The organism is Halomonas heilongjiangensis, from assembly GCF_002879645.1.
Classification (GTDB): Bacteria; Pseudomonadota; Gammaproteobacteria; order Pseudomonadales; family Halomonadaceae; genus Halomonas; species Halomonas heilongjiangensis.
The window spans coordinates 1-51,051 of the sequence record NZ_PNRE01000085.1; the positions used below are offsets into that span (position 1 = coordinate 1).

The following is a 51,051-nucleotide window of genomic DNA, read 5'->3' on the forward strand; positions in this document are numbered from 1 at the left end:
AGTCGACGGGCCCCTCGACCATGCCGGCTGGCTGGCTCGCTTCGAGTCACTGGGGCTCGGCGGCCTGACCCGCAACCTGGCGGCGAACTGCGTTGTCGAAGCCGACGACGGCGAGCGGCTGTCGCTGCGGCTCGACCCGGCGCTCTCGGCGATGAACGCCGAGGTGCACGTGGAACGGATCACCCGGGCACTGGCGGGGGCCGGCATCGAGCGCCGCCTCAGCGTCGAGGAGGGCCCGCTGCCCGAGGGCATCGAGACCCCCAGGCTGCAGGCCGAGCGCCTGGCCGCCGAGCGCCATGCCGAGGCGGTTGAAGCCCTGAGCAACGACCCGCATGTACAGCAATTGCAGCAGGCCTTCGGCGCCCGCCTGATCGAATCCACGGTCAAGCCCGCCGATGCCGAGGCACGCGGCTGACGCGCCGCACCCGATCACGGCAGCATTCACACTACCACGCGAGAGGAATCCCCCATGATGAAGGGCGGAATGGGCAACCTGATGAAGCAGGCCCAGGAGATGCAGGAGAAGATGCAGCGCGTCCAGGAGGAGGTCGCCAAGGCCGAGGTCCAGGGCGAGGCCGGGGCCGGCATGGTCAAGGTGACCATGAATGGCCGCCATGACGTCAGCAAGGTCGACATCGACCCCAGCGTCATGGAAGAGGACAAGGAACTGCTCGAGGACCTGCTGGCTGCCGCGGTGAACGATGCGGTGCGCAAGGTCGAGGCCAGCTCCCGGGCGAAGATGGAAGAGGCGACTGCCGGCCTGAACCTGCCGCCGGGCTTCAAGATGCCCTTCTAGCTCCGTATAAACGGACTGCGCTCGATCATGCAGCGTTAAAAAATCCCTCAAAATGCTCATTTACTATCGTGTAAACTCCGCTTTTTCGAGGATTTTTTGCCTTGCCTGATCATCGCTCGCCTACGTTTATCCTGGAGCTAGCCGGAGGCTTGCCATGAGCTTCTCTCCCCTGGTCGATCGACTGATGGAGTCGCTGCGGGTGTTGCCCGGCGTCGGCCCCAAGACCGCCCAGCGCATGGCCATGCACCTGCTCGAACGCGACCGTGACGGTGGCCGCCGCCTGGCCGAGGTGCTGGGCGTGGCGCTGGAGGCGGTCGGCTACTGCCGGCGTTGCCGCACCCTCACCGAGGAAGATGTCTGCGCGCTCTGCAATAGCCCCCGGCGCGACGACAGCGTACTCTGCGTGGTCGAGTCCCCGGCCGACCAGTTGGCCATCGAGGAGGCCGGTGGCTATCGCGGGCGTTACTTCGTGTTGCACGGCCACCTCTCGCCGCTGGACGGCATCGGCCCCGAGGACATCGGCCTCGACCAGCTCGAGGCCCTGGTAGCTGGGAGCGAGGCGGCCGAGGGGGGCATCGAGGAGGTGATTCTCGCCACCAATCCCACCGTGGAGGGCGAGGCGACCGCCCACTATATCGCCGCCCGGCTCGCGTCCCGGGGCGTGAAGCTCTCGCGCCTGGCCTATGGCGTGCCCATGGGGGGCGAACTCGAGTACGTCGATGGCGGCACCCTGAGTCATGCCTTCAACGGTCGCCTGCCGTTCCAGGGTGACTGACCCTTTTTCTTGCCCTCTAGCCTGCCGGATACCGCATGCCCCTGACCCCCGAGATTCGCTGGATCGATACCCCCGCCGCCCTGGACGCCGCCTGCGCCGAGGTGGCCGGGGCCGAGGTGATCGCACTCGACACCGAGTTCTTCCGCGAGAACACCTTTCACCCGGTGCCGGCGCTGATCCAGTTCTCCGCCGGCGGTCCGGCCTTCGTCGTCGACCCGCTCGAGGTCGAATGCACCGACGCCTTCCGGCGCCTGCTCCGCGAGGGGCCGCTCAAGCTGCTGCACGCCAGCAGCGAGGACCTCGAGGTCTTCGCCCACTGGGCCGGGGTGCCGCCGGCACCGCTGGTCGACACCCAGCTCGCCCAGGGACTGCTCGGCGAGGACCCCTCCATGGGCTACCAGCGTCTGGTGCAGCACTGGACCGGCGAGACCCTGCCCAAGGACGAGACCCGTTCGAACTGGTTGCTGCGCCCGCTCAGTGACGCCCAGCTGAGCTATGCTGCCCTGGACGTCGTCTACCTGGTGCAGGTGTGGGAGCACCAGCGCGAGTCGCTCGAACGGCAGGGCCGCATGGCCTGGCTCGAGGCCGACTGTCGCGAGATGGTCGCCCAGGCGGCGCGCAGCGATGCCGCCGACGGGCAGTGGTACCTGCGCAATCGCCAGCTGTGGCGGCTCGCACCGCGCCAGATCGAGGCCTATCGGCGGCTGACCACCTGGCGCGAGGGAGAGGCCCGTCGCCGCGACGTGCCGCGGGGCTGGCTGGTCAACGACCGCCTGCTCTACGCCATCGCCGAGCGGTTGCCCGAGAACCGTTTCGAGCTCGCCCAGGTCGAGGGCGTCAAGCCGCCGCTGGTCAAGCGCGAAGGCGATGAGCTGCTGACCCTGGTGCGCGAAGCGCTGCATGTCGACGAGCAGGCATTGCCGCCGGCGATGCCCTCGCCGATGGCGCCGGACTTCAAGCGGCGTCTCAAGGCCCTCAAGCGAGTGGTGCACGCCGAGGCCGAGGCGCTGGGGCTGGCCCCCGAGGTACTGATGCGCCGGCGCGACCTGGAGGCGCTGGTGACCGCCGATCTCGAGCAGCAGCCGCTGCCGCTGCCCGGCGGCTGGCGCGGCGAGCGGTTGAATGCGGGCCTGAGAGTGGCCCTGGACGAGGTGCAAGCCGGATGAATGACGATCGAATGAAGGGTGACAAGCTGCTGTGCGAGGTCTTCAAGAGCCCGCGCGTGGACGAGATGTATCTCTACGTGGACAAGCGCCAGGGGCTCGGCGAGGTACCCGAGGCGCTGCTCGAGCGCTTCGGCAAGCCGCTCCCGGCGATGACCCTGATCCTCACCCCGGAGAAGACGCTGGGCCGGGCCAGGGCGGTCGATGTCATGGCGACGATTCGCGACAAGGGGTTCTATCTGCAGATGCCGCCGGCCAAGGAGGAGTACCTGCTCGACCTCTATCGCACGCCCACCGAGGCTCGCTACTAGTTTATCGCGCCCGACGCCGCGCGAAACTCGCTTTTATCGCGCCCGACGCCGCGCGAAACTCGCTGCATCGTGCCTCGACACCCAGCCGCGCCCCGCGTCGCGCAGGAGAGATCATGAGAGACCGGTTCTGGGAGCGCTTCGACCTCGAGGAGCTGACCCCCGAGGAGTGGGAGGCGCTGTGCGACGGCTGCGGCCAGTGCTGCCTGCTCAAGTTCCAGGACGAGGAGAGCGGTGATCTGGCGGTGCTCAATGTCGCCTGCCGGCTGCTCGATATCCACGGCTGCCGCTGCAGCGACTACGAGCACCGCTTCGCGAAGGTGCCCGACTGCGCCCAGCTCACCCCCGCACGCATCGAGGAGTTTCGCTGGTTGCCGAAGTCCTGTGCCTATCGCCGCCTTGCCGAGGGGCGCAAGCTCGCCGGCTGGCATCCGCTGATCTGCGGGGACCCGGAACGGGTCCACCGCAAGGGCATCAGCGTGCGCGGCTTCGCCGTCTCCCAGGGCGAGGTCCCCGAAGAGGAGCTCGAGGACCACATCATCGCCATCCTGCCCATCGACGGCTGAGGGGCGCTAGGCATGTAACCCCTTGCCGGCCAGCCACTCGGCATTGAACAGCCGCGAGTAATAGCGCCCCCCGCCGTCGCACAGCACCGTGACGATGCGGTGGCCCGGGCCCAGCTGCCGGGCGACGTGCAGGGCGGCGGCCACGTTGAGCCCCGAGGAGCTGCCCAGGAAGAGCCCCTCCTCGTGGAGCAGGCGGTAGACCGTGGTGACGGCCTCCTGGTCGTCGATCATCACGGCATCATCGAGCGGCGCACCCTCCAGGTTGGTGGTCACCCGGGTACTGCCGATCCCCTCGGTGATGGAGTCACCGCCCACCACCTCCGGTTGGCCGGTGGTGACGTAACGGTACAGGCCGCTGCCGCTGGGATCGGCAAGAATGCAGCGAACAGCGTGACCTCGCTCCTTGAGATAGCGGCTGACCCCGGCGAGGGTGCCGCCGGTGCCGGTGGCCGCGACGAAGGCATCGAGGCGTCCCCCCGTCTGCTCCCAGAGCTCCGGACCGGTGGTCTCGTAGTGGGCCTGGCGGTTGGCGACGTTGTCGAACTGGTTGGCCCAGATGGCGTTGTCCATGTCCGCCGCCATGCGCCCGGCGATCTTCTGGTAGTTGTCGGGATCGCGGTAGGGCCTGGCGGGGACGGCATGCACCTCGGCTCCGAGGGTCTGCAGCAGGTCGATCTTTTCCTGGCTCTGGGTCTCGGGTATCACGATCACGCAGCGGTAGCCGCGGGCATTGCAGATATGCGCCAGGCCGATGCCGGTGTTGCCGGCCGTGCCCTCCACCACGGTCCCCCCGGGGCCGAGCAACCCCCGACGTTCGGCGTCGAGGACCATATAGAGCGCGGCACGATCCTTGACCGAGCCCCCCGGGTTCATGAATTCGGCCTTGCCGAGGATGTCGCAGCCGCTCTCGGCGGAGAAGCGCGCCAGGCGGATCAGCGGCGTATGCCCCACCGCCCCGGCGAAGCCCGTGCAGATACGGTCGTCCATCGGGACCTCCCGCTCCTGAGGGTGTTCCTGGACAGTATGGACCCTGGGCATGGCGGCACGGCGACGGCGCCACACCCCGACCGGGGCATCCCACGGGCGCCGCGTCACTCCCGGGGACGCGCTCAGCCCTCTCGCGACTCCAGCCCCAGGGCCCATAGGATGAAGGCATCCTGACGGGCGTTGTCGTGCCAGGCCTTGAAGCGTCCCGAGGCCCCGCCGTGGCCGGCGGCCATGTCGGTGCGCAGCAGCACGGGACCGCGGGCGGTGCCGAGTTCGGTCAGCCTGGCGTAGAGCTTGGCGGGTTCCCAGTAGGGCACCCGGGTGTCGTGCCAACTGCCCTGCAGGAAGACCGTGGGCCAGGGCTGAGCCGAGAGGTTGTCCAGCGGCGAGTAGGCGCGGATACGCTTGCGCGTATCGGGTTCATCGGGGTTGCCCCACTCGGTGTACTCGGCAGTGGTCAAGGGCAGATCGGGGTTCTCCATGGTGCGCAGTACGTCGACGAAGGGGACATCGAGCACTGCCGCACAGAAGGCCTCGGGCGCCAGGTTGAGACTGGCACCGACCAGCAGGCCGCCGGCGCTGGCGCCATAGGCGGCGATCTGCTCGCCATCGCTGATGCCGTTCTCGACCAGGGTGTCGCGGGCGGCCAGGAAGTCGCGGAAGCTGTTCTCCTTGTACTCCAGCTTGCCGGCCAGGTACCAGGGTTCGCCGCGATCGCCCCCGCCACGAACGTGGGCCACGGCAAAGGCCATGCCCCGGGCGAGCAATTCCAGCCGGGCCACCGAGAACCAGGGGTCGAGCACCTCGCCGTAGGCGCCGTAGCCGTATAGCAGGGTAGGCAGCGGGTGCCCGGCGAGGTTGGCGCGCATCACCACCGAGACGGGAATCCGTTCGCCGTCGTGGGACGTGGCCCAGAGTCGCTCGCAGGCCAGCTGCTCCGGCGCGAGGTCGCCATGGATCGGCTGGCGCTTGAGCAGACGGCGTTCGCCGCTGTCCAGGTCGTGTTCCAGCCAGGTCACCGGCAGGATGAAGGACTCTTCGCGTAGCCGCAGGCGCCGTGAATCGAAGTGGGGCGAGTCGCCCAGCGCCAGGCTGCAGGGCGTCTCCGGCAGTGGCAGGCGTTCGTCCCGGCCGATGACACCCGCGTCGTCCAGCTCGAGGATGCGCAGGTACACCTGTGCCTCGTGATGGTCGCGTGCACTGATCACCAGCCCCCAGCTGAAGGCATCGACGCCCTCCAGGGTCTCCTCCTGGCGGTGGGCGATCATGGGCCGCCAGTCGCCTGCCGGGTCGGCTTCGTCCACCACGTCGAGCCGGAAGTGGGGCGCCTGGCGATTGTGCAGCACATAGAAATGGCCGGGGCGGTGGTCGAGGGAGTATTCGACGCCACTCTCGCGGCCACGAAAACAGCGCGGCGCGGTCGCCGGTTGCCGGGCAGGCACCAGGTGGCACTCGCTGGTGTCCTTGGAGGCACTCTCCAGCACCAGCCACTCCCGGGAGCGGGTCTTGCCCAGACCCAGCCAGAACTCCGGGTCCTTCTCGCGCAGTATCAGGGTCGGCTCCCCTGCCTCGGTGGCCCCGTCCGTCCCTTCCGTCAGCGGCAGCCGCCAGATGCTTTCCGGTCGCTGGGTGGCGTCGTAGCGGGTGAACAGCAGGGTCTGGTTGTCCTCGGCCCAAGTGAGCTCGGGACCGATCTCCTCGAGCAGTTTGACCGCTTCCCCGTCCGGCAGGCGCTTGAGAAAGAGCGCGAAGGTCTCGTCACCGCGAGTGTCCTCGGTCCAGGCGAGCCAGGCCTCGTCCGGCGACAGCGCCATGTCGCCCAGCTCGAGGAAGTGGTGGGACTCGGCGCGGGCCTGCAGGTCGAGGAAGATCTCGGCAGCGTCGTCGCGACCGTTGGGGTGGCGCCACCATACCGGATAGTCGGCATCCACCGCGGTTTCGCTCCAGTAGGTGAAGTGGTCCAGCGGCGTGCGCAGGCCATGAACGGCGAGCTCACGGCGAGCCAGGTGGCCGTGATAGAGTCGCTCCACCAGCTCGTCCAGGGGGGCGAACCAGCTCGCGGATTCGCGATTGGCCGCCTCCAGGAAGGCGACCACCTCCGGATCGTCTCGATTCTCCAGCCAGTGCCACTCGGGGTCGTCGGCGCGACGGAAGCGGGCCACGGGAGAGTCGTCTGGACGCTGGAGATTGTCATGGGGCGGCTGTGCTTTCATTGCGCGGGATGTACCATACTTAGAACATTTTCAAGACGGTGCGTCGCGGGACGCACGGGCTGCGAGGTATCGATGCCGATAACAGATTCGATGTCCCTACTATGGATGAGCTACGGGTTTTTGTCGCTGGTGGTGGTGTTGACCGGTTACCTGGGGCTGGGTTTCCTGCCACGCTTGCCACGGCTGGTGATCACCTGGCTGGTGGCCGGCATGATCTGGGTGCCGGCACGCTTCCGCTTGCCGCTGCTCGATGAGGGCGAGTTCTATACCGGCTTCGCGCCGGCGGTGATGGTGGCTGCCGTTGCGTTCCTGGAGCGCAATGCCTCGGTGATGGTGCCGGCGTTGCTGCTGCTGGTCGCGGGCGGCCTGGCCGGGGCCGGGGTGGGGCTGCTGCTCTGGTGGCGGGGGCGTCATCATCATGAATACGTCGACATGGATGAGGATGACGAGCCTATGCCTCCCCGCCGCGGTGGTGGCGGGGAGCGTCGGGAGCCGATGATCGGCTAAGGAGCCACGATGGCTTGGTGGATGGTGGACAGGCGCAGACGGCGAGTCCGCGGGCTGTTGGTGGCGGCCGGTCTACTGTGCCTGGCGGCGGGGCCAAGCCTGGCTCAGGAGGTCGAGGAGCAGCCGGACGTGCGGGTGATCATCGATGTCTCGGGCAGCATGAAGGAGAACGACCCCAACCAGCTCGGTGCCAGCGCCCTGGAGCTGCTGGTGTCGCTGCTGCCGGGCGGCGTCAGTGCCGGGGTCTGGACCTTCGGCGAGCGAGTCGACAATCCCCTGCCGCTGGGTAGCGTGGATGCCGAGTGGCGTCGCCGGGCCCTGGCCTTGTCGCCGGCCCTGGTGGAATACCAGCAGTTCACCGACATCGAGGCCGCGCTGCGCACGGCAGCGGCTCCCGACGCCAACGGCGGGCGCCACCTGGTCCTGCTCACCGATGGCATGATCGACCTGCCGCCGGCCCGCGGAGCCAAGCCAGGCGTGGACCGGGCCTCACGGCAGACGCTGCTCGACGACCTGGCGCCCCGGCTCGCCGCCGAGGGAGTGGCGGTCCATGGTGTCGCCTTTTCCGAGGAGGCCGACCTGGCGCTGGTGGAGCGTCTCTCCCAGCTCACCGGCGGCCTGCCGGCGATGGTCGAGACACCCGAGAGCCTGCTCGGGGCCTTCCTCGACATCTTCGAGCGCATCTTTCCCGCCGACCAGGTGCCGCTGGAAGAGGGGCGTTTCATCATCGACCCGGGTGTCGAGTCCTTTTCGGCGCTGCTGTTCCATGACCCCGACGGCGAGCCCCTGCGCCTGATCGCCCCCGATGGCACCGTCTATCGGGCCGACGACCGTCCGGAAGGAAGCCACTGGCAGGTGGAGCCGCGCTTCGACCTGATTCGCATCCCCGACCCCCAGCCCGGCGAGTGGCGCCTGGAAGGGGAGGTCGGCGACGACAGCCGCATCAGTGTGGTGGCGCCGCTGACCCTGAACACCGGCAGCCTGCCGGCGACCCTCTACCTCGGCTTCCCGCTGCCGCTGGAGGCCTGGCTCGAGCGCGAAGGCGAGCCGCTTGTCGAAGGGGTCGACGAGATCGTCATGAGCGTACAGCTCTACGACCCGGAAGGCAGTGTCCAGGCCGCCGTGCGCCTGGAGGAGCAGGGGGGGCGCTTCGTCGGGGTACTGCCGGCCCCCGCCCTGACCGGTAGCGCGCGGCTGGTGCTGCGCGCCGAGGGGGAGGACTTCCATCGCCAGCGCATCCAGGCGGTGAACATCCTGCCCGCCATCGGCGCGAGGCACGAGCCCCGGGCCGGCCGCGTGGCATTGGTCGCCGAGCATCCACGCCTCGATCGCGACAACACCGAGCTCTCGGGGGAGCTCTCGGGCGAGACGCTGGCTGCCGAGGCCGTGGAGGAGCGACGCTGGCACATGCCCCTTCCGGAGCTGGGCGACGCCATCAGCCGGCCGCTGTTGATCACCGCACGCATCACGCTCGATGGCGAGACCCGGGAGCTCCGCCTGCCGCGGCTGCTGCTAAATCCCGATGCCAGCACCGGACTCGACCTGGCCGACATGGCCGGCCCGACGCTGGCCGCCGAGCGCTTCGGCGAGGAGCTCGATCCTGGCCTGGACGCGGGGGCCGGGGAGGAGCCCCTCGATGCCGCCGATCGCTTCGTGGCGCTGGTCAACGCCCTGCCACGCCTGGTCATGGAGCTGTGGCAGGAAGGGCGCCCGGGGCTGGAGCGGCTGGCCGAGTCCCACGGGCGAGACCCGCGACTCTGGGCGGGCGTGGTGCTGGCGGTGGTGCTGATGCTGGTGTTGCTGTTGGCGCGGCGTCGTCGGCGGTGGCGGCGGGTCGCCCGTCGGGAGGAGCCTCATGTGTGAACTGCTGGGCATGAGCGCCAACGTGCCCACCGACATCTGCTTCAGCTTCACGGGCTTCCTGCATCGCGGTGGCGGCACCGGCCCCCACCGCGACGGCTGGGGCATCGCCTTCTACGAGGAAGGGGGGTATCGCGATTTCCGCGATCCACACCCGTCGATTCGCTCGCCCATCGCCCGGCTGATCTGCGACTACCCGATCAAGTCGACCATCGTCATCAGCCATATCCGCCAGGCCAACGTGGGCCAGGTGCGCCTGGCCAACACCCACCCCTTCGTACGCGAGATGTGGGGGCGGCCCTGGTGCTATGCCCACAACGGCCAGCTCACCGGCTGGCAGACGCTGCCACTGGGGTTCTACCATCCGGTGGGCGATACCGACAGCGAGCACGCTTTCTGCTGGCTGCTCGGCGAGCTGCGCCGCCGCTTTCCCGAGCGGCCGGGCGATGACGAGCAGCGCCGCGGGCTATGGCGCCTTCTGCACCAGCTCTGCGAGCGACTGCGCGGGCTCGGCGTCTTCAACCTGATGCTGGCCGACGGCGACTATCTCTACACCTATTGCTCGACCAGGCTGGCCCATATCACCCGGCGTGCGCCCTTCGGCCGAGCGAACCTCTCGGATGCCGAACTGACGGTGAACTTTGCCGAACACACCACTTCCGACGATGTCGTCTCGGTGCTCGCCACCGAACCGCTGACCGACAACGAGGACTGGGTGCGCATGGTGCCCGGCGAGCTGCTGGTGTGGAAGGCCGGCGAGATCGTGTCTCGTCATGGCCGGGTGCCAGCGTGAAAAGCCGCGACTTGTCAGGCGTGTCGGCGTGAGCCAGCTTGAAGCCTGCAAGAGGGAGCCTTGCGAGACAGCGTGTCGTGAGCAAACGTTTGTTTCAATCGTTCGTTTTACAGCGCTGCCGTGGCGGTATATCGTATGGCACCGGGAAAACAACAACCGTCGCACGCCGTCGACGATACCGAGGAGATCGCGTTCATGAACGAGCACGCCAATGCCCCGATCCTGATCGGCCCCGAGCTGGAAGGGCTCGACCATTACGACTCGGTGATGGATGTCTTCCATGCCTCGGTCGAGCGCTTCGCCGACAAGCCGGCCTTCAGCTGCATGGGGAAGACCCTCACCTACGCCGAACTCGATCGTCTCTCCGGCGACTTCGCCGCCTGGCTCCAGCACGAGACCGGCCTGCAGCCCGGCGACCGCATCGCCATTCAGTTACCCAACGTGCTGCAGTTCCCGGTGGCGGTGTTCGGCGCCCTGCGCGCCGGCCTGGTGGTGGTCAACACCAATCCGCTCTACACCGAACGCGAGATGGCGCACCAGTTCAAGGACTCCGGTGCCAAGGCCATCCTGATCCTGGCCAACATGGCCGACAAGCTCGAGAAGGTTCTCGATCGTACCGACATCCAGCATGTGCTGGTCACCGAGCTCGGCGACCTGCACGACTTCCCCAAGCGGCAGCTGATCAATGCCGTGGTCAAGTATGTCAAGAAGATGGTGCCCAGCTTCTCGCTGCCCGCTGCCACGCCCTTCCGCCAGGCGCTCAAGACGGGCGCCGGGCGTAGCCACAGGGAGACCGCTCGCCGGGCCGACGACATCGCGGCGCTGCAGTACACGGGGGGTACCACGGGGCTTGCCAAGGGCACCATGCTCACCCACCGCAACCTGATCGCCAACATGCTCCAGGCGCGCCAGGCCATCGGCCCGGCACTCACCGACGGCGCCGAAACCATCATCGCGCCGCTGCCGGTCTATCACATCTACACCTTCACGGTGAACTGCCTGTTCATGGTGGAGACCGGCAACCACTCCATCCTGATCACCAACCCCCGGGACCTGGACAACTTCGTCAAGGAGCTCAAGGGGCTCCGGTTCACCGGGTTCATCGGTCTGAATACCCTGTTCAACGCCCTGTGCAACCGCGAGGACTTCCGTGGCCTCGACTTCTCGCAGCTGCGCCTGACCATTTCCGGGGGCATGGCGCTGACCAAGGCGGTGGCGCAGCGCTGGGAGGAGACCACCGGCTGTGCCATCGCCGAGGGCTATGGGCTCACCGAGACCTCGCCGATCGTCAGCTTCAATCCCGTCGACGCCATCCAGCTCGGTACCATCGGCAAGCCGGTGGCCGGGACCTCGGTGAAGGTGACCGATGCCGACGGCCACGACCTGCCGCTGGGCGAGCCCGGCGAGCTCTGCGTGAAGGGCCCCCAGGTGATGAAGGGCTACTGGAATCGCGATGACGAGACCGCCAAGGCCATCGATGCCGATGGCTGGTTCCATACCGGGGACATCGCCGTACTCCAGGAGGACGGTTACATCCGCATCGTCGATCGCAAGAAGGACATGATCCTGGTCTCCGGTTTCAACGTCTATCCCAATGAGATCGAGGACGTCGTGGCCGCCCATCCGGGGGTGGTCGAGTCCGCCGCGGTGGGTGTCCCCGACGAGGCCAGCGGCGAGGCGATCAAGCTGTTCGTGGTGGCCAGGGACGAGAGCCTCGATGCCGAGGCCCTGCGTGCCTGGTGCAAGAAGGAGCTCTCCGGCTACAAGGTGCCGAAGTTCGTCGAGTTCCGCGACGAGCTGCCGAAGACCAATGTGGGCAAGGTACTGCGCCGTCAGTTGCGCGACGAGGATCAGGGCAAGGCGCCGGCCTGAGCCGCCGGCCGCATCGATAGGCTGACTGCGGCGATCCCATAGCCAATGCCAATGGCGCGGATTAGGCGTCGCGTGGTACACGGCGTTACAATGAGCTGCCCGTTCCGGCTTCCGGAGCGGGCAGTGTCTTTGCTCCCACCCACCGGAGTCGATCGAGCCCACCGTGACCATCGTTACCCGACCGCAGGACCCCGCCAAGCTGTCTGCCGCCGACGATCTCCAGGCCCTGCGCCGGGGGCTCGATGACGCCATGCTGCGCGATGTGCCGACCCTGGACAGGCGCCTGCGCGGTCTTGCCCGGCGGCTGAAGGAGGGCAAGCCGGTGGACCGGGGGCTCGGCCAGGTGCGCGAGGCGCTGGAGCGCTCGCACCAGGCGGTGGCCCGTCGCGCTGCCATCCCGGTGACCCTCGAGTACCCCGAGGCGCTGCCGGTGGCCGAGCGCCGCGGCGAGATCCTCGCGGCGCTGCGGGACCACCAGGTGGTAGTGGTGGCCGGCGAGACCGGTTCGGGCAAGACCACCCAGTTGCCCAAGCTCTGCCTGGAACTCGGGCTGGGCCGGCGTGGGCTGATCGGCCACACCCAGCCGCGGCGCCTGGCGGCTCGCTCGGTGGCCGCGCGCCTGGCCGAGGAGATGGCCGTGCCGCTGGGCGAGCAGGTGGGCTACCAGGTGCGCTTCACCGACCAGACCGGCGACGACACCCTGGTCAAGCTGATGACCGACGGCATCCTGCTGGCCGAGACCCGTCACGACCCGGACCTGACGCGCTACGACACGATCATCATCGACGAGGCCCACGAGCGCAGCCTCAACATCGACTTCCTGCTCGGTTACCTCAAGCGGCTGCTGGTGCGCCGCCCCGACCTCAAGGTGATCATCACCTCGGCGACCATCGACGTGGCGCGCTTCTCCGCGCACTTCGCCCTGCCGGGGAACGACGGCACGCCGCGACCGGCGCCGGTGGTCGAGGTCTCGGGGCGAACCTACCCGGTGGAGGTGCGCTATCGGCCACTGGTGCGCGAGGCCGACGACGAGGAAGACCGCACCCTGCAGGAGGGCATCCTCCACGCGGTGGAGGAGCTCGAGGCCATCGAGCGCGAGCAGCGCTGGTTCCATGGCCCCCGGGACATCCTGGTGTTCCTGCCCGGCGAGCGCGAGATCCGCGAGACCGCCGACACCCTGCGCCGCGCCGACCTCAAGGGCACCGAGATCCTGCCGCTCTACGCGCGCCTCTCCAACGCCGAGCAGAACCGGGTCTTCGCGCCCCACGCCGGGCGACGCATCGTGCTGGCCACCAACGTGGCCGAGACCTCGCTCACCGTGCCGGGCATCCGCTACGTGATCGACCCGGGTCTGGTGCGCATCAGCCGCTACAGCTACAAGGCGAAGATCCAGCGTCTGCCGGTAGAGGCGGTCAGCCAGGCCAGTGCCGATCAGCGCAAGGGGCGCTGTGGCCGCGTCGCCGAGGGGGTCTGCATCCGCCTCTATGACGAGGAGGACTTCCTCGCCCGGCCCGCGTTCACCGACCCCGAGATCCGCCGCACCAACCTCGCCTCGGTGATCCTGTCGATGCTGTCGCTGACGCTCGGTGACATCGAGGACTTCCCCTTCGTCGACCCGCCCGACTCGCGCTTCGTCAGCGACGGCTTCCGGCTGCTGTTCGAACTCGGCGCGGTGGACGAGCGCAATCGCCTGACCCCGATCGGCCGCAAGCTGGCCCGGTTGCCCATCGACCCGCGGCTGGCGCGCATGGTGCTGGCCGGCGCCGAGCAGGGCGGCCTGCGCGAGGTGCTGATCGTGGTCTCGGCGCTGGCGGTGCAGGACCCCCGCGACCGCCCGGCGGACAAGCGAGAGGCCGCCGACCAGGCGCACCGCCGCTGGCACGATCCCGACTCCGACTTCGTCGCCCTGCTCAACCTCTGGCACGGCTTCGAGGCGGCCCGCGAGGAGCTCTCCGGCAACCGCCTGCGGCGCTGGTGCCGCGATCACTACCTGAACTACCTGCGCCTGCGCGAGTGGCACGATACCTTCCGCCAGCTGCGTCAGCTGCTGCGCGACATGGAGATCGAGGTGCCGCCGCCGCCGGCGCCCCGCCCCGAGTCCGACAGCGGGGGCGAGGACGAGCAGGCGCGCCGCGAGAGCGCCGTGCGGCTGCACCAGGCACTGCTCACCGGGCTGCTCTCGCACCTGGGGCTGCTCACGGAGAACCGCGAGTACCTGGGGGCGCGCAATCGCAAGTTCTTCGTCCACCCGGGCTCGGGCCTGGCGAAGAAGTCGCCCAAGTGGCTGATGGCCTTCGAACTGGTCGAGACCACGAAGCTCTTCGCCCGCACCGTGGCGAGGATCGACCCCCAGTGGATCGAGCCACTGGCCGGCCACCTGGTCAAGCGCGCCTACAGCGAGCCCCGCTGGGAGATGAAGCGGGCCCAGGTGGTGGCCAGCGAGCAGGTGACCCTGTTCGGCCTGCCCATCGTCGCCGGGCGCAAGGTGCACTACGGGCCGATCGCCCCGCAGGAGTCGCGGGAGCTGTTCATCCGCCGGGCGCTGGTCGAGGGCGAGTTCCGTACCCGGGGCGAGTTCTTCACCCATAACCGGGCGTTGGTCGAGGAGGTCGAGGAGCTCGAGGACCGTGCCAGGCGCCGCGACATCCTGGTCGACGAGGAGACGCTGTTCGCCTTCTACGACGAGCGAATCCCCGAGGCGATCCACAACGGCAAGGGCTTCGAGGCCTGGCGCAAGCGAGCCGAGGCCGATGCCCCCGACCTCCTCAAGTTCGACCGCGCCGCCCTGCTGGCCCGGGAGGCCGAGGAGGTCACCGAGGCACAGTATCCCGATGAGCTGTCGCTTAACGGGGTGCGCTATCCGCTTGCCTATCACTTCGCGCCCGGCGCCCCCGACGATGGCGTGACGCTGACCGTACCGGCGGCGATGCTCCCCCAGTTGCCGCTGGCACGCCTCGAGTGGCTGGTGCCGGGCCTGTTGCGCGATAAGTGCATCGCGCTGATGAAATCGCTGCCCAAGGCGATGCGCCGCCAGGTGGTGCCGATTCCCGACTGGGTCGATGCGGCGCTGGAGACGCTCGTTCCCGATGACGTGCCGCTCACCGAGGCCCTGGGCGAGTTCCTGCGCCGCCGTACCGGGGTGCGGGTTCATCCCGACGACTGGCAGCCGGATCAACTCGAGCCGCACCTGGTGATGAACCTCAGGGTGGTCGATCATGCCGGCAAGGCGCTTGGTCAGGGGCGCGACGCACGCGAGCTGGAGCGTCGTTTCGAGGCGGCGGCGGGGCAGGGCGCCCGGGCGCTGGCCGAGGAGGCGAGGCTCGAGGCGCCGGTCGACGAGCTGCCAGAGGTGGCACTGCCCGAGTCGCGGGTCACCACCCAGGCCGGGATTCGCGTCGAGGCCTACCCGGCCCTGGTGCCCGACGGCGAGCGTTTCCGAGTCGAGCTCTTCGACCATCCCGACAAGGCCCGGGAGGCCCACCGCGATGGTGTGGTGCGACTGGCGATGCGTCGCCTGCCCGATCAGGTGCGTGCGATCGAGAAGCTCAAGGGCCTCGATACCTGTGCGTTGCTGTTCGCCAAGGTGGGCAGCAAGCGTCGGCTCAGCGAGGACCTGGTCACGGCGGTGTTCCGCCAGGTGGTCGCGGTGGCGCCGCTGCCGCGCTCGGCGGCCGAGCTCGAGGCGCGCCTCGACGAGACCCGGGCCGAGTTGATACCACGGGCCGAGGCACGACTGGCGACCCTGGAGGCGGCGCTGAAGGGGCATCTGGCGGTGACCAAGGCGTTGAAGGGCAACCTGAACCTGGCCCTGGCGCTGGTATACAGTGATCTCAAGGCACAGATGCAACGGCTGGTGCATCCCGGCTTCGTCGGCGAGGCCGGGGCGTGGCTCGAGGAGTATCCGCGCTACATGGAGGCGGCGCTGGTTCGCCTGGAGAAGGCCCCGCGGGAGCGCATGCGCGACCAGATGCACATGCAGGAGGTCCAGGCATTCGAACAGCGTCTGGCCGCCCGCCGCGAGAGCGAGCGCCGCGGGGGCATCGAGAATCCGGCGCTGGTGGAGTTCGGCTGGTGGATCGAGGAGTTGCGGGTCTCGCTCTTCGCCCAGCAGTTGGGCACGAAATTTCCGGTCTCGGTCAAGCGGCTCGAGAAGCGCTGGGCAGAGCTCACAGGGAGAACAGCATGACCCACGTGGTGATCACCGGCACCGGACTCTTCACACCGGAGCACGCCATCGACAACGATGCCCTGGTGGCCGCGTTCAATGCCTGGGTGGAGGCGGAGAACGCCCGTCGTGCCGAGGCGGGCGTCGAAGAGCGCCTCGACTATTCGAGCAGCGACTTCATCGTCAAGGCGTCGGGCATTCTCAATCGCTACGTGCTCGACGCCGAGGGCATCCTCGACCCCGAGCGCATGCGCCCGCGCCTGCCACGGCGCAGCAACGACGAGCCCTCGATCCAGTGCGAGATGGGCATTGCCGCGGCCGGGCAGGCGCTCGAGAGCGCCGGGGTCGATGCCGCCGACATCGACCTGGTGATCGTCGCCTGCTCCAACCTGGAGCGCCCCTATCCGGCCCTCGCGGTGGAGCTGCAGGCGGCGCTCGGTGCCGGCGGCTACGCCTTCGACATGAACGTGGCCTGCAGCTCGGCGACCTTCGCCATCGAAAGCGCGGCCAATGCGATCCGTGCCGGCAACGCGAGTCGGGCCCTGGTGGTCAGCCCGGAGATCTGCTCGGCGCATCTCAACTTCCGCGATCGCGACAGCCACTTCATCTTCGGTGATGCCTGCACCGCCGTCGTGCTGGAGAGTGACGAGCTGGCCACCGGCGAGAGCCGCTTCGAAGTCCTCGGCACCCGGCTGGTGACGCGCTTCTCCAATGCCATCCGCAACAACGCCGGTTTCCTCGACCGGGTCACCGACAGCGATCCCCGGGCGCCGGACAAGCTGTTCGTCCAGGAGGGCCGGCGGGTATTCAAGGAGGTCTGTCCCATGGTGGCGGCACTGATCACCGACCACCTGGCGAGCCTCGGGCTGGCGGGAGACGACCTCGCGCGGCTGTGGCTGCATCAGGCCAACCGCCATATGAACGACCTGATCGCCCGCCGCGTGCTGGGCCACGACCCGAGCCCCGAGCAGGCTCCGATCATTCTCGATCGTTATGCCAACACCAGTTCGGCAGGCTCGATCATCGCCTTTCACCTGCATCGCGGGGATCTTGCCCCCGGCGCTCTCGGTGTGGTCTGCTCTTTCGGCGCGGGCTACAGCGCCGGCAGCGTGGTGGTGCGCCGCCGGTGAGGGCTTACGGACATCGAGATGCGGGATACGTCAAGCGGCCAGGGATGGAGCATGCAATGAAGTGCGAGGAAAGCGGTAAGGGGTGGGAAGGGAGTGGTCGCCGCCTGTCGACGCTGCTGGCGGTGGTGCTGCTGGCCGGTTGTGCCAGTACCGCTGCGGTGGAGGAGCGTCACCCCGACGACCCCTGGGAGGGGTTCAATCGCCGGGTGTTCGTCTTCAACGACGCCCTGGACCGGGCGGTGCTGAAGCCGGTGGCGCGGGGCTATCGCCGCGTCACGCCGCAGCCGGTGCAGACCGGGGTGGGCAACTTCTTCTCCAACCTCGGCGAGATCCGCACCGCACTCAACAGTGTATTGCAGGGCAAGCCGGGGAATGCCGGCATCGCCACCTCACGCTTCTTGATCAACACCACGGTGGGCATCGGCGGCCTGTGGGACTTCGCCACCCATATGGAGATCACCGGCCGCGAGGAGGATTTCGGCCAGACGCTCGGTGCCTGGGGCGTGGGTGAAGGGGCCTATCTGGTGCTGCCTTTCCTCGGGCCGAGTACCGTACGTGATACTGCCGGCTTGCCGCTGGACATGTACACTTATCCCGTCACCTATGTGGAGGACGACAAGGTGCGCTACGGGCTGACCGGATTGAGGATAGTGGATACACGGGCCGGCCTGTTGGATCAGGAAGAGCTGATCCGTGGCGATCGCTATAGTTTCATCCGCGATGCCTGGCTGCAGCGACGGCGTTTCGAGGTCAGCGACGGCGAACTGGGCGATGACCCCTTCGCCAGCGACGAGTTCGACTTCGAGTTTGATGATGCGGATTTCGACGACGGCGCTTTCGCCGATTGAGGCACCCCGGCATGGACCGTCCCAAGCAGCTGATTGGAGTGATCGATGTTCCGGGCGAGGCCAGGGATGCGCTGGCCGAAACCATCGCCCGGGATGGGTTGGCGGTGTTCGCCGCCGACAGCATGGATGACCTGCCACCGGAGACGGCACTGGTGGTGGCCCATGCCCGTGCGGTCCCCAGCCGCGACTGGGCCCGTCTCAACGCCTGTCTGCCGACCCTGGTGGTCAGCGACAAGCGACTGGAGGCGGACCTGCTCAAGGCGGTGGATGCCGGGCTGGTCGACTATATCGTCGAGCCGTTGCGTCACGGGCAACTGCTGCGACGAATGATCCGCAAGGCGATCGAGCTGCACCGGCTGGCCCAGGAACGGGCCGAGGATCGCGAGCGTCTGGCCCAGCTCAACGAGCACCTGGGGGACCTCAACGAGAGCCTCGAGACCCACCTGGCGATGCTGCGCCTGGACCAGCAGGCCGGCGGCCAGATCCAGCGCAAGCTGCTGCCGCCGAGGCCCCAGGTGGTCGGCGGCGTGTCCTGCGATTACTGGCTGGCCCCGTCGCTCTATCTGTCGGGGGATTTTCTCGATTTCCAGCGCTTCGATGAGCGCTTCATCCTCTTCTACTTCGCCGATGTGTCGGGCCATGGCGCCTCGTCGGCCTTCGTCACGGTGCTGTTGAAGTATCTCTCCAATCGCTGGCAGGGCGAATGGGATGGCACCCGGCCGGAGCAGTTGGCGCCGCGCTGGTTGGCGGAACTCAACCGCGAGCTGCTGGACACCGGCATCGGCAAGCACGCCACCCTGTTCGTCGGAGTGATTGACCTGGAGCGCCGCTATCTGCACTATTCGCTGGGCGCACAGCTGCCCATGCCGTTGATGGTGGCGAATGGCGAGGTCCATCCGCTGCCCGGTGAGGGCATGCCGGTGGGGCTGTTCCCGGGTGTCGAGTATCCCCCCCTGGGGTGCCCGCTGCCGGAGAACTTCCGTCTGTGGCTGTGTTCGGATGGAATACTGGAGTGCCTGCCGGGCGAGACGCTCGACATGCGGCTCAGGGAGCTCGAGCAGCGGGTACAGGCCAGCGCGACGCTGGAAGACCTGCGGGGCAGCCTGGCCCTGGGTGACGTGCCCGCCGACGATGAGACCGTCGTCGAGGACGGCCCGGGGCTGGAAAAACTGCCTGACGACCTGACGATCATGATGTTGAGCGGATTTGGCAATGATGATTCATGAAGGCCGCATCCAGGCGGCGTTCGACTCCGGGGTCTTCGTGCTCAAGCTGTGCGGCGACGTGCGGCTGACACTCTGTGCCACCCTGGACAGCCAGGCACAGCGGCTCTCCCAAACCCCCGGCCTCCGGGCGGTGATGATCGACCTGCGTGAAGCCACCAACGTGGATTCCACGGCCCTGGGGTTTCTCGCCAAGGTGGCCATGGCCGTGCAGGGCAAGCTCGAGCAGCCACCCACCATCGTCGCCGACCATCCCGATGTCCAGCGCATGCTCGACGTCATGGGCTTCGAGCGCTATTTCACCCTGGTGGAGTCGCCGATCACCGAACCCTGCGAGCTCAGCGACCTCCCCGAAGTGCCCGCCGACGAGGAGGGGCTGCGCCATCGCATCCTCGAGGCGCACCGTATCCTGATGCACATGAACGAGCACAACCGCGAGGAATTCCAGCCTCTCGTGGAGATGCTCGAGGCCCAGGAGGCCGCCTCGCACCAGCACTGACCCCAGCCCCAGCGGCGCCGGCGCGATTACCCCCGGCGCAGCTCTCCCAGCAGGGCCTCGAGCTTGCGTTGATCGTCCATGAACTTGCGGATGCCTTCGGCCAGCTTCTCGGTGGCCATGGCATCCTCGTTCATCGCCCAGCGGAATTCGGATTCGTCCAGTGGCTCCGGCGCATGCGTCTCGGCATCCAGTGGCACGAGGCGTCGTTCCAGGGTGCCCCGGGTCTCGGCCAGTTCGCCGAGCAGGGAAGGGGAGATGGTCAGGCGGTCACAACCCGCCAGGGCCAGGATCTCGCCCGCGTTGCGGAAGCTCGCCCCCATCACCACGGTTTCGTAGCCGTGGCCCTTGTAGTGCTCGTAGATGCTCTTGACCGACCGCACGCCCGGGTCGCGATCGCCGGCGAAGTCCGCGTCGGGGTCACGGGCCTTGTGCCAATCGAGGATGCGGCCGACGAAGGGCGAGACCAGGGTCACGCCGGCATCGGCGCAGACCTGGGCCTGGGTGAGGCTGAACAGCAGGGTGAGATTGGTACGGATACCCTCGCGTTCGAGTTGACGCGCGGCGCGGATGCCCTCCCAGGTGGAGGCGACCTTGATCAGGATACGCTCGGGGCCGACGCCGTGGCGGTCGTAGCGCTCGATCAGCGCACGGGCCCGGACCAGGGTGGCCTCGGTGTCGAAGGAGAGCCGAGCACTGACTTCGGTGGAGACGTAGCCCGGCACCAGCTCGCTGATCTCGCTGCCGATCTCGACGGCCACCGCGTCCAGGGCGTCGTCGAGGTCGGTGGCCTGACGGGCGATCTCCTGCAGCCGTGCGCGGCGGGTCTCCTGCTGGGCGGCCTGGAGGATCAGCGAGGGATTGGTCGTCGCATCGGTGGGCTGGAAGCGCCGAATGGCCTCGATGTCGCCGGTGTCGGCCACTACCGTGGTCATGCTCTTGAGTTGCGAAAGCAGATCGTCTGCCATTGGGCCTGGCTCCTTGGTTAAGATGATTCCACTGTAACAAGGCTGTGAGAGCGGGAACAGACACCGGCAGGCGACACCGTGATGGGTTATCATTAGCTTCCTATCAAAAACTCGCTGACTTGCGGAAAGGAGATCCCTTGAGCCTCAATGCGCGACGCGTGGCGATACTGGTGGCGGCCAACACGGCGTTGGCCCCCTTCGCCATCGATGCCTATCTGCCCGCCATGGCAGCACTGGCCGCCAGTGTGGGGGCCAGCATTCATCATACCGAGCTGTCGATCAGTGTCTTCCTGGCGGGGTTCGCCATCGGCCAGTTGCTCTTCGGCCCGCTCTCCGATCGACTGGGGCGCAAGCCGGTACTGCTCGGTGGGCTGGTGGTGTTCCTGCTGGCGAGCCTGGCGATCACCACCATCGACTCGCTGTCCGAACTGCTCGTCTGGCGCTTCGTCCAGGCACTGGGGGGCGGTGCCTGCGTGGTCAACTCGGCGGCCATCGTGCGCGACTGTTTCAGCGGCCGCGAGGCGGCAAGCGTGATGTCGACCATGGTCATGATCATGATGCTGGCACCACTGGTGGCGCCGGTGGTGGGCAGTGGGCTCCTCTACCTGGCGGACTGGTGGCTGATCTTCGTCTTCCTGGCCGTCTATGCCGCCTTCCTGCTGTGGCTGATGAGCACCCGGCTGCCCGAGACCCGTGATCCGAACCTGCCCGCGGCCTCGCCGCGTCAGGTACTGCTCAACTACGCCAGTGTGTTTCGCCATCGCGAGGGCATGGGCTACATCTGTGCCGTGGCGGCCTCCTTCGGCGGCCTGTTCGCCTTCGTCACTGCATCGCCCTACCTCTATCTGGAGCATTTCGGCCTCTCGCCGGCCATTTACCCGTTGGTATTCGGCGTCAATGTGGTGGTGATCGCCCTTTCCAACCGCCTCAACATTCATTTGCTGAAGAGTCGCTCGCCACAGCAGAACCTGCATCTGGGGCTCACCGTGCAGTTGGCGGCGGCCACTGTCCTGGCGGTGGCGGCGGCGGCAGGGGCCGCCTCGCTGTTCGTGGTGGTGCTGGTGATCATGGTCTATGCCGGCATGATCGGCCTGATCACCCCCAACGCCATGTCGGCGCTGCTCGACCATTTCGGCCACATGAGTGCCACGGCCACGGCGCTGATGGGGGGCATCAAGTTCGGCGCCGCCGCCCTGGCGGGGGTGATGGTGGGGGCCTTCGAGATCGAAAGCCTCTGGCCCATGGTGCTGACCATGCTGGTGGCGTCGCTGGTCGGCAACCTGGGACTGAGGACCCTGGCGGGTAGGCCGGTGCATGCCTGAGGCACTGGCCTGGCTCGATCGCCGCTGGCTGCAGGGCTGCTCGCTCGCCCTCTGCGCCCTCGTGGCGCTGGGGGTGCTGGTCTGAAGCGGCGGTCTACCACCACCGTCAGTCACTCGTCGTTACGTTCCTTTCGCCCTGTCATGAAGCTGTCATGCGGCTCCGGCAATGTGTGCCGTGAGAAGGCCAGACACCTTTCCATCGACAGGAGTGACTCGCATGAACCGCATCCTCAAGAGCCGTGCATTCAAGACCACGGTCATCGCTGCCACCGTCATGGGCGTGGTCGGTGTCGCCCAGGCCCGCGACCAGATCCGCATCGTCGGCTCCAGCACCGTCTACCCGTTCGCCAGCTACGTCACCGAGGAGTTCGGTGCCGTGACCAGCTACCCGACCCCGGTGATCGAGTCCACCGGCTCCGGTGGCGGCATCCGCCTGTTCTGCAACGGCGTGGGTGAGGGCACTCCGGACATCTCCAACGCCTCGCGTCGCATCAAGGCCTCCGAGGTGGAGCGTTGCGAAGCGAACGGCGTGACCGATGTCACCGAGGTGAAGATCGGTTCCGACGGCATCGTGCTGGCCCAGTCCAGCACCAACGACGAGCTCGACCTGACCCTCGAGCAGCTCTTCCTGGCCGTGGCCGCCAAGGTGCCCGTGGATGGCGAACTGGTCGACAACCCCTACACCAAGTGGAGCGACATCGACGCCTCCCTGCCGGACCGCAACATCTCCATCTATGGCCCGCCCAGCACCTCCGGTACCCGCGACGCCTTCGAGGAGCTGGTGATGGAAGTCGTCTCCGAGGACATGGCAGCCTACGGCGGTGAGGGCTACACCGAGGTGCGCTCCGACGGCGCCTACATCGACGCCGGCGAGAACGACAACCTGATCGTCCAGCGCCTGAGCGAGGACACCAACGCCTTCGGCATCTTCGGCTACTCCTTCCTGGTCGAGAACCCCGACACCCTGATCGGTACCAGCATCGATGGCGTGGCACCCGACGCCGAGGCGATCAGCGCCGGCGACTACCCGGTGGCGCGCTCGCTGTTCTTCTACGTGAAGAACCAGCACGCCGAGGAAGTGCCGCCGCTGTACGAGTATGTCGAGATGTTCGTCTCCGAGACCATGATCGGTGACGGCGGCTACTTGATGGACCTCGGCCTGATCCCGCTGCCCGAAGCCGAGCGCGAGGTGGCCCGTCAGAAGGTCACCGAGCGCGCCGTCCTGCAGGTCGCCGATCTGTAAGACGCACGTCTCGGGCAGGGACGCCTGACCTGGCCGGCAGCCCGAGGCTGCCGGCCGTCGCACGTTACGGCAGGCTGCCTGCCGTTGCCATTCACCGAGAGAATCCTATGCAGACCAACCAACTCCTGGCACTGTTCAGCGGCGCCCTGCTGCTGCTGGGTCTGATAGCCTTCTTCCTGGGGCGTGCCAAGGCCGCGCGGGTGCGCGCCACCGGCACGGCCATGTATGCCCAGCCCGACCAGTACGCCTGGTTCGCCGTGCTGGCCACCGCCGGTCCCGCCCTGCTGGTCAGCGCCGTGGGCGGCTTCCTGCTGCTGTTGCTGGGCGCCGAGATCCCGACGCCCTACCTGTTGGCCGGCAGCCTGGGGGTGGCCGCGATCGGCCTGATGGTGGGCATGAACCGGGTGCATCCGGACTTCCACGCCCGGCAGGCCATCGAGCGGGTCATCCGCTGGATCCTGGTCGGTGCCGCGCTGATCTCGATCTTCACCACCTTCGGCATCCTCTTCTCCATCGTCTTCGAGGCGCTGCGCTTCTTCCAGATGCACAGCTTCTGGGACTTCATCACCGGCACCGTCTGGAACCCCGGCGCCAGCTTCCTGGCGGCGGCCGGTCGTGCCGCCGAGGGGGGGAGCGCCGCCCAGTTCGGATCGGTGCCGCTGTTCGCCGGCACCTTCATGATCACCGCCATCGCCATGCTGGTGGCCATTCCCATCGGGCTGCTGGCGGCCATCTACATGGCCGAGTTCGCCCCGAGGCGCGTGCGTACCCTGGCCAAGCCCACCCTCGAGGTGCTGGCGGGCATCCCCACCGTGGTCTACGGCTTCTTCGCCGCCATCACGGTGGCGCCGATCATCGTGAAGGTGGCGGGTGCCCTGGGTCTGGATGCGTCGTTCAACAACGCCGTGGCACCGGGCGTGGTGATGGGCATCATGATCATCCCGTTCATCTCCTCGCTCTCCGACGACGTCATCAATTCGGTGCCCGACAGCATGCGTCAGGGCTCCCTGGCGCTGGGCATGACCAAGGGCGAGACGATTCGCGACGTGGTCATCCCGGCGGCACTGCCCGGCATCATCTCCGCCTCGTTGCTGGCGGTCTCCCGGGCGCTTGGCGAGACCATGATCGTGGTGATGGCGGCCGGCATGCGGCCCAACCTCACCGCCAATCCGCTGGAAGACATGACCACGGTGACGGTGCGCATCGTCGCGGCGCTGACCGGTGACCTGGAGTTCGAGAGTGCCGAGACGCTGTCCGCCTTCGCCCTGGGGCTGGTGCTGTTCGGCGTCACCCTGAGCCTGAACCTGGTGTCGGTGCTCATGATCCGCCGCTTCCGCGAGAAGTACCGCGTCAACAACCTGTAACGCCGAGGAACCGCCCCGATGAGTCAATCCTTCGACGAGATCAGCGCCCAGCTCAAGAGGCGCCACCGCAAGTCGGCGCGACTGAAGTGGATCTCCATGGGGGCCCTGGGACTGGCCGGCCTGTTCCTGGTGCTCTTCTTCGCCGACATGCTCAGCAAGGGCCTGCCGGCCTTCCAGCAGGCCTACGTGCAGGTGGAGCTGGACTACAACGAGGAGGCAAGCCGCATGGGGCGCGCGGCCATGGATCCCGAAGTCTCGCGGATCGTCAGCCGCAGCTTCGAACGTCTGATCCCGGGGATGCTGCGCGACGACCCCGACCTGCTCGGCACCAGCGAGCAGCGCTGGGTACTGGCCAAGGGTGAGGTGGACCAGTACCTGAAGGGACATCGCAACAAGCTCAGCGAGGCGGAGCGTGAGGTGGTCGACGAGCTGGCCGAGAGCGGCCGGGTGACGTTGAAGTTCAACACCACCTTCTTCTCGCGTGGCGACTCCAAGATGGCCGAGAGTTCGGGCATCCTGGCGGCCGCGGTGGGCACCGTCATGACCATGCTGGTGACCCTGGCCATCGCCTTTCCCATCGGCGTGATGACGGCGCTCTATCTGGAGGAGTTCGCCCCGGACAACCGCCTGACCCAGGTCATCGAGATCAACATCAACAACCTGGCGGCGATCCCCTCGATCCTGTTCGGCCTGCTGGGCCTGGCGATCTTCATCAACTTCTTCGGGGTGCCGCGCTCCTCCCCGCTGGTGGGCGGCATGACACTGGCGCTGATGACATTGCCGGTGATCATCATCGCCACCCGCACGGCGCTGCGCAGCGTGCCCGACTCGATCCGCCACGCCGCCTTCGGGGTGGGCTGCTCGCGCTGGCAGGTGGTGCGCGACCATGTGCTGCCCCTGGCCATGCCGGGCATCATGACCGGTTCGATCATCGGCCTGGCCCAGGCCATGGGCGAGACCGCGCCGCTGATCATCGTCGGGATGGTGGCCTTCATTCCCGATGTGTCGGCGTCGTTCACCCAGGCCGCCACGGTGCTGCCGGCACAGATCTTCACCTGGGCGGGCGAGCCCGACCGCGCCTTCGTCGAGAAGACCGCCGGCGGCATCCTGGTGCTGCTCTCGATACTGATCTTCCTGAATGCCGCCGCCGTGGTACTGCGCAAGAAATTCGAGCGTCGCTGGTGAGCCAGCGCGTCACAGAGGACATCGACATGAACATGCAAGCCGCTCCCCGCCATGGCAAGACCCCCGCGGTCGGACAACCGCATACCCGCAACGAAGAGGCCTGCCACGACCTGAGCGTCCGCGTGCGCGATCTCAGCCTCTGGTACGGCCAGAGCCAGGCCCTCAAGGGCCTCGATATCGACATCTTCGAGAAGAATGTCACGGCGCTGATCGGTCCCTCGGGCTGTGGCAAGTCGACCTTCCTGCGCTGCCTCAACCGCATGAACGACCTGATTCCCGGGGTGCGCATCGCGGGGCTGGTGGAGATGGACGGTCACGACGTCAATACCGCGAAGATGGACGAGGTGGCGCTGCGCCGCCGGGTGGGCATGGTGTTCCAGAAGCCCAATCCCTTCCCCAAGTCGATATACGAGAACATCGCCTATGCGCCGCGCATGCACGACCTGGTCGGTCGCAAGGCCGAGCAGGACGAGCTGGTGGAAAGGGCGCTGCGCGACGCCGGCCTGTGGGAGGAGGTGAAGGACAAGCTGCAGCAGCCGGGCACCTCGCTCTCGGGGGGGCAGCAGCAGCGCCTGTGCATCGCCCGGGCCATCGCCGTGCAGCCCGACGTGATCCTGATGGACGAGCCCACCTCGGCCCTCGACCCGATCTCCACGGCGACCATCGAGGACCTGATGGACAAGCTCAAGCAGCAGTTCACCATCGTCACCGTGACCCACAACATGCAGCAGGCGGCGCGGGTGGCCGACTACACCGCCTTCTTCCACCTGGGCGAGATCATCGAGTACAACGACACCAAGACCATGTTCTCCAACCCGGCCACCAAGAAGGCCGAGGACTACATCACCGGACGTTACGGATAAGAGTCTGGCCGGAGTGGGCGACGCTGCTTGGATCAGGCTGTCATGCAACGGACACAGGCTGATAGTATATATGGAACCTCATATATGACCTCGGAGAGGACCCATGTCTCAACCGCTGCTTATCGGTATCAACGGCTTCGGGCGCATCGGACGGCTGACGCTGCGCAGCCTCTGGCCCCGCGTCGAGGCCGGCGAGGTCGAGATCGGCCGCATCAACGACCCGGGCGGCGACGTTGCCACCTTCGCCCACCTGCTGGAGTTCGACTCGGTGCATGGCCACTGGTCGCCGGGGCAGGGCATCGCCGCCGAGGAGGACGCCATCGTCATCGACGGCAAGCGGATCGGTTTCAGCGCCAATGTTGCCACCACCGACAGCGACTGGTCGGGCTGCGATGTGGTGATCGAGTGCTCCGGCAAGCTGAAGACCCGCGAGAAGCTGCAGGCCTACCTGGATCAGGGCGTGGCGCGGGTGGTGGTCAGTGCGCCGATCAAGGAGGAGGGCGTGCTCAACGTGGTGATGGGCGTCAACGACGACCTGTATGACCCCGCGGCGCATCGCATCGTCACCGCGGCGAGCTGTACCACCAACTGCCTGGCGCCGGTGGTCAAGGTGATCCACGAGACCTACGGCATCCGCCACGGCTCGATGACCACGGTGCACGATATCACCAACACCCAGGTCATCCTCGATGCCCCGAGCTCTCCCCGCAAACCCGACCTGCGCCGTTCGCGGGCCTGCGGCATGAGCCTGATTCCCACCACCACCGGGTCTGCCAAGGCGATCACCGAGATCTTCCCCGAACTCGCCGGCAGGCTCAACGGCCATGCCATCCGCGTGCCCCTGGCCAACGCCTCGCTCACCGACATGGTCTTCGAACTCGCGCGCGAGGTGACGGTGGAGGAGGTCAACGCGGCGCTGAAGGCCGCGGCCGAGGGCGAACTGGCCGGCATCCTGGGCTATGAGGAGCGCCCGCTGGTCTCCATCGACTACCGCACCGACCCGCGCAGCTCGATCATCGATGCCCTTTCCACCATGGTGGTGAACGGTACCCAGCTCAAGCTCTACGCCTGGTACGACAACGAGTGGGGCTATGCCAACCGCACCGCCGAGCTGGCCCTGAAGGTGGGGCGGGGACAGGTAGAGAGGGTGCAGGTAGGCCGTGGCTGAATCCCTTGCCGCTCGGCTGCGCGGGCTGCCCGTCGAGGTCCGCCAGTACCTGTTGATCACCGGCAACTACTGGGCCTTTACCCTGACCGACGGCGCCCTGCGCATGCTGGTGGTGCTGCACTTCCACCAGCTCGGCTACTCGCCGCTGGAAGTGGCGCTGCTGTTCCTCTTCTACGAGGCCTTCGGCGTGGTCACCAACCTGGTGGGCGGTTGGCTCGGCGCGCGCCTGGGGCTCAATCGCACCATGAACATGGGCCTTGGCCTGCAGATCGTCGCGCTGGCCATGCTGATGGTGCCCGCCGCGGCGCTCACCGTGCCCTGGGTGATGGCCGCCCAGGCACTCTCGGGGATCGCCAAGGACCTCAACAAGATGAGCGCCAAGAGCGCGGTCAAGGTGCTGGTGCCCAAGGACAGCCCCAGCGCCGGCAGCGCCCTCTACCGCTGGGTGGCGATCCTCACCGGCTCGAAGAACGCCCTCAAGGGCGCCGGCTTCTTCCTCGGCGGCCTGCTGCTGACCCTGATCGGCTTTCAAGGCGCGGTCGGCGTCATGGCGCTGATGCTCGTGGGTGTGTTGGGCTTGTCGCTGGTGCGCCTCAAGGCCGACCTGGGGCGCCAGAAGCACAAGCCGAAGTTCCGCGAGGTGTTCTCCAAGTCGCGGGCCATCAACGTGCTGGCGGCGGCGCGGCTCTGCCTGTTCGCCTCGCGCGACGTGTGGTTCGTGGTGGCCCTGCCGGTCTTCCTCTTTGAGCAGCACGGCTGGAGCCACTGGACGGTGGGCGGGTTGCTGGCGATCTGGGTGATCGGCTACGGCGGCGTGCAGACCCAGGCGCCGCGCCTCACCGGCCTGGTCAAGGGCGGGGCACGCGGGGTCACGGTGTTCTGGGCCCTGGCGCTGGCCGGCCTGCCGGCACTGCTGGCGCTGCTGCCGCTGGCCCAGGTGGGCTGGCTGGTGGCGGGGCTGCTGGCCTTCGGCGTGCTGTTCGCCATCAACTCCAGCTGGCACAGCTACCTGATCGTGCACTACGCCCGGGCCGACGGCGTCTCCATGGACGTCGGCTTCTACTACATGGCCAACGCCATGGGCCGGTTGCTGGGCACGCTGCTCTCCGGCTGGGTCTACCAGGTCTTCGGGCTTGCCGCCTGCCTGTGGATCTCGGCGGCGCTGGTGGTGGCCAGTGCGGCGCTGGCCCTGGCGCTGCCGCGCCAGCACGCATGAAGCGGGCCGCTGTCGGCCTGTGCCCCCTTCCCGTAGAATGACAGGGATCGATCACCGTGGTGGAGACTGCCTTGACACTGCTGGAACCGGTTCGCTTCTTCAAGTGCCTGGCGGATGACACCCGCCTGATGCTGCTGCTGTTGATCCAGGTCGAGGAGGAGCTCTGCGTCTGCGAGATGACCCATGCCCTGGAGCAGTCCCAGCCCAAGGTATCGCGGCACCTGGCGCAGCTGCGCCGCTGTGGCCTGCTCAATGACCGCCGCGAGGGGCAGTGGGTCTACTACAGCCTCGCGCCCGGGCTCCCCGGCTGGGCGATCACCACCCTGCAGGCCGCCGCGCAGGGCGAGGCGGCCAGGCTCGGCGAATGTCGGTCGCGGCTCGGGGACATGGGGAATCGCCCCGAGCGACGCCTGGCCTTGTGCTGAGCGAGGACGTCACGACTGGTGACGCCGCGCCCCGGTCTCAGCGTGTGGGCGTGCCGGCATCGGGATGGGCTTCGAGCTCCATGAGGCCGCGCAGCGCCAGGAGTCCGAGCAGCGGTCCCGGCAGCAGCCACCACAGCACCCAGGTGCCCTGCAGGCTCCACAGCGTGGTGGTCAGCGAGATCGCCGGGATGGTCAGGGCGAAGCCCACCGCGTTCATCACCGCCAGGGTCGAGCCGATCCGCTCCCGTGGCGCGGTGGCCGCGGCCAGGGCCGAGAACTGCGGCGAGTCGGCGATGACGGTCAGTCCCCACACGCCGAGCAGACCCAGCAACAGCTCGGGGGGTGCCCCGGGCAGCAGGGGGTAGGCCAGGCAGATCATCCCCGAGGTGGCCAGGGCCCGGCGCGCCACCCAGAGGCTGCCCCGCCGGCGGCTCAGGCTGCCGCCGCCCACGCAGCCGATGAGCCCCAGGGCGATGATCCCGAACGACAGCCAGGAGACCAGACCCGGTGGCGCGGTGAGTCGCTCGACCTCGCGCATGACCAGGAAGGGGGTCAGCATCCAGAAGGCGTAGAGCTCCCAGCAGTGGCCGAAGTAGCCGCCGGCCACGGCACGAAAGCGCCGCTCGCGCAGGGCGGCGAGACCATCGAGCAGTCGAACCTTGCCGCCCGGTGGGGGCAGGTGGGGGCCGTCGCCCAGGGCGAGGACCATGGCGCCGCCCACCAGGGCCAGGGTCGAGGCGCCGAGCAGCGGCCACTCCCAGGGCAGCCCCAGGGTGGAGCCCCGCAGCAGGTGGGGCAGGGCGGTGCCCAGGGTGAGCATGCCGACCAGCCAGGCGAGTGCCGCGCCGGTGTGCCTTGGCGTCCAGCCGATCACCAGCTTCATGCCCAGCGGATAGATGCCGGCCAGGCAGAGCCCGGTCGCGAAGCGCAGCAGCAAGTCGAGAGGCGGATGAGCCGCCGCCAGCACGAAACCGCCGTTGACCAGGGCGCCGGCCAGGCAGGAGGCGGCGAAGATGCGGCTGGCGCGGAAGCGGTCGGCGAGCCCGGTGGCGGCGATGGTCAGGGTGCCGACGATGAAGCCGGCCTGGACCGTCAGAGTCAAGCGACCCAGATCGGCCTCGGAGAGCCCCAGGTCGCGGGACAGCGACAGTCCCACGCCGTTGACGCTGAACCACAGCGAGGTGCCGCAGAGCTGGGCCAGGACGATGACGGCCAGCGGGTATCGTTGCCACGGGGAAGTCTTCATCGCCTCATCCTCGCCTTCGGGGGGCGGCAAGGCAATGCTCCCTGAGTCGAGGGTTTCCCGATTCAGCGACTCGACGGCTCGGGAAAGCGGTCTCGGGTGGCGTTGGCGATGCGCACCAGCGCCAGCATCAGCGGCACCTCCACCAGCACGCCCACCACGGTGGCCAGCGCCGCCCCGGACTGCAGCCCGAACAGCGCGATGGCGGCGGCCACCGCCAGCTCGAAGAAGTTGCTGGCGCCGATCATCGCCCCGGGGGCGGCCACGTTGTGGGGCACCTGCCAGGCCTTGGCCCAGCCATAGGCGATGAAGAAGATCAGGAAGGTCTGGAGGATCAGCGGGATGGCGATCAGCACGATATGCAGTGGCGCCTCGAGAATCACCTCTCCCTGAAAGGCAAACAGCAGCACCAGGGTAATGATGAGTCCAACAGGTGTGACTGGACCAACGCGCTTCATGAAGACGTTGTCGTACCAGTCGGGGCCGTGGCGGGCGATCAGGGTGCGGCGGGTCAGGTAGCCGGCGGCCAAGGGAATCACGATGTAGAGCACCACCGACAGGGCCACCGTGTCCCAGGGCACCTGGATGTTCGACACGCCGAGCAGAAACACCACGATGGGCGCGAAGGCGAACAGCATGATCAGGTCGTTGAGCGCCACCTGCACCAGGGTGTAGGCGGCATCGCCGCGGGTCAGGAAGCTCCACACGAAGACCATGGCGGTGCAGGGCGCCGCGCCGAGCAGGATGGCGCCGGCCAGGTACTGGCTGGCCAGTTCCTGGGGAATGAACGGGCGAAAGATCACCATCAGGAACAGCCAGGCGATGGCGAACATGGTGAAGGGCTTGATCAGCCAGTTCACCGTGGTGGTGATGACGAGTCCCTTGGGCTGGCGGCGCACGCCGAGCACGGCGGCGAAGTCGATCTGCGCCATCATCGGAAAGATCATCGCCCAGATCAGCACCGCCACCGGGATCGACACCTGGGCGACCTCGAAGCGCGACAGGGTCTCGGGAATCGCCGGGGCGAACTGGCCGAGCAGCACGCCGGCGACGATGGCCAGCGCCACCCAGAGGGAGAGAAAGCGCTCGAACAGGCCCATGCCCTCGGCGGAGCTCGGTGCCGTCGTGCTGGAGCGGGGCGTCATGGTCATGGGTGCTACCGTCGGTTGGAGATGAAGTGCGAACAGAATATATGCCTTTCCATATGTCTTCAATCGATCGGCTCGTCGAGCCACATCGATCGCATGGCGCTGCTATGATCGGTCTCGCATGCCAGTCACCGTCATCGGGAGGCTCCTTGTCCGCCACCGCACCGCCCGCCACCGACTCCCTGCGACTCGATCGACTGGGGATCGGCGAGCTCGAGAGTGTCGATCTGGCCGTCGAGCCCGGCGAGATCCTCTGTCTTTCCGGGGCCAGTGGCGCGGGCAAGAGCCGGCTGCTGCGCGCCGTCGCCGACCTCGAGCCCCACCGCGGCGAGGTGTGGCTGGGCGAGCTGGCCCAGTCGGCGGTACCGGGTCACCGCTGGCGCCGGCGGGTGATGCTGGTGCCGGCGGAGAGCCACTGGTGGGCCGACGGCGTCGGCGAGCACCTTGCCGACCCCGGTGATCGCGATCTCGAGGCCCTGGGGTTCGACCGGGAGGTGCTGGGGTGGCAGGTGAGCCGGCTCTCGTCGGGCGAGAAGCAGCGCCTGGCGCTGCTGCGGGCGCTGTGTCGCGAGCCGGCGGCCCTGCTGCTCGACGAGCCCACCGCCAACCTGGACGACGCCACCGCGAGGCGCGTCGAGGCCTGGCTGGTGGAAAGGGTGCGCGAGCGCGGCTGGCCGGTGATCTGGGTCGCCCACGACCGGGCGCAGATCGGTCGGGTGGCGAGGCGTCACCTGCGGATCCATGGCGGTGGCCTGGTGGAAGAGGAGCAGGCCGCATGGACGTGATCGAGCTCTCCTGGTGGCAACTGGCCCTGGCGGCACTGATGGTGGTGGCGCTCGCCGGCTGCATGGCGGCGGCGCGACTGGGCATGAGCCGCAGCCTGCTCGTCGCCGCGGCGCGCACCGTGATCCAGCTGGCGCTGGTCGGCCTGGTGCTCGAGGCGTTGTTCGCGGCAGAGCGGCTGCACTGGGTGGCCTTGATGGCGCTGGGCATGCTGCTGATCGCCGGGCGCGAGGTGATGGCGCGCCAGAAGCGCCGGCTGCTCGGCGGCTGGGCCTTCGGCATCGGCACGGTGGCGATGTTCCTGTCGTCGTTCACCGTCACCGTGCTGACCCTGACGGTGATCATCGGCCCCGAGCCCTGGTACCGTCCCCAGTATGCGATTCCGCTGCTGGGCATGATGCTCGGCAATACCATGACCGGGGTGGCGCTGGCGCTCGATCGTCTTACCGAGACCGCCTGGCGTCAGCGCGCGGTGATCGAGAACCGGCTGATGCTCGGCCAGCGCTGGAAGGAGGCGATCGGCGACATCCGCCGCGAGGCGATGCGCAGCGGCCTGATGCCGATGATCAACGCCATGGCCGCCGCCGGGGTGGTCAGCCTGCCGGGCATGATGACCGGCCAGATACTCGCCGGCAGCCCGCCGGCGCTGGCGGTGAAGTACCAGATCCTGATCATGTTCACCATCACCCTGGGCACCGGCTTCGGTACCCTGGCCGCGGTGGCGGCGGGCAGCCGGCGGCTATTCGATGGGCGTGAGCGGCTACGGCTGGATCGGCTGGCGGTGCCGAAATAGCGGCGCCCGCCGCAAGGCGGGCGCCGGACAGGAGCGGGTCGCGATCAGTCGACCAGTTCGACCGCCACCGCGGTGGCCTCGCCGCCGCCGATGCACAGGCTGGCGATGCCGCGCTTGCCGCCCCTGGTGCGCAGGGCATGGATCAGGGTGGCGATGATCCGCGAGCCGGTGGAGCCGATGGGGTGGCCCTGGGCGCAGGCGCCGCCGAAGACGTTGACCTTGTCGTGGGGAATGTCGAGCCCGTCCATGGCTAGCAGGGTGACCACGGCGAAGGCCTCGTTGATCTCGAACAGGTCGACGTCACCGACGCGCCAGTCGAGCGTCTTCAGCAGCTTGTCGATGGCCCCCACCGGGGCGATGGTGAACTCGCTGGGGTGCTGGGAGTGGGTGCTGTGGCCGAGCATCCGCGCGATGGGCCTCGCGCCGAGCCTGTCGGCCGCCGCCTGGCTGGCCAGGATCAGCGCCGACGCGCCGTCGGAGATCGAACTGGAGTTGGCGGCGGTGATGGTGCCCTCCTTGGCGAAGGCCGGGCGCAGCGAGCGGATCTTGTCGAGCTTGGCCTGGAACGGCTGCTCGTCGTGATTCACCACGCTCTCGCCCTGGCGAGTGGTGACCGTGACCGGCACCATCTCGGCGTCCAGGTGGCCGGCGTTGGTGGCCGCCATGGCGCGCTCCAGCGAGGCGATGGCGAAGTCGTCGAGGCGCTCGCGGCTGTAGTCGCGGGAACTGGCGACCTCTTGGGCGAAGACCCCCATCAGCTTGCCGGTCTCGGCGTCCTCCAGGCCGTCGAGGAACATATGGTCCTTGAGCTCGCCGTGGCCAAGGCGATAGCCCGTCCGCGCCCTGGTCAGCACATGGGGCGCGTTGGACATGGACTCCATGCCGCCGGCGAGGATCAGCTCGCCGCTGCCGGCGCGGATCAGGTCGTGGGCCAGCATGGTGGCCTTCATGCCCGAACCGCACAGCTTGTTGATGGTGGTGGCGCCGATGCCATCGGGAATGCCGGCCTGGCGCATCGCCTGGCGGGCCGGGCCCTGCTTGACGCCGGCCGGCAGCACGCAGCCCAGGATGCCTTCGTCGATGGCATCGGGGGCGATCCCGGCGCGTTCGATGGCGGCGCGGATGGCGGCGGCGCCGAGCTGTGGCGCGGTGAGGCTGGAGAGGCTGCCGAGCATGCCGCCCATGGGGGTGCGGGCGGCGGAGAGGAAGACGATATCGTTGGACTGGCTCATGGTGGATACTCCCGGAGTAGCAGTGCGAGTGGTGCGATTATCGTTATACGAGTTGCCGGCCCGGCGGCCAGGTCGCGTTGACCTGCCGTCGGGGCTGTGGTTTTCTCAGGGTCAACCAAGCAAGCGCTAGTGTAAACGTCGATGAATGTAATGAATGACTCCCCGCGCCGCAAGGAACTCACCCGCCAGGCCGCCCAACTGTTCGTCCAGGAGGGCTTCGACCGGACCACGGTGCGCATGCTGGCCCAGGAGATGGGCATCAAGTCCGGCAGCCTCTTCCATCACTTCCGCGACAAGCAGGAGATCCTCGCCGCGGTGATCGAGGAGGGCACCCAGAACGCCCTGGCCATCGCACGCGAGACCCTTCAACAGTGCGACAACACGCCGGAGGCGCGGTTGCATGCCATGGCCCGCGCGCATCTCGAGACCCTGCTCACCGACCGCAACGCCCATGTGGTGGCACTCTACGAGTGGCGGCGCCTCGACACCGCGGCCCGGGACCACCTGAGCCACCTGCGCGACGCCTACGAGGCACTGTGGGAAGAGGTCATCGACGAGGCCCTGGCCGCCGGCTTGATTCATGGCGACCGCTTCCTGGTCTCGCGCTTCGTCATGGGGGCATTGAACTGGACGGTGCGCTGGTACGACCCGTCGGGGGCGCGCTCGCCGGATGACCTGGCCCGCGAGCTGGTCGCCATGATCTCCCGTCCCGCCACCTGAGGCCATTCACGGGGCTTGCGGCCCGCCACGCTCGACCATCGTCTAGTCCCTTCTGCCCGTTCAGGGGTTGCTCCCTTCCGCGAGAGCCTCTAGCTTGTACCAAGCGCTTGCTAGGTTGACGCTTACGTCAACTGCATCTAACCAGAAGGTTGGCGCCTACGCCAGCGCCACGGTCACACGATCGCCGACATTCTCTGCCGACAACAAGCACAAGCATCCGTGAGGGCATGACATGAGCACAGCGACGACTCCCGAGTACCGGGCCTACCTCGAGACCTTCAGCGTGGATGACGTCATCGCGCGGCTGGACGATCATCGCGACGGCAAGGCCAACGCCTTCGAGTCGTGCTGCGGGCGCCACCTGCGTGCCGGCCGCGGCGATGTCCTCGCACTGGTGCACGAGGACACCGAGGGCCGGGTCAACAAGCTGAGCTACGCCGAACTGGAAGCCGAGAGCGCCAGGCTCGCCGGCTGGTTCGCCGAGCGTGGCTTGGGTGTGGGCGACCGTATCGCCTGCATGCTGCCACGCTCGCCGCAGTTGCTGGTGGCGGTGCTCGCCACCTGGCGCATCGGTGCGGTCTACCAGCCGCTGTTCACCGCCTTCGGGCCCGACGCCGTCGACTACCGCCTGGGGCGTGCCGACACCAAGCTGGTGATCACCGATCACGCCAACCGCTTCAAGTTCGACGGGCTCACCCGGTGCCCGCCGGTGCTCGCCGTGGGCGGCCCGAGCGCCGAGCACGGCGACGACCTGGACTGGGCCGAGGCGCTGGCCCACTCGCCGATCGAGGCCAGCCCGCCGCGGCTGGCTCCGGACGCTCCCTTCCTGCAGATGTTCACCTCCGGCACCGTCGGCAAGCCCAAGGGCGTGGCGGTACCGCTGGCCGGCATGCCGGCCTTCGCCCTCTACATGGAGCTGGCCATCGACCTGCGTGCGGACGACCGCTTCTGGAACATGGCCGATCCGGGCTGGGCCTACGGTCTCTACTACGCCATCGCCGGTCCGCTGCTGCTGGGCGTGACCACCCACTTCTGCGAGGCGGGCTTCAGCGCCGAGGGCGCCATGGCGTTCATGCAGCGCCACCGCATCACCAACTTCGCCGCCGCCCCCACGGCCTACCGGCTGATGAAGGCCTCGGGGCTGTTCGACGGCGCCCGCGGGACCCTCGAGCTGCGCGTGGCGAGCTCCGCCGGCGAACCGCTCAATACCGAGGTGGTGAGCTGGGTCGAGCGCGCCCTGGGCTGCCCGGTGATGGACCATTACGGCCAGACCGAGACCGGCATGACCTGCTGCAACCACCATGCGCTCGACCACCCCAAGCATGTCGGGGCCATGGGCGTGCCGATGCCGGGCTACCGCCTGGCGATCCTCGACGCCGAGTACCACGAGCTGCCCCCGGGCGAGCCGGGCGTGCTGGCGGTGGATATCGCCAAGTCCCCGGCGCATTTCTTCGCCGGCTACACTTGGCAGGAGAAGCACCCCTTCGCCGAGGGCTACTACCTGACCGGTGACGTGGTGATCCGCAACGAGGACGGGACCTTCCAGTTCGCCGGCCGCGACGATGACATCATCACCACCGCGGGCTACCGGGTCGGGCCCACCGACGTGGAGAACAGCGTGATGACTCACCCGGCGGTGGCCGAATCCGCCGCCGTGGGCCAGCCCGACGAGATCCGTGGCGAGATCATCAAGTCCTACGTGGTGCTGCGCGAGGGCTTCGAGCCGAGCGATGCGCTGGCCGACGAGATCCGCCAGCAGGTGCGCGAACGGCTCTCGACCCACGCCTTCCCGCGGGTGATCGAGTTCGTCGACGTGCTGCCCAAGACCCCCAGCGGCAAGATCCAGCGCTTCAAGCTGCGCGCCGATGCCGCCGAGAAGGCCGAAGCGGCCCCGGCCAGATGACGACCCCGAGGAAATCGACATGCAAGTGAAGGACACTACCTTTCTGATCACCGGCGCCGCCTCCGGACTGGGGGCGGCCACCGCCGAGCGCCTGGTCGCCGGCGGAGGCCGCGTGGTGCTCTGCGACCTCAGCGAGGCCGTGGAGGCCCACGCCGAGAGGCTCGGCGACGGCGCCCGGGCGGTGCGCGGCGACGTCACCTCGGGCGACGATATCCAGGCCGCCATCGATGCCGCGGTCGCACTAAGCGGTGGCCGCGGGCTCGCCGGGGTGATCCACTGTGCCGGCGTGGTCAGCGTGGCCAAGCTGGTCGACCGCGACGGCAACCCCGCCGACCTCGACGCCTATGCCCGCACCATCCAGATCAACCTGGTGGGTACCTTCAACGTCATGCGCCTGGCCGCCGCCGCCATGGCGAAGAACTCGCCGGGCGAGGACGGCGAGCGCGGGGTGATCGTCAACACCGCCTCGGTCGCCGCCTTCGACGGCCAGGTGGGGCAGTGCGCCTACGGCGCCTCCAAGGCCGGGGTGGTGGGCATGAGCCTGCCCGCCGCCCGTGAGCTGTCGCGCCACGGCATCCGCGTGATGGCCATCGCCCCCGGGGTGTTCGAGACGCCGATGATGAGCGAGATCCCCGACGAGGCCGCCCAGGCCCTGGCCGCCGCCGTGCCGTTCCCCAAGCGACTCGGCAGACCCGCGGAGTTCGCCCGCCTGGCCGAGCAGATCGTCACCAACCCCATGCTCAACGGCGAGGTGATCCGCCTCGACGGCGGCATCCGCATGCAGTGAGCTGAAGCGCCAACCTTGTAGGAGCCCAGCTCCGCTGGGCGATCCGTCGTGAAACGACGGTAGCGCCGACAGGCGCCTCGATCTTGTCACCCTATCCAGCCCGCCCCCGGCAATGCCGGCGGCGGGCTCTTTTCGTCCAGGTCGCTGTCTGTGAGGATAGCCGCGCGGCATGCCGGGGTTGGCGCGCAATGTAAAACGAACGCTTGACTCTTTGTGATGCGACGGCTAATTTAAAACGTATGTTTGAAAGCGGTTGCCGCCGCCTTCCTGCGCCCGACTTCAGGCGACCTTATCTGGGAGAGATCGAGATGCCCGACTATCAGGCCCCCCTGCGCGACCTGCGCTTCGTGATGGACGAGATGCTGGACTACCCGGCCCACTACGCCCGCCTGCCCGGCGGCGAGGAGGCTTCGCCCGACGTGGTCGCCGCCATCCTCGAGGAGGGCGCGCGCTTCGCCCGCGAGGTCTTGCTGCCGCTGAACCAGAGCGGTGACCGGGAGGGCTGCCTGTTGGAGGGCGGCGAGGTCAAGGCGCCCAAGGGCTTCAGGCAGGCCTACCAGCAGTACGTGGAGGGTGGCTGGCCGAGCCTGGCCGCCGACCCCGAGCACGGCGGCCAGGGGCTGCCCCACTCGCTGGCCATGGTGCTCTCCGAGATGATCTGCGCCACCAACCTGGCCTGGGGCATGTACCCCGGCCTCTCCCACGGCGCCGCCGATGCCCTGCGCCATCACGGCACCGAGCAGCAGCAGGCCACCTACCTGACCAAGCTGGTGGAAGGCGTGTGGACCGGTACCATGTGCCTGACCGAGCCGCACTGCGGTACCGATCTGGGCCTGATCAAGACCCGTGCGGTGCCGATGGCCGATGGCGCCTTCGACATCACCGGCACCAAGATCTTTATCTCCGCCGGCGATCATGACCTGGCCGAGAACATCGTCCACCTGGTGCTGGCCAAGCTGCCGGACGCCCCGGAGGGCTCGAAGGGCATCTCGCTATTTGTGGTGCCTAAATTTCTGCCGACCGAGACGGGTGAGCCCGGCGAGCGCAACGGTGTGGCCTGCGGCTCGCTGGAGCACAAGATGGGCATCCACGGCAACGCCACCTGCGTGATGAACTTCGATGGGGCCCGCGGCTTCCTGGTGGGGCCGCCCAACAAGGGCCTGGCCTGCATGTTCACCATGATGAACGCCGCCCGCCTGGGCGTCGGCATCCAGGGCCTGGGGCTGACCGAGGCGAGCTTCCAGAATGCCCTGGCCTATGCCCGCGACCGCCTGCAGATGCGTGCGCTCTCCGGCCCCCAGGCACCCGAGAAGCCCGCCGACCCGATCATCGTCCACCCGGACGTGCGCCGCATGCTGCTGACCCAGAAGGCCTTCGCCGAGGGCGGCCGGATGCTGGTGCTCTACACCGCCCAGATGCTGGACATCGTCGAGCATGGCCAGGAAGCCGCCGAGCGCGAGCGGGCCGAGACCCTGCTCGGCCTGCTGACGCCCGTCGTCAAGGCGTTCCTCACCGAGGTCGGCTTCGAGGCGACCAACGAGGGCGTGCAGGTCTTCGGCGGCCACGGCTTCATCCAGGAGTGGGGCATGGAACAGTTGGTGCGCGATGCGCGCATCACCCGCCTCTACGAGGGCACCACCGGCATCCAGGCCCTCGACCTGCTGGGCCGCAAGGTGCTGATGAGCCAAGGCGAGAGCCTCAAGGTCTTCACCAGGGAGATCCACAAGTTCTGCCAGGCCGAGGAGGGCAACGGCGAGCTGGCCGAGTTCGTGACGCCGCTGGTCAAGCTCAACGCCGAGTGGGGCGAGTTGACCATGGCGGTCGGCGTGAAGGCGATGCAGGACCGAGAGGAAGTGGGTGCGGCCAGCGTCGACTACCTGATGTACTCAGGCTACGTGACCCTGGCCTACCTGTTCGCCCGGGCGGCGAAGCAGGCCAGCGCCGCGTTGGCGGCCGGCAGCGACGATGCCGCCTTCTACCACACCAAGCTCCATACGGCCCGCTTCTACTTCCAGCGCCTGCTGCCGCGCACCCGCGCCCACGCCGCCATGATCCAGGCCGGCGCCGGCTCGTTGATGGCGCTCTCCAGCGAAGACTTCGGCCGCGGCTTCGAGATCTGATACCTCTCTCTCGATCGGGAACGATCGGTGGCTTGGCGGCGGGCATTGCCCGCCGCTTTTTTTTTGCGTATGCCGTAGCGTCGGCCGAACGCTGTCGATGTCCTACCCCAGCGATGCCTCCGTGGCTGCTACCCTTGCACTACGCTTGGTCATGACCGGAGGCAGAAGGGGAGGGAGGCCTTGTACCCACACGACGACATGAACATCGACCGGTTCCGTGCGCGTCTCGCCGCCGGCGAGAGCCAGCCGCTGGACTGGTGGCATCTCTGCCGCGAGCGCATCGCGGTACGCGAGCCCGAGGTGCAGGCCTGGGAGGTTCTCGCCCCGCGCACCCCCGAGCCGCCCGCCGCCGGGCTGCTGCGCGGGGTGCCCGTCGGGCTCAAGGACATCATCGAGACCCGCGACCTGCCCACCGCCTGGGGCACCGGCGGTTACCTTGGCACGCCGGGTTCGCTGGTCGATGCCGCCCTGGTCACGCTGCTCGAGCAGCAGGGGGCCTTGATCATGGGCAAGACCGTGACCACCGAACTCGCCTACTTCACCCCCGGCAAGACCCGCAACCCCCATGATCTCACGCGGACCCCGGGCGGCTCCTCGAGCGGCTCGGCCGCGGCCGTGGCCGCCGGCATGGTGCCGCTGGCCTTCGGCACCCAGACCGCCGGCAGCATCATCCGCCCGGCGAGCTACTGCGGGGTGTTCGGCTTCAAGCCGACCTTCGATGCGGTGAGCCTCGCCGGGATCAAGTCCTTCGCCCCGTCGCTGGATACCCTGGGCTGGTTCGCCAACCATATCGAGGATATCTGCACGACCTTCTCGGCGCTGACCCGGGCACCGGCCATCGACGCCCTGCCGAGCCTCGATGGCGTGCGCGTCGGGGTGAGAAGCCTGCCGAGCGACCGGGTGCTGGACGCCGACGTGCAGCGGGCGCTGGCCCGCACCCGGATCCGGCTCGAGCGACTGGGGGCCAATGTCGTCCCGCTGCCGCTGGACGAGCGGTTTGCCGCCCTGGTCGAGTACCAGAAGGAGGTCATGGCCTACGAGGCGGCACAGACCCTGGCCAGCGAGCACCGGCAGCATGCCGACAGCATGGGCCCCCGGCTGGTGGCGCTGATCGAGGAGGGACAGACGCTGCCCTATGCACGCTACCGGCAGGCGCAGCAGGCGGCGATCGAGCTGCGCCAGGTGCTCTCCCGGGGCTTCGTCGACGCGGTGGACGTGATCCTCGCCGCCAGTGCCCAGGGGGTGGCGCCCGAGGGGCTCCAGGCGACCGGCGATCCGCTGTTCTGCCGCGCCTGGACACTGCTCGGCGTGCCCTGTCTCAACCTGCCGCTGGGCCGCGGTCACCAGGGGTTGCCGGTCGGGGTGCAACTGATCGGTGAGCGTTTCCAGGACGACCGGCTGCTGGCGATCGCCCGCACCCTGATGGGGGGCGGCTCCGGCTAGCCGGGGCCGTTACAGGAGGGTGCGATCGAACTCGCGGCGGAAGTACATCTCGAGGCGCAGGGTCATCGCCCAGCGCGGATCGTGGCCGGCCTCGCGGGGGAAGTGGAGGGCGGGGGCCATGTCGAGAAACAGGATGCCCCTGTGCACGTCGCGGCGGTAGCGCAGTTGGAGGAAGGCGTCCTCGACGCGCGGGCGCGAGATGCTCTCGCCGAGTACCGCGGCCGTGTAGCGCAGGGCGCGGCGCCGGTCGAGGCGACGGTTGAGCTCGACGGCCTCGCTGAACTCGAGGGTATCCACCTCCTCGCGCCACTGGACATTGGTCAGAAAGCGCAGGTGCCGCCGCTCGTCGAGCAGCCGACCTAGGTCCCAGCGGGTGCGGGCGGAATAGCCGTCCTTGTTGAACCACGACAGGCGGTTGTCGCTCTCCAGCTGCCAGGGGCCATCGCGGAGGGTCCATAGCCGCTGGCTGATCACCCGCGCGTAGGGATCGGGCGGCAGGCGAGCCCGGATGCCGGCGCCGACCTGGGTGTTCCACTGCAGGGCCTTGTCCCGGTCGCCCAGGCGATTGATGCCGATCCGCAGCCTGCCGCCCCGGTCGGGGCGCTCGTCGGCGAGGGTCGACTCCTGTTCGGCCAGGGTGCCGCGGGTCTCCTCGGGGTCGCTCTCGATGACCAGGCGCAGGCGCCGCTCGGTGGTCGGCAGGTCAAGCCGGAAGCTGGCGCCCAGGTCCTGGTCGAAGGCATCGCCTTCGCGCCAGCGCCACGCCTGGCCGATGCGCAGATAGGAGTCGGTCTCCACGCTCAGGGCATCGGTGGTGCCGAAGAAGCTATCGATGCGTCGCGAGGTGTTCTCGACCCACTGCGAGACGCTTTGGTGGAAGGGATCGAGCCGCTCGTCGACCCACGGCGGCAGGTCGCTATCGGGGTCGCCCTCGCTGTCATGATGGGTGTCGGCGTGGGCGCCGAGGCTGGCACAGGCGACGAGGATCATCAGGGCTTTCTTCATCTTGTTGTTCTCGCTCTTCTCCGGTGCCTGTCTCTCAGTCTATGCGCTATTCACAAAAGGGTGGCATCCTGCGCTGGCCCACGCCGTGCGCCGCTGCCCGGCAGGGGGCATGTCAGGCAAGGCAGCAGGGACCTTGCCGGGCCGGCGGGGGTCAGAGTCGAAGACGGCGGGACGGGAGGTTTGCCGATGCTGGAAAGGTCGACCTCGGGGCGGTGGGCACTCCCCTGGAGGCACGCGCATCTGGCCCTGACGGTGCTGGTGGTACTGCTCTGGTCACAGCTGGGGGAGCGACTCGCCGGCCTGCTGTTCGTGCCGGCCTGGGTGCTGGTCACCCAGTTGATCGCCGCCGGCAGCCTGGAAGCCGCCCGGCTGCGTCGCCGCGCCTGGCTGGACCAGTACCTGCGTGACGACTCCCCCTGGCACCGCTGGCTGCGCGGCGGCGCATTGATGGTGGCCCGTCACCAGTTGCTGGGCGCCTGCCTGGCACTGCTGCTGCTGGTGAAGCTGCGCCTGCTGGCCTGGGTCGACTGGCCGATGCTGCTGGTCGCCGTGGTCGGGCTGGTGGGACTGCGCAACGGCCTGCGTCGGCGCCTCGCCCGGCATGTCATTCGCGGGCATCTCCCGGCGGTGACCCGGCGCCTGGTGGTGCCGCCCGCCGCCGGTCTGCTGTCCCTGATGCTGGTGGCCGTGGCGCTCTGGCTGCCCCAGCCCTACCTGGTGGGCCTGGGCTGGGAAGAGGCGCTGCTGCGCCACCTCCAGGGGCGCGACGCGGCTTCGCTGCTCGGCTTCTTCGAGCGGCTCGGCAGTGCGGCGGAGATCATCCAGTACTGGGCCATGCAGAACGCGGTGGAGAGCCAGCAGCTCGGCGCGCCCCTGGCGCTGCTGGGCTGGTCGCTGCTGCTGCTGACCCAGAGTGCCTTCGCCTGGGCCTATGTCCGGCTGCTGGTGGGGGCCGATGCGCTGCGCCGAGAGGGCGGCCGGTCCGCTCCCGTAGCGTCGCGTTTGCGCGGCGAGGAGGAGACCCGATGAACTCGGCGCGACGCACCCGGGGCATGGCCTGGTGGCCGGTGTGCGGCTGGCGACGCTGGGCCGCTTCGCTGCTGGCGGTCATGGCGCTGATGCTGCTGCTCGACCATGGCCATCGCCTGCTGCAGGGCCGTGCAGAAGCGCCGCTGTTCCGGGTGGTGGTCAACGGCGAATCCCTGCTGCTCGATGCCGAGACCCACGCCGAATTCGGACGAGACCTGGACCGGCTCACTGCCCGGTGGCAGGAAAACGTGGTGGCCTCGATGCAACCCTGGGTCGACGAGCGACTGGAGGCGGCCTTCGCGCCGCTCGAGGCGGCGGTGCCGGGGTATCTCGACTGGTACTACTCCCTCGCCGGCAGCTACCTGCGGCTGGGGATGGCGGTGGCCGGCGAACTGGATGACTGGCTGGACGCGCAGCTCCATGAGCGCCTGGTCGCCGCCAGCGGGGTCGAGGAGGCCCTGGCCGAGCTGGAGGCGGACTACCCTCAGCAGCTGGCCCGGATGCAGCAGGAGCGGATGCAGGGCGTGGTGCAGCGCCTGCACGAGGCGTACGAGCCGCGCCAGGCGACGCCGGCGGCGGAGGGCGAACGCCCCGTCCAGGCCCTCGATCTCGACCTGGCGCTGGGGCAGGCGCTGCATGACGGCCTGGATGTGTCGCGTTGGGGCACCGCCACCCTGGGCGGCGCCGGCGTCGGCCTGGTGGCGGGGCGTGCCCTGGCCCAGCGGCTGGGGGCCGGGGCGGCCGTACAGGGCAGTCGGGTGGTCGTGCGCGGCCTGGTGGCACGCCTGGGTGTCAATACCGCCCGCTCGCTGGCGACGGGTGGCATGGCGGCGGCCGCCGCCTCACCCAGCGGCCCCGGGGCCATGGTGATCGGCACGGCCACCACCGCCATTGCCCTGGCCGGCTTCGTGGGCAGCGAATACGCGCTGCTCAAGGCCCAGGAGGCGCTTCATCGGCCGGCGATGCAGGCCCAGCTGCTCGACGAGATCGACCAGGCCCGCCAGGAGACGGGCCGGGCGCTGGATGACCTGACCGTGGCCAGTGTCGCTACGCTGGCCGCTCGAGCGACACACCACGCCGGCCGGGCCGAGGCGGGAGCGCAGGCGCCCGAGGCGTACCGGATCTTCGGCACTCGGGGCGATTGAACGGAACCCGCGCATCGCCTGGCATGAACGCCGGGAGACGGCCGGTCCTGGCGGATCCGGCCGCGCCTCGGTCAGTGGGGGTGGTGTGCGCAGATCACCGCCGGATTGAAGGGTTCGAGGCGGCCGTTGCTGTTATCGAGGAACCAGATGTGCTGGTCGTAGTGCGGCTCGAAGCCGTGTGCCTCGTCGAGCGTCGTGTCCGGGTCATTGGCCATGTAATCCCAGCTGCGACCGGCGAAGCGCGGGGGCTCGGTATGGCCGGCTTCCTCCCACGCCTTCTGGAACACCAGGTTTTCGACCCCGACCAGCGCCAGGGTGCCATCCGGCTGTGGTTCGTAGAGCAGGATGGCGGGCTGGAGAAAGTCGGTGTGGGTGCCGGTGCCGTCGACCCGTGGCTCGGTGGCGGTGATGCCCAGCAGGCCCGGGTGCAGGTAGTGGATGCCCATGCCGCCCAGCTCGGCAGGCAGGCCATGGGCCCCGGCCATCACGCACTCGCCCGACGGGTCCGGAATGTACCCTTCCGCCAGGGCGACATTCACATCCGCGAAGCGCTCCACCGCGACACGGATCGCCTCGACCATGCCCGTGAGTTCGTCGGCCTTCGCGCTATTGGCCAGCGGGCCGGACAGCGCGAGTCCGACGGTGATGGCACCTCCCAATACGACTGATCCACGCATGTGACTGTCCTCCACGGGGCCGAGCCCCGGCAGCCCTGCCGTTCGGCACCGGCCTGCCCGAGCGGGCCCTTGCAGGGAAAGTGAAACCGCCGCAGCTTCCTGTGCTCATCATATTCAAGGCGCCATCTCGTCGACGCTTGATATTTTCCCTTCTCGGGTAGCAGGGAAATGCTCAAGGGAGAGGCGAAATGCTGAGCGCCGGTCGTCATTCCCGGTGGGTGGCGGTGTCAGCCTCGGCAGGCCGGGGCGTGTCGCTTGGGGGGAGCAGTGCCGTTACCCACACCAGGGCCAGGTCGGCCATGGCCCCGTCGTCCAGGCCCTGCGTGTTCAGTGATGCCCAGGTGGTGAAGGCGAGGGCGTGGTGGAGCGTGGCGGCGAGCCGGGTATCGGTGCTCGCGCCGAAGCCTGCGATCAGGTTGTCGCCGATCCGACGCAGGTGGGCCCGAAACTCTGCCATGGGACCCTGCAGCGCCGGCACGGCCGACTCGTCCCGGTGCGAGGCGGCCCACATGCGCTCGGTGAGGCGGTAGTAGCGGTAGAAGGCGGACAGCGCCGCGCGGGTACGCGCCGGCCCGGGCTCGAGGCCGGCCCAATCGGTCGGATGGGGAGGCGGGTGCTGTTCCAGCCAGTGCCGGGTGCAGGCCTGGAATACCGCCGTTTCGTCGGGAAAGTGGCGGTAGACGGTCAGCCGCTGCACGCCGGCGCGTTCGGCGATGGCGCTGATCGTCGTGGCGCGTGGGCCGATCTCCTCGTGCAGCTGCATGGTCGCCTCGACGATCCTCAGCCGGGTCTCTTCCTGCGATGCCGCGCGCTTGCGCTGGGTATAACGGCGTCTGGTGGTCATTCATTGAACATACATGTTCGTTCAACTATTGACAAGTGACGTCGGCGGGCTTAAATGTCGCTTGTGAACAATGGTGTTCCTTCAAAACAGGAGAGTGCCGCATGACCAACAACGACAACCTGACCACCAGGCACGATGCCGTGATGCTGGAATGCCAGGCGGCCGGGAGCGACTGGCGGGTGTTGCCCGCCTTCCTGCCGGTTCCTGGGCTGGGGGGGCTGGCCGTCAACGCCTTCCTGCTGAAGGGGACCGAGCCCGTGCTGGTCGACACCGGCCTGGCGACACTGGGGGATGCCTTCCTCGAGGCGTTGGAGGCGGAGATCGATCTCGACGACCTGCGCTGGATCTGGCTGAGCCACACCGATGCCGACCATATCGGGAATCTCGCGCGTATCCTCGAGCGCGCCCCCCGGGCCAGGGTGGTCACGAACTTTCTCGGCATGGGCAAGATGGGCATGCTGGGTCACGATCTCTCCCGGGTGCAGCTGCTGGCGCCGGGGGCAAGGCTAGAGCTCGGCGATCGCCGCCTGGTGCCGCTGCGGCCGCCGTACTACGACGCACCGGAGACGCTGGGGTTCTTCGATACGCGCTCCGGGACCTGCTTCGCGGCCGACAGCTTCGGCGCCCTGCTGCCCGAGGCGGCCACTCCGCTCGAGGGGGTCGATGCGGATGCGCTGCGCGATGGCCTGGTGGCCTGGTCGTCCATCGATGCGCCCTGGCTCGCGACGGCAGACCGCGAGGTGCTGGGTCGTACGCTCTCGTCGCTGCGGCGGCTCGCGCCGACGACGCTGTTGTCGGGTCATCTGCCCGTCGCCTGTCAGGGTGTCGAGCGTCTCACTGCCCTGGTGCACGACGCCTGGTGCGCCGGGCCGAGCACCGGCATTGCGCCGGACTCCCTGGAGGCCGTGGCGGTGGCTCTGGGGTAAGGCCTGCCGGCTCGGGGGCGAGGTTGCTGCCCGGGCCGGCGGAGCATGGCCGCGGCAGCCGGGGCCCGGTCATGCCGTCTTCCATTTGATGTTGCAGCCCATCGATGGCTTCTGGGTGGCATCCGGTGCCTGGCCGGCGAGCACGGCATCGGCGGCGGCACGCAGGTCGGCCCCGGTCACCGGGGTCTCCTTGCTCGGCCGGCTGTCGTCGAACTGGCCGCGGTAGACGAGCCGGTGGTCGGCATCGAAGAGGAAGAAGTCCGGGGTGCAGGCGGCCTGGAAGGCGCGGGCCACGTCCTGGCGCTCGTCCACCAGGTAGGGAAAGCCGTAGTTCCGCGAGCGGGCCTCCTCGATCATGCGCCCGGGGCTGTCGTCGGGATGGCTGTGGAAGTCGTTGCTGTTGATGGCGACCACGGCGAGGCCGCGTTCGCCATACTCCCGGGCGAAGTCGGCGAAGGCATCGGCAACGTGCTTGACGAAGGGGCAGTGGTTGCAGATGAAGGCCACGAGTATCGGCTGGCCCTGGAAGTCGGCGCTGTCAATCTCCGTGCCGTGGGGGTCGGGAAGGCGGAAGGGCGGCAGGGGACTGCCGAGCTCGGCCATGTTCGAGGGCGTCAGGGACATGGGGAAGGCCTCCTGTAGTGCTTGAAGGATAGTCTCAGGGTAACAGAAGGCGCCGCTGGAGTCGGTCGGCCGGGCCTGTCTAAACTTGATCAGGCCAACGCCGGTTACGTAGGCGAGCGGTACAGCGCCCCGTCCTGCAGGCGTGCAGGCGGGCGGATAGTTGAATTCGCGGGCCTCTCGCTGGTCCATCGGAGGATGACGAGCGACGGATAGACACAGGGAGGAGGTGACGGATATGAGCGTACAGCAGGTAACCGAAGCGGAACTGCTGGCCCGAGTCGAGCGCTGCATGGCCGGCGAGCGACTGGTGGTCGAGCATGAAGGCAAGCGTTTCTCGGCCCGGGTACAGCATGTCGGCGCCACCGGAGTGAAGGTCATTCCGGAGACGGCGTTGCAGGGCAGCCACGGAGCGCCCGGCGACATGGACGGTTTCATGGTCTCGTTCGGCGAGATCATGGAAGTCGAGATCGGCGGTGTCACCTATCGGTGGCGGTGAGTCGCAGGCTGGCTCAGGGTGGTGGGTAGCCGAGCTCGGCGCCGAGGCGAGCGGCGTGGGCCGAGATCCAGCTCGGGTCGAACGGCCCCCAGTCGCGAATCACATAGCGGCCGATGTTGTGCCGCTCGCCGGCGTCCTTTTCGAACTCGCAGACGATGTCCAGCTCGGCCAGGGCGCCCAGGGTGTCCTGGGCGGTGCGTCGTGGCATGCCGGTGGTCGCCATGATCGCCGGTACGCTGGTGACGCCGCTGTCGACCAGGTGGGCGACATAGAGGCGGCGATAGAAGCTCGATCTCGTCTTGGTGAGGGCAGTCATTGCGGCAGTGCTCTGCTGGGTGATAATGCCTTCTATCCTAGCGGAACCAGCCCTTCATGACGTCGGTGATGCGCCGCATGTCGGTATCGTCGGTGATATAGGCCGGCATGGTGTAGAGCCAGCGGCCGATGGGACGCAGCCAGACGCCCTGCTCGCGGGCCCAGTCGCCCACGCCGGCAAGGTCCGCCGAATCGCGGGTCTCGATCACCGCGGTGGCGCCGAGCACCCGCACGTCCTCGACCGCGGGATGGGCAGCGAGCGTCGCGTCCTCGAGCAGCTCATCGCACAGCACGCGGTTGAGCCCGGCGATGCGGCCCAGGTAGTCCTCCTCCTCGAACACCGCGAGGCTCTCCAGCGCCACCCGGCAGGCCAGCGGATTGCCCATGAAGGTCGGGCCATGCATAAAGGCATGGTGGGGGCTGTCACCGACGAACGCCTCATGCACCCGGTCGGTGGCCAGGGTCGCCGCATGGCCGAGATAGCCCCCGGTGAGCCCCTTGGAGAGCACCATGATGTCCGGCGTCACATCGGCATGGTCGGCGGCGAACAGCTTCCCCGTGCGGCCGAAGCCGGTGGCCACCTCGTCGAACACCAGCAGCACGTCGAATTCGTCGCACAGCTCGCGCGCGCCCCTGAGGTAGTCGGGCGAGGTCATGTTGAGCCCGCCGGCGGCCTGCAGCAGCGGCTCCATCAGCAGGGCGGCGATCTCGTGATGGTGGGCCGCGAGCACCGCGCGCAGGGCGTCGAGGTCGGCCCGGACCGCTGCCGGCTCGGCGTCGAAGGGTGCAGTGGGGGCCGGGGCGAAGTGATGCCGCGGCAGGTAGCCGGCGAACAGCGAGTGCATGCCCTCCTCGGGGTCGCACACCGCCATGCAGCCGGCGGTATCGCCATGGTAGGCCTTCATCAGCGAGAGCAGGCGATGCTTGCCGGGCCTGCCGCGCAGCTGGTGATACTGCACGGCCATCTTCATCGCCACTTCCATGCCCACCGAGCCGCTGTCGGAGTAGAAGACGTGGTTCAGCCCCGCCGGGGTGATCCTGACCAGTTCCCGGGCCAGGCGGTCGGCGGGCTCGTGGGTCAGGCCGCCGAGCATCACGTGGCACAGCTCGCCGGCCTGCTCGCGGATCGCCGCCACCAGCCGCGGGTGGGCATAGCCGTGGATCATGCACCACCAGGAGCAGGTGGCGTCGAGCAGCGACTCGCCGCTCTCCAGGGTGAAGCGCGGGCCCGTGCCGCCGATCACCCTGGGCGCCGGTGACTGGGTCTTGAGATGGGCATAGGGATGCCAGACGGGGGACGTCATGCGGGCCTCCGGGGGACGAGGGTGGCGAACAGGGTCGGGCGAGCGGAGCGAAACGACGGGGACGCGCAGGCGCCGTGCTTCCCCGGGGGAAGACGGACATTCGCTTTTGCAATCGAGGAGCTGAAATGGTGCGGATGGGGAGACTTGAACTCCCACGCCCGAAGGCACCAGAACCTAAATCTGGCGTGTCTACCAATTCCACCACATCCGCACGGTCGGGCAGGCGTCCACATTGTACGGACGGGCCTTCGCAAGTCAATCGACATCGGGCAGCACCAGGTGGTCGGCGGCGGCCTCGGCCAGCGCCCGGGGGCTTCTCGCCGCGAGGCGTGGCACCACGCCCAGGCAGGGGCCGGGCAGCCGATGCGTCAGGGTCGCCAGGTTGTCGCGGTACAGCTCGCGGTCGGACGCGAAGGCGGGATCGAGCAGGTTTCCCACCCAGCCGGCGAGGGGCTGGCCGTCGGCGACGATCGCCTCGGCGGTGAGGCGGGCGTGACTGAGGCAGCCGAGCTTCAGCCCCACCACCAGGATCACCGGCAGGCCGAGACGCCCGGCGAGGCCCGTGAGATCCTCGTCGTCGTTGAGGGGAACCCGCCAGCCGCCGGCACCCTCGACCAGCGTCAGGCCACGCTCGAGGGCGAGCATGGGCCGAAGAGGATCGACCAGGTCGTCGAGGCCGAGGGCGACGCCCGCCCGGCGGGCGGCCAGGTGCGGGGCGATGGCGGGGGCGAAGGCGAAGGGGTTGATCGCCGCGTAGGGCTGGGCCGGTGCACATTGGGCCTGCAGTGCCAGGGCATCGGCGTTGCGCAGTCCGTCGGCGGTGGGTTCACAGCCCGAGGCGATGGGCTTGAGCCCGAGCGTGCTCAGGCCGCGGCGGCGCGCCAGGGCGAGCAGGCCGGTGGTGACCAGGGTCTTGCCGGCGTCGGTATCGGTACCGGTCACGAAGTAGGCGGGCATCTCAGCGCTCCAGCACCAGGGTCAGCAGCCGGTAGGAAACGGGCAGGCCGTCGGGCTCGCGCAGGGCCTCGTAGCGTCGGCGGGCGCGGGCCAGGTCGGCG

General features: G+C 68.4%; 47 protein-coding genes and 1 tRNA gene. 34 read left to right on the plus strand and 14 right to left on the minus strand.

What is annotated here, in order from left to right; genetic code table 11:
* The 6 genes from C1H66_RS18180 to C1H66_RS18205 form a co-directional block, all read left to right on the plus strand.
* Positions 1-415, plus strand: a 415-nt coding sequence (locus tag C1H66_RS18180) for a DNA polymerase III subunit gamma/tau C-terminal domain-containing protein (protein WP_276308848.1), incomplete at its 5' end; no start/stop codon positions are given.
* Positions 416-469: 54 nt separating this feature from the next.
* On the plus strand, positions 470-796 hold the full coding sequence (locus C1H66_RS18185; protein ID WP_102629293.1) for a YbaB/EbfC family nucleoid-associated protein: 327 nt from the start codon (positions 470-472) through the stop codon (positions 794-796).
* 154 nt (positions 797-950) lie between these two features.
* Positions 951-1,571: a recombination mediator RecR gene (gene recR / locus C1H66_RS18190; protein ID WP_102629294.1), complete on the plus strand. Its 621-nt coding sequence runs from the start codon at positions 951-953 to the stop codon at positions 1,569-1,571.
* A gap of 35 nt (positions 1,572-1,606) precedes the next feature.
* The gene (rnd, locus tag C1H66_RS18195) at positions 1,607-2,737 is read left to right on the plus strand and encodes a ribonuclease D (protein WP_102629295.1); all 1,131 of its coding nucleotides are present in this window, start codon (positions 1,607-1,609) and stop codon (positions 2,735-2,737) included.
* Positions 2,734-3,045, plus strand: coding sequence for a YcgL domain-containing protein (locus C1H66_RS18200; RefSeq protein WP_102629296.1), 312 nt, complete (start codon positions 2,734-2,736; stop codon positions 3,043-3,045). Before rnd ends, C1H66_RS18200 begins: the two co-directional genes overlap by 4 nt.
* 113 nt (positions 3,046-3,158) lie before the next feature.
* Positions 3,159-3,608 (plus strand): YcgN family cysteine cluster protein, encoded by a 450-nt coding sequence (locus C1H66_RS18205; protein ID WP_102629297.1) that lies wholly within the window; start codon positions 3,159-3,161, stop codon positions 3,606-3,608.
* A gap of 6 nt (positions 3,609-3,614) precedes the next feature.
* On the opposite strand, the gene C1H66_RS18210 is transcribed toward C1H66_RS18205, so the two are convergent.
* Both C1H66_RS18210 and C1H66_RS18215 read right to left on the minus strand, forming a co-directional pair.
* Positions 3,615-4,595: a cysteine synthase A gene (locus tag C1H66_RS18210; protein WP_102629298.1), complete on the minus strand. Its 981-nt coding sequence runs from the start codon at positions 4,593-4,595 to the stop codon at positions 3,615-3,617.
* Between the two features lie 122 nt (positions 4,596-4,717).
* On the minus strand, positions 4,718-6,808 hold the full coding sequence (locus C1H66_RS18215) for a S9 family peptidase (RefSeq protein WP_102629299.1): 2,091 nt from the start codon (positions 6,806-6,808) through the stop codon (positions 4,718-4,720).
* Between the two features lie 90 nt (positions 6,809-6,898).
* Between C1H66_RS18215 and C1H66_RS18220 the strand changes: the two genes are divergently transcribed.
* From C1H66_RS18220 to C1H66_RS18260, 9 genes are all read left to right on the plus strand, one after another.
* A complete protein-coding gene (locus tag C1H66_RS18220; RefSeq protein ID WP_306417696.1) occupies positions 6,899-7,315 on the plus strand; it encodes a hypothetical protein in 417 nt (138 codons plus the stop codon).
* A gap of 9 nt (positions 7,316-7,324) precedes the next feature.
* Positions 7,325-9,178 (plus strand): VWA domain-containing protein, encoded by a 1,854-nt coding sequence (locus tag C1H66_RS18225; protein WP_102629301.1) that lies wholly within the window; start codon positions 7,325-7,327, stop codon positions 9,176-9,178.
* Positions 9,171-9,968, plus strand: a complete 798-nt coding sequence (locus tag C1H66_RS18230; protein WP_102629302.1) for a class II glutamine amidotransferase — start codon at positions 9,171-9,173, stop codon at positions 9,966-9,968. Before C1H66_RS18225 ends, C1H66_RS18230 begins: the two co-directional genes overlap by 8 nt.
* Positions 9,969-10,163: 195 nt before the next feature.
* Positions 10,164-11,840: an AMP-binding protein gene (locus C1H66_RS18235; RefSeq protein WP_102629303.1), complete on the plus strand. Its 1,677-nt coding sequence runs from the start codon at positions 10,164-10,166 to the stop codon at positions 11,838-11,840.
* A gap of 163 nt (positions 11,841-12,003) precedes the next feature.
* Positions 12,004-16,026 carry an ATP-dependent RNA helicase HrpA gene (gene hrpA / locus C1H66_RS18240; RefSeq protein WP_370741308.1) on the plus strand — a complete coding sequence of 1,341 codons (4,023 nt, stop codon included), beginning with the start codon at positions 12,004-12,006 and terminating at the stop codon, positions 16,024-16,026.
* Positions 16,023-17,135 carry a beta-ketoacyl-ACP synthase III gene (locus tag C1H66_RS18245; protein WP_102629304.1) on the plus strand — a complete coding sequence of 371 codons (1,113 nt, stop codon included), beginning with the start codon at positions 16,023-16,025 and terminating at the stop codon, positions 17,133-17,135. The genes hrpA and C1H66_RS18245 overlap by 4 nt, the downstream gene beginning before the upstream one ends.
* 56 nt (positions 17,136-17,191) lie before the next feature.
* Positions 17,192-17,983: an MlaA family lipoprotein gene (locus tag C1H66_RS18250; protein WP_102629305.1), complete on the plus strand. Its 792-nt coding sequence runs from the start codon at positions 17,192-17,194 to the stop codon at positions 17,981-17,983.
* An 11-nt stretch (positions 17,984-17,994) separates the two neighbouring features.
* The gene (locus C1H66_RS18255; protein ID WP_102629306.1) at positions 17,995-19,209 is read left to right on the plus strand and encodes a PP2C family protein-serine/threonine phosphatase; all 1,215 of its coding nucleotides are present in this window, start codon (positions 17,995-17,997) and stop codon (positions 19,207-19,209) included.
* A complete protein-coding gene (locus C1H66_RS18260; RefSeq protein WP_102629307.1) occupies positions 19,196-19,705 on the plus strand; it encodes an STAS domain-containing protein in 510 nt (169 codons plus the stop codon). Before C1H66_RS18255 ends, C1H66_RS18260 begins: the two co-directional genes overlap by 14 nt.
* Positions 19,706-19,731: 26 nt before the next feature.
* Here the strand turns inward: C1H66_RS18260 and tal are convergent, their stop codons facing one another.
* Complete coding sequence (gene tal, locus C1H66_RS18265; protein WP_102629308.1) at positions 19,732-20,670, minus strand: transaldolase; 939 nt, start codon at positions 20,668-20,670, stop codon at positions 19,732-19,734.
* Positions 20,671-20,807: 137 nt separating this feature from the next.
* On the opposite strand from tal, the gene C1H66_RS18270 reads away from it, so the two are divergent.
* From C1H66_RS18270 to C1H66_RS18305, 8 genes are all read left to right on the plus strand, one after another.
* Complete coding sequence (locus C1H66_RS18270; RefSeq protein WP_102629309.1) at positions 20,808-21,992, plus strand: multidrug effflux MFS transporter; 1,185 nt, start codon at positions 20,808-20,810, stop codon at positions 21,990-21,992.
* A gap of 217 nt (positions 21,993-22,209) precedes the next feature.
* On the plus strand, positions 22,210-23,235 hold the full coding sequence (locus C1H66_RS18275; protein WP_102629310.1) for a substrate-binding domain-containing protein: 1,026 nt from the start codon (positions 22,210-22,212) through the stop codon (positions 23,233-23,235).
* A 107-nt stretch (positions 23,236-23,342) separates the two neighbouring features.
* Positions 23,343-24,599, plus strand: a complete 1,257-nt coding sequence (pstC, locus tag C1H66_RS18280; RefSeq protein ID WP_102629311.1) for a phosphate ABC transporter permease subunit PstC — start codon at positions 23,343-23,345, stop codon at positions 24,597-24,599.
* Positions 24,600-24,617: 18 nt separating this feature from the next.
* Entirely contained in the window at positions 24,618-25,784 is a 1,167-nt protein-coding gene (gene pstA, locus C1H66_RS18285; RefSeq protein WP_102629312.1) for a phosphate ABC transporter permease PstA, read from the plus strand.
* A gap of 32 nt (positions 25,785-25,816) precedes the next feature.
* Positions 25,817-26,647: a phosphate ABC transporter ATP-binding protein PstB gene (gene pstB / locus C1H66_RS18290; protein ID WP_181423471.1), complete on the plus strand. Its 831-nt coding sequence runs from the start codon at positions 25,817-25,819 to the stop codon at positions 26,645-26,647.
* Positions 26,648-26,750: 103 nt separating this feature from the next.
* A complete protein-coding gene (locus tag C1H66_RS18295) occupies positions 26,751-27,815 on the plus strand; it encodes an ArsJ-associated glyceraldehyde-3-phosphate dehydrogenase (protein ID WP_102629314.1) in 1,065 nt (354 codons plus the stop codon).
* The gene (arsJ, locus tag C1H66_RS18300; RefSeq protein ID WP_102629315.1) at positions 27,808-29,031 is read left to right on the plus strand and encodes an organoarsenical effux MFS transporter ArsJ; all 1,224 of its coding nucleotides are present in this window, start codon (positions 27,808-27,810) and stop codon (positions 29,029-29,031) included. The genes C1H66_RS18295 and arsJ overlap by 8 nt, the downstream gene beginning before the upstream one ends.
* A 128-nt stretch (positions 29,032-29,159) precedes the next feature.
* Positions 29,160-29,456 carry a metalloregulator ArsR/SmtB family transcription factor gene (locus C1H66_RS18305; protein WP_240618392.1) on the plus strand — a complete coding sequence of 99 codons (297 nt, stop codon included), beginning with the start codon at positions 29,160-29,162 and terminating at the stop codon, positions 29,454-29,456.
* Between the two features lie 37 nt (positions 29,457-29,493).
* On the opposite strand, the gene C1H66_RS18310 is transcribed toward C1H66_RS18305, so the two are convergent.
* Together C1H66_RS18310 and arsB are read right to left on the minus strand one after the other, a co-directional pair.
* Entirely contained in the window at positions 29,494-30,702 is a 1,209-nt protein-coding gene (locus tag C1H66_RS18310; RefSeq protein WP_102629336.1) for an MFS transporter, read from the minus strand.
* 62 nt (positions 30,703-30,764) lie between these two features.
* Positions 30,765-31,844, minus strand: coding sequence for an ACR3 family arsenite efflux transporter (gene arsB, locus C1H66_RS18315; protein ID WP_102629337.1), 1,080 nt, complete (start codon positions 31,842-31,844; stop codon positions 30,765-30,767).
* Between the two features lie 152 nt (positions 31,845-31,996).
* On the opposite strand from arsB, the gene C1H66_RS18320 reads away from it, so the two are divergent.
* Positions 31,997-32,632, plus strand: a complete 636-nt coding sequence (locus tag C1H66_RS18320; protein WP_240618388.1) for an ABC transporter ATP-binding protein — start codon at positions 31,997-31,999, stop codon at positions 32,630-32,632.
* Entirely contained in the window at positions 32,623-33,423 is an 801-nt protein-coding gene (locus C1H66_RS18325; RefSeq protein WP_102629318.1) for an ABC transporter permease, read from the plus strand. Before C1H66_RS18320 ends, C1H66_RS18325 begins: the two co-directional genes overlap by 10 nt.
* Positions 33,424-33,467: 44 nt before the next feature.
* On the opposite strand, the gene C1H66_RS18330 is transcribed toward C1H66_RS18325, so the two are convergent.
* Positions 33,468-34,655 (minus strand): acetyl-CoA C-acyltransferase, encoded by a 1,188-nt coding sequence (locus C1H66_RS18330; RefSeq protein WP_102629319.1) that lies wholly within the window; start codon positions 34,653-34,655, stop codon positions 33,468-33,470.
* Between the two features lie 150 nt (positions 34,656-34,805).
* On the opposite strand from C1H66_RS18330, the gene C1H66_RS18335 reads away from it, so the two are divergent.
* The 5 genes from C1H66_RS18335 to C1H66_RS18355 all read left to right on the plus strand — a co-directional run bounded on the left by C1H66_RS18335 (position 34,806) and on the right by C1H66_RS18355 (position 41,628).
* Positions 34,806-35,375: a TetR/AcrR family transcriptional regulator gene (locus tag C1H66_RS18335; RefSeq protein WP_102629320.1), complete on the plus strand. Its 570-nt coding sequence runs from the start codon at positions 34,806-34,808 to the stop codon at positions 35,373-35,375.
* A 232-nt stretch (positions 35,376-35,607) separates the two neighbouring features.
* Positions 35,608-37,278, plus strand: coding sequence for an AMP-binding protein (locus C1H66_RS18340; RefSeq protein ID WP_102629321.1), 1,671 nt, complete (start codon positions 35,608-35,610; stop codon positions 37,276-37,278).
* Positions 37,279-37,297: 19 nt separating this feature from the next.
* Entirely contained in the window at positions 37,298-38,065 is a 768-nt protein-coding gene (locus C1H66_RS18345; protein WP_102629322.1) for an SDR family NAD(P)-dependent oxidoreductase, read from the plus strand.
* Positions 38,066-38,373: 308 nt separating this feature from the next.
* On the plus strand, positions 38,374-40,185 hold the full coding sequence (locus tag C1H66_RS18350; RefSeq protein WP_102629323.1) for an acyl-CoA dehydrogenase C-terminal domain-containing protein: 1,812 nt from the start codon (positions 38,374-38,376) through the stop codon (positions 40,183-40,185).
* A 180-nt stretch (positions 40,186-40,365) separates the two neighbouring features.
* The gene (locus C1H66_RS18355; RefSeq protein WP_240618389.1) at positions 40,366-41,628 is read left to right on the plus strand and encodes an amidase; all 1,263 of its coding nucleotides are present in this window, start codon (positions 40,366-40,368) and stop codon (positions 41,626-41,628) included.
* Between the two features lie 9 nt (positions 41,629-41,637).
* Here C1H66_RS18355 and C1H66_RS18360 read toward each other — a convergent pair whose 3' ends face one another.
* On the minus strand, positions 41,638-42,633 hold the full coding sequence (locus tag C1H66_RS18360) for a hypothetical protein (protein WP_240618390.1): 996 nt from the start codon (positions 42,631-42,633) through the stop codon (positions 41,638-41,640).
* A 186-nt stretch (positions 42,634-42,819) separates the two neighbouring features.
* Between C1H66_RS18360 and C1H66_RS18365 the strand changes: the two genes are divergently transcribed.
* Both C1H66_RS18365 and C1H66_RS18370 read left to right on the plus strand, forming a co-directional pair.
* Positions 42,820-43,662 carry a hypothetical protein gene (locus C1H66_RS18365; protein ID WP_102629325.1) on the plus strand — a complete coding sequence of 281 codons (843 nt, stop codon included), beginning with the start codon at positions 42,820-42,822 and terminating at the stop codon, positions 43,660-43,662.
* Entirely contained in the window at positions 43,659-44,807 is a 1,149-nt protein-coding gene (locus C1H66_RS18370; RefSeq protein ID WP_102629326.1) for a hypothetical protein, read from the plus strand. Before C1H66_RS18365 ends, C1H66_RS18370 begins: the two co-directional genes overlap by 4 nt.
* A gap of 71 nt (positions 44,808-44,878) precedes the next feature.
* On the opposite strand, the gene C1H66_RS18375 is transcribed toward C1H66_RS18370, so the two are convergent.
* Complete coding sequence (locus tag C1H66_RS18375; RefSeq protein ID WP_102629327.1) at positions 44,879-45,484, minus strand: hypothetical protein; 606 nt, start codon at positions 45,482-45,484, stop codon at positions 44,879-44,881.
* 205 nt (positions 45,485-45,689) lie between these two features.
* Positions 45,690-46,328: a TetR/AcrR family transcriptional regulator gene (locus C1H66_RS18380; protein ID WP_102629328.1), complete on the minus strand. Its 639-nt coding sequence runs from the start codon at positions 46,326-46,328 to the stop codon at positions 45,690-45,692.
* 101 nt (positions 46,329-46,429) lie between these two features.
* Here C1H66_RS18380 and C1H66_RS18385 point away from each other — a divergent pair, with 101 nt between their 5' ends.
* Positions 46,430-47,254: an MBL fold metallo-hydrolase gene (locus tag C1H66_RS18385; RefSeq protein WP_102629329.1), complete on the plus strand. Its 825-nt coding sequence runs from the start codon at positions 46,430-46,432 to the stop codon at positions 47,252-47,254.
* Between the two features lie 69 nt (positions 47,255-47,323).
* On the opposite strand, the gene C1H66_RS18390 is transcribed toward C1H66_RS18385, so the two are convergent.
* Positions 47,324-47,878 (minus strand): thioredoxin family protein, encoded by a 555-nt coding sequence (locus tag C1H66_RS18390; protein ID WP_102629330.1) that lies wholly within the window; start codon positions 47,876-47,878, stop codon positions 47,324-47,326.
* 235 nt (positions 47,879-48,113) lie between these two features.
* Between C1H66_RS18390 and C1H66_RS18395 the strand changes: the two genes are divergently transcribed.
* The gene (locus C1H66_RS18395) at positions 48,114-48,374 is read left to right on the plus strand and encodes a hypothetical protein (RefSeq protein WP_102629331.1); all 261 of its coding nucleotides are present in this window, start codon (positions 48,114-48,116) and stop codon (positions 48,372-48,374) included.
* Positions 48,375-48,387: 13 nt separating this feature from the next.
* Here the strand turns inward: C1H66_RS18395 and C1H66_RS18400 are convergent, their stop codons facing one another.
* The 4 genes from C1H66_RS18400 to bioD form a co-directional block, all read right to left on the minus strand.
* Positions 48,388-48,690 (minus strand): winged helix-turn-helix domain-containing protein, encoded by a 303-nt coding sequence (locus C1H66_RS18400; protein WP_102629332.1) that lies wholly within the window; start codon positions 48,688-48,690, stop codon positions 48,388-48,390.
* Positions 48,691-48,727: 37 nt separating this feature from the next.
* On the minus strand, positions 48,728-49,993 hold the full coding sequence (gene bioA / locus C1H66_RS18405; protein WP_102629333.1) for an adenosylmethionine--8-amino-7-oxononanoate transaminase: 1,266 nt from the start codon (positions 49,991-49,993) through the stop codon (positions 48,728-48,730).
* 126 nt (positions 49,994-50,119) lie between these two features.
* Positions 50,120-50,204, minus strand: a tRNA-Leu gene (locus C1H66_RS18410).
* 44 nt (positions 50,205-50,248) lie between these two features.
* Complete coding sequence (gene bioD, locus C1H66_RS18415) at positions 50,249-50,950, minus strand: dethiobiotin synthase (protein WP_102629334.1); 702 nt, start codon at positions 50,948-50,950, stop codon at positions 50,249-50,251.
* Positions 50,951-51,051 lie beyond the last annotated feature (101 nt).

Excerpts from the sequence above, each read along its gene's own strand:
- C1H66_RS18185 (WP_102629293.1), top strand. The coding sequence starts at position 470 with ATGATGAAGGGCGGAATGGGCAACCTGATGAAGCAGGCCCAGGAGATG.
- recR (WP_102629294.1), top strand. The coding sequence starts at position 951 with ATGAGCTTCTCTCCCCTGGTCGATCGACTGATGGAGTCGCTGCGGGTG.
- rnd (WP_102629295.1), top strand. The coding sequence starts at position 1,607 with ATGCCCCTGACCCCCGAGATTCGCTGGATCGATACCCCCGCCGCCCTG.
- C1H66_RS18200 (WP_102629296.1), top strand. The coding sequence starts at position 2,734 with ATGAATGACGATCGAATGAAGGGTGACAAGCTGCTGTGCGAGGTCTTC.
- C1H66_RS18205 (WP_102629297.1), top strand. The coding sequence starts at position 3,159 with ATGAGAGACCGGTTCTGGGAGCGCTTCGACCTCGAGGAGCTGACCCCC.
- C1H66_RS18210 (WP_102629298.1), bottom strand. The coding sequence starts at position 4,595 with ATGGACGACCGTATCTGCACGGGCTTCGCCGGGGCGGTGGGGCATACG.
- C1H66_RS18215 (WP_102629299.1), bottom strand. The coding sequence starts at position 6,808 with ATGAAAGCACAGCCGCCCCATGACAATCTCCAGCGTCCAGACGACTCT.
- C1H66_RS18220 (WP_306417696.1), top strand. The coding sequence starts at position 6,899 with ATGTCCCTACTATGGATGAGCTACGGGTTTTTGTCGCTGGTGGTGGTG.
- C1H66_RS18225 (WP_102629301.1), top strand. The coding sequence starts at position 7,325 with ATGGCTTGGTGGATGGTGGACAGGCGCAGACGGCGAGTCCGCGGGCTG.
- C1H66_RS18230 (WP_102629302.1), top strand. The coding sequence starts at position 9,171 with ATGTGTGAACTGCTGGGCATGAGCGCCAACGTGCCCACCGACATCTGC.
- C1H66_RS18235 (WP_102629303.1), top strand. The coding sequence starts at position 10,164 with ATGAACGAGCACGCCAATGCCCCGATCCTGATCGGCCCCGAGCTGGAA.
- C1H66_RS18245 (WP_102629304.1), top strand. The coding sequence starts at position 16,023 with ATGACCCACGTGGTGATCACCGGCACCGGACTCTTCACACCGGAGCAC.
- C1H66_RS18250 (WP_102629305.1), top strand. The coding sequence starts at position 17,192 with ATGAAGTGCGAGGAAAGCGGTAAGGGGTGGGAAGGGAGTGGTCGCCGC.
- C1H66_RS18255 (WP_102629306.1), top strand. The coding sequence starts at position 17,995 with ATGGACCGTCCCAAGCAGCTGATTGGAGTGATCGATGTTCCGGGCGAG.
- C1H66_RS18260 (WP_102629307.1), top strand. The coding sequence starts at position 19,196 with ATGATGATTCATGAAGGCCGCATCCAGGCGGCGTTCGACTCCGGGGTC.
- tal (WP_102629308.1), bottom strand. The coding sequence starts at position 20,670 with ATGGCAGACGATCTGCTTTCGCAACTCAAGAGCATGACCACGGTAGTG.
- C1H66_RS18275 (WP_102629310.1), top strand. The coding sequence starts at position 22,210 with ATGAACCGCATCCTCAAGAGCCGTGCATTCAAGACCACGGTCATCGCT.
- pstC (WP_102629311.1), top strand. The coding sequence starts at position 23,343 with ATGCAGACCAACCAACTCCTGGCACTGTTCAGCGGCGCCCTGCTGCTG.
- pstA (WP_102629312.1), top strand. The coding sequence starts at position 24,618 with ATGAGTCAATCCTTCGACGAGATCAGCGCCCAGCTCAAGAGGCGCCAC.
- pstB (WP_181423471.1), top strand. The coding sequence starts at position 25,817 with ATGCAAGCCGCTCCCCGCCATGGCAAGACCCCCGCGGTCGGACAACCG.
- C1H66_RS18295 (WP_102629314.1), top strand. The coding sequence starts at position 26,751 with ATGTCTCAACCGCTGCTTATCGGTATCAACGGCTTCGGGCGCATCGGA.
- C1H66_RS18305 (WP_240618392.1), top strand. The coding sequence starts at position 29,160 with ATGCTGCTGCTGTTGATCCAGGTCGAGGAGGAGCTCTGCGTCTGCGAG.
- C1H66_RS18310 (WP_102629336.1), bottom strand. The coding sequence starts at position 30,702 with ATGAAGACTTCCCCGTGGCAACGATACCCGCTGGCCGTCATCGTCCTG.
- arsB (WP_102629337.1), bottom strand. The coding sequence starts at position 31,844 with ATGACGCCCCGCTCCAGCACGACGGCACCGAGCTCCGCCGAGGGCATG.
- C1H66_RS18325 (WP_102629318.1), top strand. The coding sequence starts at position 32,623 with ATGGACGTGATCGAGCTCTCCTGGTGGCAACTGGCCCTGGCGGCACTG.
- C1H66_RS18330 (WP_102629319.1), bottom strand. The coding sequence starts at position 34,655 with ATGAGCCAGTCCAACGATATCGTCTTCCTCTCCGCCGCCCGCACCCCC.
- C1H66_RS18335 (WP_102629320.1), top strand. The coding sequence starts at position 34,806 with ATGAATGACTCCCCGCGCCGCAAGGAACTCACCCGCCAGGCCGCCCAA.
- C1H66_RS18340 (WP_102629321.1), top strand. The coding sequence starts at position 35,608 with ATGAGCACAGCGACGACTCCCGAGTACCGGGCCTACCTCGAGACCTTC.
- C1H66_RS18345 (WP_102629322.1), top strand. The coding sequence starts at position 37,298 with ATGCAAGTGAAGGACACTACCTTTCTGATCACCGGCGCCGCCTCCGGA.
- C1H66_RS18350 (WP_102629323.1), top strand. The coding sequence starts at position 38,374 with ATGCCCGACTATCAGGCCCCCCTGCGCGACCTGCGCTTCGTGATGGAC.
- C1H66_RS18360 (WP_240618390.1), bottom strand. The coding sequence starts at position 42,633 with ATGAAGAAAGCCCTGATGATCCTCGTCGCCTGTGCCAGCCTCGGCGCC.
- C1H66_RS18365 (WP_102629325.1), top strand. The coding sequence starts at position 42,820 with ATGCTGGAAAGGTCGACCTCGGGGCGGTGGGCACTCCCCTGGAGGCAC.
- C1H66_RS18370 (WP_102629326.1), top strand. The coding sequence starts at position 43,659 with ATGAACTCGGCGCGACGCACCCGGGGCATGGCCTGGTGGCCGGTGTGC.
- C1H66_RS18375 (WP_102629327.1), bottom strand. The coding sequence starts at position 45,484 with ATGCGTGGATCAGTCGTATTGGGAGGTGCCATCACCGTCGGACTCGCG.
- C1H66_RS18380 (WP_102629328.1), bottom strand. The coding sequence starts at position 46,328 with ATGACCACCAGACGCCGTTATACCCAGCGCAAGCGCGCGGCATCGCAG.
- C1H66_RS18385 (WP_102629329.1), top strand. The coding sequence starts at position 46,430 with ATGACCAACAACGACAACCTGACCACCAGGCACGATGCCGTGATGCTG.
- C1H66_RS18390 (WP_102629330.1), bottom strand. The coding sequence starts at position 47,878 with ATGTCCCTGACGCCCTCGAACATGGCCGAGCTCGGCAGTCCCCTGCCG.
- C1H66_RS18395 (WP_102629331.1), top strand. The coding sequence starts at position 48,114 with ATGAGCGTACAGCAGGTAACCGAAGCGGAACTGCTGGCCCGAGTCGAG.
- C1H66_RS18400 (WP_102629332.1), bottom strand. The coding sequence starts at position 48,690 with ATGACTGCCCTCACCAAGACGAGATCGAGCTTCTATCGCCGCCTCTAT.
- bioA (WP_102629333.1), bottom strand. The coding sequence starts at position 49,993 with ATGACGTCCCCCGTCTGGCATCCCTATGCCCATCTCAAGACCCAGTCA.
- bioD (WP_102629334.1), bottom strand. The coding sequence starts at position 50,950 with ATGCCCGCCTACTTCGTGACCGGTACCGATACCGACGCCGGCAAGACC.